This window comes from Candidatus Liberibacter brunswickensis (genome assembly GCF_036858155.1).
Taxonomy (GTDB): domain Bacteria; phylum Pseudomonadota; class Alphaproteobacteria; order Rhizobiales; family Rhizobiaceae; genus Liberibacter; species Liberibacter brunswickensis.
This window is the reverse complement of the sequence record NZ_JAAEJX010000005.1, coordinates 1-57671: the sequence shown is the minus strand read 5'-3', so window position 1 is coordinate 57671 and position 57671 is coordinate 1. Positions and strand designations below refer to the sequence as shown.

Here is a 57671-nt window from a genome sequence, read left to right as displayed (position 1 = left end):
TGTTGTTGCAATGCCATGTAATGAATTTAAGAAAAAAGATGTTAGAAACCTAATATTAGAGAATGTAGATTTAAAAAATTCTGAGATTTTTACTGATGAATATAGAGTTTATAGCAGAGTGAATAAACTTATATCGCATAGCAAAGTTAATCATGGTGGCAAACAATATGTAAATGGTATTGTTCACACAAATACAATAGAAAGTTTTTGGGCGATAGTTAAAAGACAGTATTATGGGCAACATCATCATTATTCTAAAAAATATACAGATAAATATATAGGGGAAGCTGTTTTTAAATATAATCATAGAAAAGAAACAAGCGAAAATGTGTTTTATAGTATATTAGAAAAGGTGTTGTATGTATAAATTTATAGATTTATTTTGTGGTATTGGAGGGTTTAGGCTTGCTTTGGAAAAAAGAGGACTAGAGTGTGTTTTTTCAAGCGATATAGACCCTCATGTTCAAGAGGTATATAAACAAAATTTTGGTGAAAAGCCCAGTGGAGATATTACAGAGATACCAGCAAAAAAAATACCGAAACATGATATTTTGTGTGCTGGATTTCCTTGTCAACCCTTTTCAATTTCAGGGAAGCACGAAGGAGTATCTGACCCTAGAGGAAGGTTGTTTTATGAAATACAAAGGGTTGCACAATACCGTCAACCTTATGTCATTATTCTTGAAAATGTCAAAAATATATTAACTATTGACGGTGGAAATGTAATTAAAATAATGGAACAAAAATTAGATGGAATTGGTTATATGTTAAACAAGCATGTTTTAAATGCGTCTTATTTTGGTATCCCTCAAGCAAGAGAAAGAGTTTATTTTGTAGCTTTGAGAAAAGATATGAAAGACAGCAAAAAACCTAATTTGGATTATAGTCGACCTAAAGAAATTAATAAGAAGGTATTTCTAGAAAGTATATTAGAAAAAGAAGTGGATAGTGATTTTATTGTGGTTAGAGATGATATAAAAATCACAAAAAATGAAAATGATATTTTAAATAAATTAGAGCCAATTAGAGTAGGAACTCTTAATAAAGGTGGGCAAGGAGAACGTATTTATAGCCCTAAAGGTCATGCTATAACTCAATCGGCATACGGTGGCGGAGTGGGTGCTAGAACAGGACTATACAACACAGAGCAAGGGATTAGGCGACTTACAATAGATGAATGCAAAAAAGTAATGGGGTTTCCAACAAGACATAAAGTCAGTAATGGATTGCAAGGTTATCAGCAACTAGGGAATGCTGTTGTTCCTGATATGATCGGTCATGTTTATGACAGTATAAGAATTATATAATGCTTAAAAACAATAAAAACGCTTACGCAGGCATGAATGTAGAAACATTAATTCAGAATACTATTGTAGATCACCCGTCAATAATTAAAAAATTACAAGAATATTTCAATATAGAAGGTGCTTTTTCTAATACTTCTGGTGGTGGAATATATGGAGATAAATCAGATATCAGAATAAATTTTGCATCAGGACATTATATTGATGCCAACATAAAGAGCTTTAAATCTAAAGTGGCGTTCAATCAATTAGCAAGAACAAGTGTTTCTAAATTTTGCTCTGATTTTGGTTTAAACTCTAAAGGCAAAGAAGAGTTAGAGGATATTATTGTTTCAAAATCAAAAAATACTAAAAACCCTTTATTTTTAGAGGAACATCATAAAAAGTGGGGGAATTTTTTCACAGATAATGCAAAAAATATTTTAAAATGGGGGTTTTCAAAAAATCCAAATAGGGAGATCTTGGTTCTTTATAATAAAGATACATCATTAGTACAAATATATCCCATGAAAGAAATCTTGAGAAATTTACCAACTAATTTAACCTTTACAAAAGGAGGTTTTAATTTGGGTGGTTGTATTTCATTTCAAAGGAAAGGTGGTAATGGCTCTATGAGTAAAACAATACCTAAAACATCAATAAAACACCCAGGCAATAATATACAATTAAAATTAAAAATAAATAAATTCATAGAATATTTGCAATATATTAAGTTGGGGGAATATAAAATATAGCTTTATATAAACCATTAAGTGAACATTCCGAAAAATATTAATCTAAAATCTGTCAATTACTTTTATAAAAATATTAATAAAGAAAAATCACAAATTATATAACAATATTTTTCGCTATAAAATTTAAAGGTAGAAAATTTAAAAACGACAATATCAATAATTTTAAAAAAAATTAATAGTTAAATCTACATTACTCAAAATATTGCAACAAATTATCGAATCAAGAATTACATTCGATCATATAAAAATAAAAAAAATCACCTTCAATCAAAAAATAAAATATTTCCTGATTACTACTGTTAAAATTATGATTATTTATTAAATCTTTTTAAATAAAGCAAAATTAACGATATTTTTTATTATTGTACCCCCCTATAAGAAAAATATATAAATAAATATTAAAAGCAAATAGACTGCATTTGAGGACTAGATAATTAAATTATTACTTTTATCATTTAATATTGACGGTTTTACTGAAAAATATCTTGAAATTATGCAACAATTGCTTAGTGTCTTTTGAAGAATAGGTTAACATACAAAATCCTCTTTATTGCTTGTTTTACAGCTAATTTGTAATAATATATTTTAATGGATGTACATTGGTGGCATAAACTCCAAAATATATCTAAAAATTAATAGCTATTTTTAAAGAAAGGATAAATTTGTGCACAGGGATTTTTTTATCAACATTCTTTGCTTGATCATTCTATCTTTTACAATATTTCCAGCTAATGCCAGTGTATTGCAAGATATTAAAAATAGAGGTTTCTTGAAATGCGGAATTAATACTGGTCTTATAGGTTTTTCTGAAATTAAAGCTGATGGAGATTGGAAAGGATTTGATGTCGATTTTTGTAAGGCTTTATCTTCTGCAATTTTTGATGATCCTTCTAAAATTCAATACCTTCCATTGAGTGCAAAAGAGCGTTTTATAGCATTGCAGTCAAAACAGATAGACATACTAAGTCGTAATACAGACTGGACATTGCTCCTCGAAACTTCTCTAGGACTTGCTTTTCGCCCTATCACATATTTTGATGGACAAGGGTTTATCATGTATAAAAAACCAGGTATTTCTTCAGTTTCACAATTATCTGGAGCTTCTATCTGCGTCCAAGCGGGAACGACAACAGAACTAACCCTTGCAGATTATTTTAAAGCTCATCAAATGAGTTATCATCCTATAATATTTGAACGTGTTGAAGAAATTGATGCCGCTTATCGTTCTCATCGATGTGATGTATATACTGGAGATCAATCAGCTTTATATGCTTTAAAGCTTACTACTGATAAACCAAGTGAACATATAATTTTACCAGAAATCATATCTAAATCTCCTCTTGCTCCTTCTATTCTACAAGGTGATAGCCAATGGTATAACATTGTTTCATGGACTCATTACGCAATGGTGAATGCAGAAGAGTTTGGTATTACTCAAAAAAATGTTGATAAAATACGTCGCGATACTATTAACCCAGACATACAACGTTTTCTTGGGGTAGATAAAAGCAACAGTATAGGAGAAAGCCTAGGCCTTACAAAAGATTGGACTTATAGAATCATAAAACACGTAGGAAATTATGGTGAGTCATTTGATCGAAATCTTGGAAATAATTCAGTATTGAAGATTCCACGTAGATATAATTCCTTGTGGAATAAAGGTGGATTAATGTATGCTCCACCTATTCGTTAGAATTTATTTGTAAATAATTTTTGTCAAATACTAGATAAATACTATTTGTTTTAATAAAAAAATTGGCAAAAAAATTCCTTTAATACATCTCTATTTATCATTTATAGGAGATATATGGTGTATGATTAGTAAAAATATTAGAAAAGAATTTAGAGATTACTTTATAGAAATGAAATTTTTATATGACGTACGCGTACATAAAATATTGCTTCAAGCATTCATTTTATTGATAATTTCTATAATAATATTATTCTGTTACAGTAATGCTTATCGTAATATGGAGAAATCAAATGTATCTTTGGGCATAGGGTTTTTAAAAGAACGTTCTGGATTTGAAATAGATCAAGGAATTATCCCTTATACAAGCGATTATTCATATTATAGGGCAATATTAGTTGGATTTTCCAATACGTGCTTGATAGCTTTTTCAGGAGTTATTCCTTCTACACTCATAGGAGTATTAGTAGGATCGGGACGCCTATCATCCAATAAGCTTGTATCATGGACTTGTAGAGTTTACGTAGAAATATTCCGAAATATTCCACCATTAATTGTTATATTTTTCTGGTATAGATCTGTGCTATCACTTTTACCTATTCCGGATCATTCAATTGCCTTACCATTTGGAACATTTTTAAATAATAGAGGGCTATCTTTTCCGTTATTAATAATGGATATGAATGGCAAAATTTTTATCTTTTCATTTATATTAGGAATAATTTTAAGTATTTTTACAGGAAAATTATCTCGCCGTTTTCATGAAAAAACTGGAAAATCATTTTCTTTGATTTATTCGTCAATATTTTTGATATTTGGATTGCCATTTTTAGTATTATCTGCATTAAAGTTTCAATTACACTTTGATCGCCCTGTACTTGGTGAATTCAATTTTGTGGGAGGAAGCACAATAAGTCCTGAATTTATATCTCTTTATATGGCTTTGTCATGCTATACAGCATCTTTTATAGCAGAGATTGTTAGATTAGGGATTACTTCAATACCTCGTGGCCAAATAGAAGCAGGAATAACACTTGGATTAACTTATACAAAAGTTACACGTTTAATACTTCTACCACAGGCAATGCGTGTAATTATTACACCTCTTACCAGTCAATACTTAAATCTATTGAAGAATTCATCTCTTGCTGTCGCTGTAGGATATGCAGATCTAGTGTCGGTTGGAGGAACTATTATGAATCAAACTGGTCAAGCAATTGAAATTATTTTAATTTGGATGTTAATATATTTAAGTTTATCAATCATGATCTCTTTATTCATGAATTACTTGAACTCTAAAACAAATTTGAAGGAAAGAAAATGATTGATCATAATAAAGAATTTCCTTATGTACGCAAGAAATTACTACCACCTTCTTTACCTCCAGTATATCAAAGAGGAATTATTGCATGGATTCATACTAATTTTTTTTATACGATCAAAGATACCTTTTTTACTATATTAATAACATTATTGTTAATATATTCTATTCCTAACATTATCCACTGGCTTTTCATAGATGCTGTCTGGACGGGAAGTAATAGGTCAGTATGTACTACTGTATCTCAAGGAGGAATCCAACCCGATGGTTGGAGCGCTGCTTGCTGGGCTTTTGTATATGATCGCTATGAACAGTTTTTATTTGGAAATTATCCTGTAAAAATGCGTTGGAGACCTATCCTAGTTTTCTTTACGGGATCATTTCTTCTAATACCTATGCTTATACCTTCTTTCCCTCGTAAATTTCTAAATGGAGTTTTGTTATTTGGTATATTTCCAGTATTTTCTTTTTTCATCTTATACGGTGGTTTATGGCTTAGCGTTGTAGAGACATCACTATGGGGAGGATTACTAGTAACTCTAGTGATTTCATTTTTTGGAATTGTAGTTTCAGTGCCAGTAGGTATTTTATTAGCATTAGGAAGAAATTCTAATATTCCAATCTTGAAGTATGTATGTGTTTCATACATTGAGCTATTGCGTGGAATACCATTAGTGCTAGTTCTTTTCATGTCTAGCGTTGTATTACCATTTTTTCTTCCTGATACATGGGATGTTGATAAATTATTACGAGCTCTTATAGGAGTGTCTGCTTTTGCATCTGCTTATATTGCAGAGGTTTTTAGAGGAGGTTTACAATCTATTCCAAAAGGACAATTTGAAGCATCTGATTCTTTGGGATTAAAATATTATCATAAGATGCGTTTCATTATTATACCACAAGTGATTAAGCGTATTATTCCTGGAATCGTGAATACTTTTATAGGATTATTTAAAGATACCTCTCTTATATCTATAATCAACATGTTTGACCTTCTAGGAGTTGTAAGAGCAAATTTCAGTGACTCAACATGGATATCTTCCGTCACTCCTACTACTGGATTAATATTAGTAGGATTCGTGTTTTGGATATTTTGTTTTAGCATATCGTCATATTCGGTATTCATAGAAAAAACTATTTATAAAAAGAGCAAAAAATAAGGATTCTTGTACAGATGAAAAATACTACGGAAAATCCAAAAAAATCAAAAAAAAATAAATTTGCTATTGAAATAAAATCCTTAAATAAGTGGTATGGAAATTTTCATGCACTACGTGATATTAATCTCAATATACTACCAAAAGAACGAGTTATTATCGCAGGACCTTCGGGGTCAGGAAAGTCTACTTTAATTCGTTGTATTAATCATATCGAAAAACATCAAGAAGGAGATGTCATTATAAATGGCATACCTATTAACAGTGATATACGAAATATCGAAGATATTCATAAAGATGTTGGTATGGTTTTTCAACATTTTAATTTATTCCCAAATCTTAGTGTATTGGAGAATTGTACTCTTGGTCCTATTTGGGTTAGAAAAATTCCCAAAAAAGATGCAGAAGAACTTGCGATGTACTATTTAAATAAGGTTAAAATTGCAGATAAAGCTCATAGATCGTCTCTTTTATTATCTGGAGGAGAAAATCAACGTGCTGCTATTGCTCGTTCTTTATGTATGCAGCCAAAGATTATGCTATTTGATGAACCAACTTCTGCTCTAGATCCAGAGATGGTTAAAGAAGTTCTGGATATAATGATTGAGCTCGCAGAAGAAGGAATGACCATGGTTTGTGTGACACATGAAATGGGTTTTGCTCGCCAGGTTGCAAATCGAATAGTATTTATGGATCAAGGACAAATTGTTGAACAAAACTCTCCTGAAGAATTTTTTAATAATCCTCAGCACGAGAGAACACAATCTTTCTTAAGCCAAATAATTTATTAGTTATATTATTATATGATATAATTTATAATATTATTTCTATTGATATGTTCAACTAAGAAAAATTATTTTTTTGATAACTAATAATTTAACTTGATTAGTCAGAATATATATATATAAAATATGTCGTTATATATTGTCGGAGTGTGGCGCAGCCTGGTAGCGCATCTGGTTTGGGACCAGAGGGTCGGGAGTTCGAATCTCTCCACTCCGACCATTTTATTAGATATTTACTAAGTATTAAGTATAAACCTGCGATATACTAGATTGTGAATATGATAGCAAAAATTTATAATATAAGAAAATCATCAACCCAATCTGGGAAAAAAGGTCGTATAGGAAAATGGGTATTGGAGTTTGAAAAAATAATTCCTCCTTATATAGAACCTATGTTAGGTTGTACGTCTTCCAAGGATACTTTACAACAAGTAAAGCTTTTTTTTCCATCACTAGAAACAGCAGAAAAATATGCAAAAGATCATGATCTTAAATATCATGTAATTCCATTACATAAGGAAAGACAAAAAAGACTATCCTATCAAAAAAACTTTTCTTATAATCGTCTAGAGCCTTGGACTCATTAGTATATTTTAAAACAAAAACTTGGCTCCTTAGCTCAGTGGATAGAGCGCCTGCCTTCTAAGCAGGATGTCGCAGGTTCGAATCCTGCAGGGGTCACCAGATAAGTTATAACTTATTGATTTAACTCTGTTTTTTTATAAAGAAAGGTCTTCCCTATTAAAGTTTGGGATAACCCCTATTTTTTAAAACTAATTAGTAATTAAATGCCATTAGCTATTTGACTCAAATAAGTGAAAGTTGCATACGAGTGCAACTAGCTTTTGAAGTATGAATGGAGAAAATAAAATGTTTAGCATAGATAGATAGATTCAAAAAAGGATTGAAAGGAGAAGAAAGTCTAGCTTATACCTTTTGGTGGTTATGGTTTGGTATTCCTATTATAGTGCATATTTTTATCATCCTTGTCGGTACGATTTGTAATATATTTGTTTCATCCCAATTGTTTTGTCCATCATGGATAATAGTGGTACTATTTGTACCATCATACATATTGATGTTATATGCTCCATATATTGGAGGTGTATGCTTATATGTAATATATAAACATTTCCATGAAACTATATGGGCTAAAATCGTTTTAGGATTTCTTGTTCTTTTTGCTTTTTGTCAGTTGGCGTCGATACCGTGTTATAGCATTTATTGGGCTTATTATTATGTTGCATCATATATAATTGCTAGAATAACGGTATATCATCTAATGAAGAAAGAAAAAAGATCTAAATCCATCTCTTATTAACTATTTCGTTCATACATCAAGGGAGTTAAGTAAGGTAATGGTTTTTTATTAATATACTAATTTATGAAAAACCATTGAATTAGAGACGAGAGAATGCACCATGATGTCTACATTACCAAAAAGTGATAGAGCTCAGTATTCAGAATAGAAAAGACCACCCTTCTCTTTTCCTTGCTTTATCAAATTTCTTCTTCGAAAAAGAGTATAGATGCCGATCTTCACCCCAACATTTGAATAGACAAAAACTAATTTATTTCGCACATTGCAATATTATTTTAGATAAGAAACGATCTTACGTTAATAAAAAACCCCAAGCCTAGAAGAAAGGTCTATTTTTTGCTGGTATTTATCATAGATTAAAGTATTTCGGAAATTATCGCATTACTATACCTATAGATTTAGCATTTCAAATTTTCCCAATCAATACGATAATTACGTGATTAATGAAATGGAATATATCTAGGAGAAATATCAACACCATTCAGTTAATAAATTAAGTGATTTAACCCAAAAAAATGGGAGAGCATGGAAACAGTACTACGATCCTTCTAATCCTTTAAATAATAAAACCATTATCCCCGAAGATATTTTGTCATTTGAAAATAGGTATTAATATGGGGGATAGATATAGATAAGACATTCGAATCTGCAAATATACTTCTTGAAAAAGCGATGCAGTCATCCTTAAGACAAGAGAAAGCAAAAGCAAAATAGTTTGGAGGAAGATAAATATTTGCGTTTTACCTATAATAATAAAGCTTTTAAGATTACTATCTATTGGCTTATGTTAGTATCTGTATTTTTAATTACTCAGATTGTAGATTTAAATTTCCTTGTGAAAGTCATTGATGTTAAATTCGGGGCTTGTCATGGCATCTATGTCTTCAACAGTTGTTGGTTCTTGGTATTTAGTCGGAAAAGGATTGTTTAGGGTTTAAGACAGAGATAAATAAATTAGTTATTACCAACTTTACAGTATCTTCTTAAATATTATACCTATACACCAAAAACCAATATAAAAGATATACTTTTCTGAATAGAATGGATCCATAACAAAATAGGTAAAAATAATCCTATACTGATCAGATATCATCATACTGAAAATCTTTTGTTCTACATTGATGTCTATTGGGAGATATTTAGACAACAAAAATAACATTTGATAAAATTAAATAACAATAGTTACTAATCACTTGACGATAAAGTAAACTAGATTTTTATAACTAAATATTATGAATAAGATATGCTTGGTTTACTTTACAGAATGTTTAATAATTTATAACTTATATACCATAAAAGTTGTATATAAAAAACCAAGGAAGACTACTAACCAAATCTCTTTTCAGCATAATTTTAGTGAAGAACTTTCAAAATCTTCAAAAGCAATATAGTTCTAACGCAGTAGAAACAGTATACGTTGCAATTTATATCCAATAAGTGATTTATGCAGTAGTGGAATATAAATATAGTTAATCAAGTGATAATAATAGTAATCAAACTATTATAAATTCCACGCGTATGATTCCTCGGGATTTATTCTATTTTTACGCAAAACGTATTAGTAAGGAAATTTGAAAACTTGGTTACCATCTTTATTTTTATCTCTAAATAAGACGTAAAAAAGCAAAATCACCTTAAAAACTAATAAATAGATTATGATGATAGTATTTTTAAGTTATTAGAATTATGTTATTTGGCTGGAATCTTCCCTTGCTTATCGTCCACATTTTCTCTAATGAATTTTCTTTTATTTTCAATTACATAATTTGTTCCTTATCAAACTCTCTGTCTTTTATTTTAAATTTTTCTTCAAATTCTCTTTCTTTCATTTTCAATCCCTCTTCAACGATAGAGATGGCTAATGCTAAAGATAAGCAATATCACTACAAAACGGTGATGCAAAAAGTATAAAAGCAAGGAAAAGGTAACGGAACAGAAAAGTATTATTTACAATACATTTGCAATATACTTAAACTTGATTCACGCCATTGTGATACAATAGTTTTCTCCACCAACTTAAAACCCTTCGGAACTTTTTTCTTGAAAATACGTACACCAGCGATTATGACACATACGAAGGTATAAAAAAACACCATATCCATATACATATTTTATCAAGCTTAAAGATTATCTGATATAAAGAACACTTTTGGTTATTATGTTGTATATTTCCATTATTATACCTGTCTAACTGTTTGAAAATATGATACGAAGATTATTTGAAAATAGTAAAAAATTTTGCCAGACCGCTCACAAATCGCTTGATTTTTTCATGAAGTCCGATGAGACTATGTTGTGTAGTATGTTAGTTATATTTTTATCATTAGTTGTATTAGCCTTATTTTCCATTTGTAACCGAGTGGCTAATAGCGAAAGTGCGTTAGTATCTAGTTTAACATAAGACATAACTTTCTCTTTCAGCTCTTTTCTAACTTGTTTTAGGGGTATATAAGGTTTCTGTTCAATTGTAGGTTTATTGATCCCTCCTTTTTTAGGTGTGATACACTCATCACCAAAATAGATCCAATCTAAAGGTTTGTTTAAAGCTCTTTTGATTTTAAGGGCGGTTTTAATTTCAGGCTTACAATATCCATATTCGTAATTAGCTATTGCTTTCCAGCCAACCCCGATCAGTTCCGCAAACTGTTTATGCGTTAATCCTCTTTTTCTTGTCTATTTTCTTTAATTCTCATCCCTATAGCTTTAGCATCTAAAGATCTTTTTTTAACTTTATCTCTTTCAGATACTAGGTTTTCAACACCGTCATATAGCCAATCGAAAGACGCACCAAATCGTTACGTAAGAATAAGGCGTAGTTAGGTGCTGGCGGGGGTAGACCCTAACTCAAACTGACTAATAGAACTACAAGTCTGATTGGCTAGCTTTCCCATCTTCTCTTGGCTTAGATCTAGGGATTTTCGAAACTGTTTAAATCTTACCCCTATTTCAGACCAATCAATAATGTTTTTGATAACTTTTTTCATACTACTTTTATATCTTAAATCAGAGATTTAATAAAGTTGATTATACCCTTCTTTATAAAATAATTTATCTAATGATTTCGTTAATTGCATTGATATATAGAAATTATTCGATAATAATACCTCCAACCTGAAACAAGCATGCAACCAATAAAGGTAGAAAAAAATAAAATTTCGTTAAGTTCCGATGACAATAATTATGATTTGGAATTTATAGCGGTGTATTGTGTATTGGCATTAGATGGGTGACATTATCAAAGTATAGAGGAGAAAATATGGAAATGGCATAGATATACAGAATATCAAAATCATGTCTTATGCTAGTGAAATCAAACGATAATTAAGAGCATATTAATTACTAAATTTGTAGCAATTAAAATAACTATTTTTTATATTTTGATACAATTAGGCTATGCTAAATTTCAATTTACTGTTTTATATATCGTCAATTGTATTCAGTTATTTTATGGAGAAAAAATATTTTGAATAATAAAACATTACAGTTATGTATTTATTTTACTATGTTTTTATATTCTAAATAAAATAATGTAGATTTTTAAAAAGATTCTATTCGCTTAAGAGAGATATCCAAGGATTGTTTTTTCTTTTTAATCTTAGCAAGTTTCTCTTTTTCTAACTGTAAAACTTCAGGAGGAGCTTTTTCTATAAAAGATTTATTATCTAATCTTTTTTTAATAGAATATAGTTCACTAGTTACTTTTTTAAGAGATTTTTCAAGACGAGATTTTTCTTTAACAAAATCAATGAAATCACCAATTTGCAAAAAGAATATCATACCATCAAGAACGATTTGAATTGAATGATCTGGAGGATAATCTTTAAAAACAATATTTCCAGAAGATAAACGATTAATAATATGCTTATGACATACTAACCTATCTCGCATAAGTGGATCTATATTGACAAAAACTAATGGTATCACTGCTTTTAATGGTACGTTCATCTCTGTACGTACAGAACGAACTTCAGAAATTAATTTAATAATCCAATTAACCTCTTCTACAGATGAACAGTCATCAAAAACAAGCGATGGCCAATGCACATGGCATAAACAATCTTTCTTTTTATTATCATCATATGGAGAGATATAAGCATAAAGTTCTTCTGTAACAAATGGTATAATCGGATGTAACAACTTACATACATTATATAGTACATACGAAAAACATGATAAAGTTTCAAAAACTACTTTTTCATCTTCTTGATTGAGAATTGATTTAATAAATTCCAAGTACCAATCACATAACTCATTCCATACGAAACGATATAAAACGGCAGATACATCGTTAAAACGACGATTCTCCATTCCTATAGTAACCTCATTGATCACAACAGCAAGTCGTGCAATAATCCATTTATTAATAACCCACTCTACATTTTGAGGTATAAAAGAAACACTATGTTTTGCATCTTTCATCTTTGCAAAGCGTATAGAATTCCAAAGTTTCGTTATAAAATTACGATAACCAACAACACGTTCTAAATCTAACTTAATATCACGTCCTTGGACTGCCATAATAGAAAAATAAAATCTCAAAGCATCTGCACCATATTGATCTATTAAATCAATTGGATCTATAACATTGCCTCTAGATTTAGACATTTTTTGTCCATTTTTATCTCTAATTAGAGCATGCATATAAACTATTTGGAAAGGTTCAATTCCCTCTCCTTCAGTATTTTTCATGAAATACAAACCCATCATCATCATACGAGCGATCCAGAAAAATAAAATATCGAATCCAGTTACGACAACATTTGTAGGATAATAATTCTTTAATTCAGTAGTATGTTCTGGCCATCCAAGAGATGCAAAAGGCCAAAGGGCAGAAGAAAACCAAGTATCTAATACATCTTCATCACGTTTTAAAAAACTTGATATACTTCCCTCTTGAATCATTTTTTGCATGCTTATAGTAATTTCATTATTTTGCTCTGTATAATAATCAATAGCAGAACGCAAAGCATCTTCTTCAGTAACTTCTACGAAGAGTTTTCCATCAGGACCATACCAAACAGGAATTTGATGTCCCCACCAAATCTGACGTGAAATACACCAAGGCTGAATATTATCTAGCCATTCATAATAACTCTTATCCCAAGATTTAGGAATAAAACTTGTACGAGAATTTTTTACTGAACGAACAGCAGGTTCTGATAAGACTTTAGCATTAAGATACCACTGTTCTGTTATACGAGGTTCGATAATTACACCACTACGCTCACAGCGAGGTACTACGTGCTTATAAGATTCAACTTTATCAAGTAAATTATTTTTTTCAAGGAATGAAACTACTTTCGAACGAGCTTCAATACAATCTAAACCATCAAAATAATTGATAATATCATTTATTTCATCGTTTGAAATAACGATATCTTTTAAGAAACTATCATTTTTTAATAGAAAAATTTTTGCCTGAGGAGTCAAAATATTAATTAAATCTAATTTATGACACTTTGCTACTTCGAAGTCATTAAAATCATGTGCAGGAGTTACTTTGACCACTCCAGATCCGAATTCAGGATTAGGATAAGAATCACATATAACAGGGATAACACGACCAACTATAGGAAGTTTTAAATACTTTCCAACAAGATCTTTATAACGACAATCATCAGGATGAACAATAACGGCAACATCTCCAAATATTGTTTCTGGACGAGTCGTAGATACAACAACGTAATCACGAATCTCCCACTCAGTTGGATTTTCATCATCATCAAACTTAATCGGATAACGATAAGTGGATCCATCAACTAATGGATAACGTAAGTACCACAAACTACCATTAACTTCATATTGAATTACTTCAAGATCAGAAACAGAAGTTTTAAGATATGGATCCCAATTACTAATTCTTTTATCTTTATAAATCAAACCATCTTTATAAAGAGTAACAAAAGCATGGATAACTGCTTTGGACATTCCTTGATCCATCGTGAATCTCTCACGGGACCAATCACATGATGCACCCAATCTTTTTAATTGGCTGAGAATCGATCCTCCTGATTTTTCTTTCCACTCCCAAACTTTTTCAATAAAAGCCTGACGTCCAATACAATCTCTAGTGCGAGAAGATTCTGACAGTAAACGAGACTCAACTGTTATCTGAGTGGCAATACCAGCATGATCCATACCTGGTTGCCAAAGAACATTCTTTCCCCTCATACGTTCAAAACGAACGATGATATCTTGTATAGTACTATTAAAAGCATGACCCATATGCAACGATCCCGTTACATTAGGCGGAGGCATAGCAATACAAAATGACTCTGAATCTGTATTAGCATTAGCGCCCATGCGAAACGCATCTATAGAATGCCATTTTTCTAAGCTTCTTTTTTCTACTGAACAGAAGTCATATGTTTTATCTATCATATACTAAAAACAATCAAAAAATAACAACCTTATCATGATTTCACATGGAAAACATATGCATGTAAAGACTAAAAGAAATTATAAATATTAACGTCTAACAGGACCTCTTGCAATTCTTTCTATCTCTTCTCGTACAAGCCTTTCTACGATTCCTGGCAAATTATCATCTAACCATTCACGAAGCATAGGACGTAATAAATCTATAGAAATCTGGTCAAGGGAACGACTACCAGATTCTTTAAGAGCCTTTACTAACTGATCAAAAGAAGCAGAAACTTTATCGCCAATATCAGACGAAATAAGCATCTGATCTTCTTCCTTACTAACATCCGAGACAACAGAAGAATTAATTGATTCTTTTAACGGTACATTAAGATCTGAACTTGAGGGAATATCCTTATTCAAGGACTTATCCTGAGAAGTTTCCCCTACTGATACACCTTGAGAATATACATCATCAACTACACTTTCATAAGTTTTACCTCTTGCTTCAGCACGAACACGAGCTGCAATATCAGAAAGTGATACTTTTTCCTGTTGAGGAAGTTCCGAACTATATTTTCTCAAGCGAGAATTATGATCTGTAAAGATAGTATTATTTGAACTATTATCTTCTTGAACGACATCTTCTTTTCCCTCAACATTGTCTTGGCGCTCTTGAACTTGAGTCTGCACATTGTTAGAAGAGGTAAACTCTTGGTCATTATTTTCTAATATTCTACGAATAGAATTAACTATTTCTTCCATAGATGGTTCGGACACAGCATTATATTGAACCATTTTCATCCCCTTTAAAGCACTATAAAACAAAGTGCTATTAATTATAAATTTTTAAACGCCATAAACTACAACATCAAATTAACTAGTAATTTCCGAATAAAGAAATACATCTCATATTCATATCTAAATTCATACTCATATTCATTTACCTCTCAAAAAACCTAAACGTTATAATTTTCTCTTGAAAAATATAAAAATCCCAAGAATCGTCTAAGTAATTACCATAAACTATATAAAAATCACTTTTAAAAATAAACCAAAATATTTAATAATTTTAATAAATTGTTAATACTTCACAACTTTGTCTTTATAACGGGAATATTATTTTAAAAAATAATTAATAACGATAAAATATGATTAATATAAAGATCACTTATTGAAAATTACACATATTTTATAATTGTTCCTATCATTATAAATGTTATATTTGATTATAGACAAACTTAATTTTTGAATTATTAATATTTTATGTTAACTAAATTTATCCTTGCTAGATAAAATGTTTGCTGTTATTATCAGGCATCGATTTTCATTACTAAGTACTAAGTCTTTAAAAGAAGTTTTATACTCTCTTTGTTTTAATTTTATATCTTTGGCCTCGTGGCGGAATGGTTACGCAGAGGACTGCAAATCCTTCAACCCCAGTTCGATTCTGGGCGAGGCCTCCATCATGATTTAATTTTTTAAAAACAAAGGGAAATAAGTTGTTTATGTCACTTATTTTACATTATTAAAAAACATGTTCTAAATGCTTGCTATATAAAAACCTATCATTTCTATATTTTCCAACAACTAGTTACGGAAATACCTTTTCCAAATTTGAAAAAATAAATTTGATACCGCATTCCTATTCATAGAAAATAAAACTTATTTTTGTATTAGATAGGTAAAATCTTTATACGAGTTATAATTTTTAAAATACAAGAAATATTCTTTTAAACCATATGTAATAATATGCGAAACCAAATATTTTAAATTATATGGCATATTGATTTATTAACAACAAATAACCGTATCTTTATTTAACTAAAAAATCTCAATGAATAATCTAAAAATATTTTTTTTTATATTTATTTTACTGATAGCATCGTGCAGTATTGGTCCCGAATATACAATGACTAAAATGCCAATGTTACCCACAAAATTTTCTATAGGAAATTCAAAAAAAACAACTAATATAGACACACTAAAATGGTGGGAATCATTCAAAGATGATTATCTTAATAAACTTGTCCAAATTGCTTTAAAACAAAATCTCACAATACTTCAAGCAAAAGAACGTATAAATATCGCAAAAGAAAATATATTATCTGTTCAAAACGAAATTCTACCTTCTTTGCAAACGTCAATATCGCATAACATTATGCCAAAATTAGAAACTAATTCTGTAGGAAAATTAAGTTCTAACTGGAAGATTGATCCATTTGGACAAAAAAAGCACACAGAAAGCTCTAAAGCGAACTTTGATGGTATATATGCTCAATCAGATATAGCAAAACTCACTATTATTTCCAAATTAATATCGTCATATATAAATGCACGTCATTTAAAAGAAAGAATATATATCACTAATCAAATATTAGATTTACACAAAAAAAATCTAGAATTAAATCGTCTTAAATTTTCTAAAGGAGCAATATCAAAATTATCTCTTATGAAAATAGAAGCAGAAATAAAATCAGCTGAATCTGAGATATATCCTCTAGAAAAAGAATTTCGTGTTAACGTACATAATATATCCACTCTTCTTGGTTATCCCGCCACTGAATTTTTATATGATATACAAAGGCAGCCTAATTCTTTTCAAATTAATTTATACATACCTGTTAATATCGGAATCCCAGCAGACCTTATTAGAAATAGACCTGATATTAGATATCAAGAGAAAAAACTTACTGATTATATTGCTAAAATAGGCATAGCAAAATCCGACCTTTATCCTTCAATTTCACTAAATGGATCTATCTCCCTTTCGAGAGATAGTAGATTTCCCGGGAATAATACTACTTGGTCTTTTGGCCCAACAATATACATGCCGATTTTTGATCAAAAAAAGACGAGATCTAACATACGTAAAGCTGAATATTTAGCACAAGAACAATATATTTCATGGAAAGAAACAGTATTAAATGCTATTAAAGAAGTAGAAAACGCACTATCATCTGTTGATGAAGACAAAAAAAATGTAATAAAAAACCAAGATATTTTGGAATTATATGAAAAATCCACGTCATTATCAATGATCAATTACATACATGGGAAATATTCATTGCATGATATATTAGAAATACAACATAATACAGAAAAAGCAAAAATTGATTTATCTATAGCAAAAAAACAATTGGCAAAAGACTATGTAGATCTATATGTTGCAATTGGTAGCGGATACAATTTATAAGAGATAAACTAAAGTGAATATATAAAAATAATTTTTATTTTCAAAGACCTTAATGTTTAAAATATATAAATATAAAAATACTTAAATTTTGCTATTTTAAAGATATAATAAAACATAAATAGGAATTTAAATAACATGTAGTATAATTATAGAAAATTAATTAAATAATGGATATATTCTTTGCATAATTAATGCATCGACAATAGTTTAGATGACTCTAGTAATGTTGTTTCCAATATAATTTCCATTATGATTACATTATTGCATCATAAAAAAAACATAACTTTGATATAAGCGAGAAAATATGCAAAAAAAAACAAAATTAAGAGCAGAATTACCTCGTGGATTTGCTGATTGTCCAACAGAAGAAATCCGTACTCGCAATAAAATTATTGATGCTATTCGCAATATATATGAAAAATATGGTTTTGATCCTATTGAAACCCCTTTATTAGAGTATTCTGATGCCTTGGGGAAATTTTTACCCGATGAAGATAGACCTAACAAAGGTGTTTTTTCTCTACAAGATGATGATGGTCAATGGATTAGCTTACGTTATGACTTGACCGCACCTTTGGCACGCCATGTTGCAGAAAATTTTGATACAATAATTTTTCCATGCCGCACATACCGTATTGGCCCTGTATTTCGCAATGAGAAGCACGGACCTGGAAGGTTTAGACAATTTATACAATGTGATGTAGATAATGTTGGATCGTCAGCAGAAACAGCTGATGCCGAAATGTGTATGATGATGGCAGATACTATTGAAGCCGTAGGAATAAAACAAAGTGATTACCAAATAAGAATAAATAATCGCAAAATACTTGATGGTATATTAGAAAAAATTGGATTGCATGGTGATGCTAAATTAAAAGAAAGATTAATTGTCCTAAGAGCAATTGATAAACTTGATAAATTTGGACTAGCAGAAGTTAAATTATTGCTTGGAAAAGGACGTAAAGATAATTCAGGAGATTTTACTACAGGAGCTAATCTTAAAGCAGAACAAATCGATATAATAACGTCTTTCCTTTCTATTGATCTTGAAAAATCGATGGATAAATTGTACGAGCTAGTTAAAGGATCAATTATAGGAGAAGAAGGATTTAATGAACTAATCAAAATTAGTGAACTAGTCAAAAAATCTGGATACGATTCAAATCGTATTGCAATATCTTCTACAATTGTCAGAGGCCTTGAATACTATACAGGATGTGTTTACGAAGCCATTTTGAATTTCCCTGTTATGAATAAAAAACAACAGTCTGTAATATTTGGATCTGTTGGAGGTGGTGGTCGTTACGATGGACTTGTGTCACGTTTTAAAGGACAAAAAGTACCTGCAACCGGTTTTTCTATCGGAATTTCGCGCCTGATAGTTGCATTAAACAGCCTTAAAAGTTCAGTAAATAATTCAAAAGAAATTGGGCCTGTGTTAATAACCACCATGGATCATGATACGGATAGCTTAATAAAATATCAAATGTATACACAAATATTACGTAAAGCAGGAATAAGAGCCGAAATGTTCCTAGGATCTTCTAAAATTTTTGGAAATCAATTAAAATATGCCGATCGACGTAATTGTCCTCTTGCTATTATTCAAGGGACAGGAGAAAGATCTCAAGAAATGTTACAGATTAAAGATCTAGTAAAAGGAAAGGAACTTTCCCAAGCAATAAAAGACAATGAATCTTGGCGTGAAGCACGAGTAGCTCAAACTATGATTCCAGTTTCTGAGCTAGTCTCTACTGTAAAAAAAATGTTACAAAACTATAAGGATTAAATGTAAATAATTTTTGTATTTTGCAAAATAACAATATTAAGTGCGTTCTTTATTGCAAGATTAGACAACAGTGATCTTATAAATTAGATAAAAGTTATTATTAATAATTCATTATTGGATGCGCTGTATCAAGGCACCACAATTGCTCAATTTTTTCTCTAAACACTCAAACCCTCGGTCAAGATGATAAACTCGAGAAATTTCTGTTTCTCCTTGAGCGGCTAGTGCAGCTATAACGAGCGAAACCGAAGCACGTAAATCTGTTGCCATCACAGAAGATCCTCGTAATACATTAATTCCTTTAACTCTTGCTGTTTGCCCTGAAAGAGAAATTTGAGCACCAAGTTTAACTAGTTCTTGTACGTGCATAAAACGATTTTCAAAAATAGTTTCAGTGATATGAGAAATACCTTCTGCACGACACATCATAGCCATAAATTGAGCTTGTAAATCAGTCGGGAAACCAGGAAAAGGAGCTGTTACAATATCAACTGGTTTTAATTTTTCTCCACTCCATCGTATACGAATACCTTCGTTTACAACATCAATATCCACTCCTGTCTGACGCATTACTTCAAAAACTGTTTTTAAAAGAGAAAAATCATTAATTTTTAATACGACGTCTCCTCCCGTCATTGCTACAGCCATTGCATAAGTTCCAGCTTCAATTCGATCTGAAAGAACCCTGTGACGTGCTCCTGATAAACTTGTAACCCCTTCTATTGTAATAGTAGAAGAACCCATTCCAGATATTTTTGCTCCCATAGAGTTAAGGCAATAAGCAAGATCAACAACTTCTGGTTCACGTGCTGCATTATGAATAGATGTATCTCCATGACACAAACTTGCCACCATAATCATAACTTGTGTTGCACCTACAGATACTTTAGAAAACGTATAATTTGTTCCTCTCAAACCTTTACTAGAAACACGAGCATCTACATAGCCATCATCAATTGTTATTGTAACTCCTAAAGATTTTAAAGAATCAACGAATAAATCTACAGGACGTGTACCAATAGCACAACCACCAGGCAATGATATACGAGCATGTCCTTTTCGCGTTAATAAAGGTCCAATTATCCAAAAGCTAGCTCTCATTTTGGACACTAGATCATATGATCCAATCATATCAACTATACGACGGCATCTAAAATGCATAGTCGAAGAATAGCCATTCTCCTGATCATTATGTGAGTCATCACTTGATATCTCAACTCCATGAGACTTCAAAATACGAATAAGAAGCTTTACATCTGCCAAATCTGGCATATTTTCCAATGTCAAAGTTTCACTCGTAAGCAAAGACGCTATCATTAACGGCAAAGAAGCGTTTTTCGCACCAGAAATTGGAATAACTCCATTAAGCTTATTTCCCCCTATAATCTTTATACGCTCCATTTGTTCCACGGTTTTTAAAACCTAAATCCTCCTCAAAGTATAACAAGTAATTTGTCCTTATAAAATCACAAGCGAAGACATCTTACTCCATAACATATATATAGTATACACAAAAAATAAATTCATCTAATCAAAGATTTTTTTATATTGTTAATTTTTAAAGCGAGCTTGTTCTTTACGACGATGAAGATTAATTCTCAACATAGATGCTAATCTTTTCTTTCGTTCTTCTTTAGAATCAACTTTTTTTATTTTATTAGACGAAATACTTTTTTCATTATCATTATTGTCATCTTTATTATAATCCATTTTTATTTAATAACTCCATTCAAAAACGATAAAAAATTGAGTGCAATTTTCAGATTATATCTTATAATAAAATGTAGCAATAAAATTATAACTGATATACATTGGGAATATAGAGAATATGCTGCAGTAGCTCAGTGGTAGAGCACTCCCTTGGTAAGGGAGAGGTCGAGAGTCCGATTCTCTCTTGCAGCACCATAAAAAACATTTATATTCTATCTCTCAATAGAAAAAATTATATAAATAATAAAAAAATATTTCTTGAATAATTGCTATACTAATAGATATAGAAAAGTAGTCAATTTAATGATATTTTTCTTATGTCCTATTATTTTTATAAAATCCCTCAGATATAAATAACAATATCGGCGCAGCGACAAAGATAGAGGAAGCTGCTGCTATAAAAATACCAAATGCCATAGGGATTGCAAAACTTTCTACAACACCCCCCCCCCAAATAGCCATTGGCAATACAGAAATAAAAGCAGCAATAGAAGTGTAAATACTCCGACCTAAAGTCTCATTAATAGACTTATCTATTAAATACCTGAAAGAAGTAGAAGAATATAATTTCATATTTTTACGCATTCGGTCGTATACCACAACCTTATCATTAACTGAATAACCTATCAGCGTCAAAACAGCTGCAACAGCTGTTAGATTAAACTCTATTTCAAACAATGAAAAGAAACCCAATGTTTTGGTTATATCTAATATCAAAGTTGTAATTGCACCTATAGCAAATTGCCACTCAAAACGAACCCAAATGTAAATTAACATTGCAATTACAGAAATAACAATGCCTAAAATACCTTTTTTTATTAATTTTCCCGATACTTTCGGACCTACTATCTCTGTATGTTCGATTTTAGCAAATGGTACTATTTCGATTATTTTTTTCTTCACTTTTTCCAAAATATGAGATTGAGCAGAGCTACCACCGGGCTGATATTTTAACCTAACAAGAAAATTTTTATCTCCATCAAAATTTTGAAAAGAGATATCCCCTATTTGTAAAGATTCTAAATTAGATCGAATTATAGATAAATCTACAGGCTTATTGTTAATTACACCTACCTGGATTCCTCCTTTGAAATCAATCCCATAATTTAATCCATGAGTAAACAATAGAATAATAGAAACGATTGAAAAAAAGATAGAAATTCCAATACCCCAAAAACGAGTTTTCATAAATTGAATATTAGTATGATCGGGAATCAAAAAAAATCTAGATAAAGGTTTGATATTTATAGATTTCATTTTTTTGTATCGCACAATAAAAATCATCATAGCACGAACAACATAAATTGCCGTAAACATAGATATCAAAATAGATAAACCCATTGTAACAGCAAAACCACGAACTGGTCCACTTCCGCAAAAAAACAAGATAACAGTTGCTATCAAAGCCGTCATATTAGAATCCAAAATAGTAGAATAAGCACGGGAAAAACCCATATCTAAAATATAAAAAATACTTTTATTTTTACGATTTTCTTCTCGTATTCGTTCATTTACTAAAATATTAGCATCAACAGCTAATCCTATACCTAGTACAATACCAGCAATACTTGGAAGAGTTAAAGTAGCATCCAATAAGCTTAAAAGAGCAAGGGTCAAAATAACATTTAAAAAAATAGAAAAATTAGCAAGAAGTCCCCATTTTCCGTATAAAATAATCATTAAAAAAACGACAAGAATAAATCCAGCTATAATAGCATGCGCACCTCTATAAACAGAATCACTACCAAGATCTGCGCCGACACTTCTCTCTTCAACAATATTTAGTTTTACAGGAAGGGAACCTGCACGTAACATCGCTGCCAAAACACCTGCTGTTTCAATCGTAAAATTACCAGATATTTGTGCTTTACCACTTGGAATAGACTGATTAATAACAGGAGCAGTTAAAACTTTGCCATCAAGAACTACGGCTAAAACATTTCCTATATTATTACGTGTAACTTCAAAAAAACGACGGGTACCAATCTCATCAAAACTAATATCTATAACTGGTTTATGATTTTTAGGATCAAAATTAGCAGTAGCACTGTTCAAGTGTGTTCCAGAAATTTCAACTTTATCTTCTACAAGATACTGATTACCATCATTATCTTTTAAAATACTTGTACCAGGAACAAATCCTTTATGGTTCAACAATACTCTATGAAAACTCAACTTAGCTGTTGTGCCTAATAATTGACGCAAACGAGAAGGATTTTTCTCTCCTGGAAGTTGAATAAGTATACGATTTGATCCTAAACGCTGTATAGTTGGTTCACTAATACCAATTTGATCAATACGATGACGAATAATTTCCATACTTTGTTCAATGGCACGAGCAACTAATGATTCAATATCATTTGGTTTAAAAACAATTGATATTTCATTTTCAAAACCATTCTCAATAAACAAATTTTTCTTGGGATTTATATTGAATCTAGAAGAAGAACTGCGAAAAAAACTATTGATTTTATCTACTGCACTCTCTTTTAATTTATAATCAGGAAAAGAAATTTTTATTTTATTTTTAACCTGACGAACTGAAAGAATATTAATACTCTCTTTATTTAAAAAATATCGTAGTTCGTCTAAATATAAATTTAAACATCCATTGATAAGATCATCTTCATCTACTTCTAAGACCAAATGAGATCCACCTTGTAAATCCAATCCTAAAGAAACACGATGTTTAGGTATAAAAGAAGGAAATTTATCTAAAATAGATTGTGGAAGAAAATTAGGTAAAGCAAATCCCACTCCTAGACAACATATCATTACACATAGAAAAACAAGCAAAGGATTGTTACGCATTTACATCCTCATTCTAAAGCATTAAATCACAATGATTTATCAAAAAATTTATTCAATTAAAAAAAAATTTAAGAATCAATTTTTTCCGTTGCAGAATTATCTTCTATATTAATATCATCATCGTTGTTACATTTATCGTACGTAATCTTTCCATGATGCACTTGATTCAATCTATCTAACATACCAAAAGCAATTTCTTTTGCAATAATTACAACAGTATCCGCCCCATATCGATTCAAATGTTCTACTTCAGAAGCAGAATCAGCAATAGCTATAATTAATATAGAAGAATTTAAATTACGAGCTTCTTGTGCAACATAAGCCGATTCAAAAGCAGTAGGAATAGATATAATAAGAGAACGAGCTGCTTCAATATTAGCCATTGACAGAACCTGAGGAAGGGTAGCATTACCATATATAACATCAATATCCAATGAACGAACCTCTTCAATTCTCTTCTCAGACTCTTCTATAACAAGTAGTGGAATACCCCCTGCTTTCAAATTTTGAACTATTATTTTACCAATACGTCCATATCCAACTAAAACAGCATGATCACAAAGATCTGTCTTCTGCATTATAAATTCTTTTTTATCTAAAACTTTTTCCACAGTAACTTCTTTTTTTGTATCTCTTTCTATATAAGTATGAGAAACATTTTCTGTAAAACTATTATCAGCTATTCTTGCAAAACGTAAAACAAGAAAAGACTGTAGAGATCCAGCTAAAACAAATACAAGAGGATTTAATATAATTGATATAATAGAAGAAGCTAAAATAATATCTCTAGCTTGAACTGGTAAAATCCCCATTTCTACGCCAAGACTAGCTAAAATAAAAGAAAATTCACCAATTTGAGACAAGCTTGCAGCAATTGTCAAAGCTGTTGGGACAGATCTTCCAAAAGAAATTACTACAATAAACGCTATTACAGCTTTTCCCAAAATAACAATGAGCACTGCCATAATCAAGAGAATAGGATGACTGATCAAAATATCAGGATTAAACATCATCCCTACTGAGATAAAGAAAAGAACCGAAAACGCATCACGCAACGGAAGACTTTCTTGTGCAGCATTTTGACTAAGCTCACTTTCAGCTAAAATCATTCCTGCAAAAAAAGCACCTAAAGATAGAGAAACTCCAAAAAGTTTTGAGGATCCGTATGCAAATCCAAGTGCTATGGCTAATACAGCAAGACGAAATAGTTCTTTAGATCCTGTATAAAATATCTTATGCAATATCCAAGGGATCACCCTTCTCCCAAAAATCAACATTACTCCTATAAAAGCAACAACCTTTAAAATAGTAATAAAAATCAGCCCTAGGAATCCCAATTCAAAACCCAAAACTTGACTGACAAGGGAAATAAAAGTCCACGGATGAGTTTCAGCAGGCAAATTTGTAGAATAGTGTGCATCAGCAGGAATGAAAACAAGTGCAAGAACTATCACTAAATCTTCAACAATTAACCATCCAACAGCAATCTTCCCACGCTCTGTTTCAAGAATACGATTTTCTTGAAGAGCTTTTAAAAGAACAACAGTAGATGCAATAGAAAGAGCAAGACCAAATACAACACTACCTCCTAGAGACCAACCCATGGCTAATCCTAGTAAGGCACCAAGCGCTGTCCCCAAAACAATCTGAATAATAGCACCAGGAAGAGCGACACCACGTACAGAAATGAGATCTTTTACAGAAAAATGCAAACCAACACCGAACATTAATAGGATAATTCCTATCTCTGCAAGTGCAGGAACTAAAGATTGACTGGCAACAAATCCAGGAGTACGAGGCCCTACAAGAATGCCCGCCACAAGATAACCTACCAATGTTGGTAAACGGCACCGGTTTGCAATAGCTCCGAAAATAAAAGCCAATACAAAACCCCATATAATGGTAGTCATAAAAGGTGTCTCGTGCGACATAAGAAAGCCCCATAAGATGATATTAATAAATCATCTTCTTAAAATTTAAAGAAATTGCATAATATTTTTAAAATACGAAAAAAAATCAATAATATATGAAATTAAAAATCAAATTCCGTAGCTGTCCTGAACAATTATCTTCCCTGTTAATTAAGAACATTACCATCTTTCTTTTTCCCTAGGATGATCAAGTTGCATACTATGTAAAAATACTGCCGAAAAATTAGTTCGAATGGAAATATAAACACTTACTACTTTATGATTGAAAATTACTAATAAATCGTGTACTTAGAGCTTTCAATATAAAATAAAGATACAAATTTAAGTAAAAATGTTTTAATAAAATTTACCATAACGAACATATTCATATTAACTAAAAAATTTATTTTCTTCTAGACTATATAAATATAATTTTTAAATTTTTATATCAAAAGTTGCATGTATGGAAATTGAAGATTAATAATGCAGTTTAATTATATAATATTAAATTTTCGAAAAGGATATTTGAGGCATTTCCTCATTTTGTTCCCTCAAGACGCAATCAACATCAGCAATACAAAAATTAGCTTTTATAACGGATAGAGTAAAACACCTTTCAATAGCATGCTCAATCTCCCCATCTAAAGATTTATGTACTTTTACATTAAAATCTCGCGATATTTTAATATCTTTTAGAGGATATAAAGCTTTAGTTCGAGCCCAAAACATTGTACCAGCAAAAAAATCAAGATTTTTATCTTGGAAATCAACACCCATCCTATCAGAAATAGAACTAATCATTTTACTATTTTGCCCTAAGGATGACTTGTGATTACAATATCTATTAGGATAGCGATATGCCCGAGAACCGATCATACCTAACTTAGGATTAGCATCAAAAGTGTTAATAATTTTAAGAGCTACTCCTGGCGCTCCAAGGAGATCATAGAAAAGCCATCTTCTCCATAAATCTCCTTCCCACCACGTATGCCCTTTTCTTTTAGATTTCTTCCCGTGAATTTTACACACGTAGTCGTAACAACTCAATTCTTCCTTTTCAAGCAATGTTAGAAAAGGAAGAACATCACGTCCATAATTTTCCATTATATAAACACGTGCATTAGGAAATTTTTTCAAAATTTCAGATTTTATAGATGCACTATCTGCAACAAGTGTAACGTGTAAATCAAAATAAAAATTTAAACCCGATAATAAATTCGCTATTTCTCTCCAAAGATCAACATAATAAAGGTGAACTACAATAGCTACCTTTGATTTTATTGCGATCCTTGTAACTTTTTCAGGAACATGAAATTCCCATCCATGCAGTAGTCTTGGGAAATTGTGAATTTTCTGCCCATCAAAATTGAGCCTTCTTTTCATCATATAACGATTAGATTTGGAAAAAAATTTATTTCCCTTTCTTGAACCATATGCCACAACATAATTTTCATAGTAATATAATTTGTTTCTTCGCCTATAAAAAAGAGTCCAAAACCAAATAAAAAATCCTTTACAATAATCTACCTTTAAAATACTAAAATGATCACTATAAAAATGCCACCTTTCAAAACGAGAAGTAAATAAAAAATAATATTTATTGTATCTACTAATCGGCAAATAGATGACTATTTTCTTTTCCTTTGAAGAAATCATTCTGACGTTACATAACGAATAATCTCTAGATGAAACATTGATAACCAAACGGTATACAATAGGAAAAAATATCACGAGAATTAACCTAAAACATAACAATAAAAGACCAATATTGGTTACATAAAAAAATTATTTATTTCATTTCAATAATTTTCTTAAGATATAATCCATAAGGAGAATTGCCAAAATTATCAACAATCTTATAAAATTGTTGATCATTGATAAAATTGCGACGATATGCAATCTCTTCTGGACAAGCAATAGATAATCCTAAACGTTTTTCAACGTCTTGCACAAAAACAGAAGCCTCAAACAATGAATCTGGTGTACCTGCATCAAACCAATAATTATCTTCACGCAAAAATTCTACTTCAAGCAAACCTTTGCTAAGATAATGAGAATTAATATCAGTAATTTCTAATTCTCCACGAGCAGAAGGATGAAGATTACGAGCTATATTAACAACTTCTTGATCGTAAAAATAAATTCCTGTAATAGCAAAAGAAGATTTTGGATTTTTAGGTTTTTCTTCTATAGAAATAGCTCTATTCAAAGAATCTACTTCAACAATACCATACCGATGCGGATCTTTAACATGACAAGCAACTACGGTACCACATTTTGGTCGTGCACGAGCCTTCTGAAAAATAGATAACATATCAGAACCATAAAAAATATTATCACCCAAAATAAGAACCGACGAAGAATTACCAATAAATTTTGCACCTAAGATATAAGATTGTGCTAAACCATCTGGAGAAGGTTGTTCTATGTATGAAAAATTCACTCCCAACTTCTCTCCTGATCCAAAGAATGCCTTTAAATATGAAAGATCTCTTGGAGTAGAAATAATCAATATCTCACGAATACCAGCATCCATAAGAATACTCAAAGGATAATAAATCATAGGTTTATTATAAATCGGCAACATTTGCTTAGAAACCAAATCTGTTAATGGTTTAAGACGTGTACCAGAACCACCAGCAAGTATAATACCTTTCATCCTACCTCCAATCAAAATAAAGATCTAACTCTATTTATTTAAAACATTACCAATGATATCACGAACTCCTTCTTTCCATGAAGGAATACGTACTTTGTGAATTTTTTCTAATTTACTACAATCTAGACAAGAATATGATGGACGATATGCTTTTGTAGGATATTCTTTTGCAGAAATTCGACAAACTTTAGCATAAGGACCTCCATATTCTGACGATACTAAAAAAATATACTCAGCAAAATCTGCCCAACTAATAGAACCTCCATCTGCTGTCATATGAAATATCCCTCGTAAAGACATATCATTATTTTCTAACAAATTATGGGAAATTTTAATAATTGCTTCAGCAATCTGCGTAGCTGAAGTTGGTGTTCCAAATTGATCACATACAACACTTATTTCATTACGTTCTTTCGCTAATCGCAACATAGAAAGTAAAAAGTTTTTACTATACATTGAATAAACCCATGATGTACGTAAAACAACGTAATTATTAGTATAAGATGCTACTTCTTTCTCTCCAGACAATTTACTCTTTCCATATATATTCAAAGGATTAGTAGGAGAATATTCACAAATAGGTTTATGGAATGAACAATCAAAAACATAATCTGTAGATATATAGATACAAGGTACTCCAATGGATTCAGCTGCCTTTGCAACGGCTGCTGCACCTTTAGAATTAATATAAAAAGCAGTGTCTGGTTCATCTTCAGCTTTATCAACGGCTGTATAAGCGGCAGGATTGATAATTATATCAGGAGAAAATTTCATAAAAAAACTTGAAAAATCTTTTGGCTTTAAAAGATCAATATCTGGACGACCTATCCTAATAATCTCAACATTTTGTTTCCTAATATCGGAAATAGATTTGGCAATTTGTCCATTATTTCCTATTACAAGGCACTTCATTTAAATTTTCCCATGTGGAGTGATTATCAATTTTTAATTCTTTATATAAAGGAAGCCACCACCAACTATTATCCAAATACCAACGAACAGTTTTATTTAAACCACTTTCCATATTTTCTTTAGCAAACCATCCTATTTCAGATTTAATCTTAGAAGAATCAATAGCATAACGAAGATCATGTCCTGGACGATCTTTTGTAAAACGAATTAATTTACTATGAGAATAAGATTTCGGGATAAGTATATCTAATAATCTACTAATTTTACTTATAATATCAATGTTTTTTCTTTCATTATTACTACCAATATTATATTTTTCCCCTACTCTCCCTTTTCTAAGAACTAAGTATAATGCTCGCACATGATCTTCAACATAAAGCCAATCACGTACATTTTGTCCATCACCATAAAGAAAAACATCGGATCCATTTATCATTCTAGTAATAGCTAAAGGTATTAATTTTTCAGGGAAATGATAAGGACCGTAATTATTAGAGCAATTGGACAAAAGAACTGGCATGCCATATGTATGTCCCCATGACATAACTAAATGATCCGACGAAGCTTTTGAAGCAGAATACGGAGAAGATGGATTATAAGGCGTATCTTCAGAGAACAAACCTGTCTCCAAAGATCCATATACTTCATCTGTTGATATTTGCAAAAAACGAAAATTATTTTTTCTATCTCTAGATAAGCATGACCACCATAATCTTGTTTCTTCCAACAAGAAAAAGGTACCCATGATATTTGTATTAATAAATTCATATGCTCCTAGAATAGATCGATCTACATGACTTTCAGCTGCAAGATTCATGATAGCATCTGGCTGAAATTCCTTTAAAACAGTATTAATACATTTTCGATCGCAAATATCTCCTTGTAAAAATGAGAACAAATTACTTTTAGAAATATCTTTTAAAGAATCTAAATTGCCAGCATAAGTTAATTTATCTATGACTAAGACTTTTATTTTCAAATCATTTACTAAATATCGACACAATGCTGAACCAATAAAACCTGCACCTCCTGTAACGATTATACGCATAATATATTCCTTTCTATTTCTAATGGAATAAGTGGCAAACCATCATATTCAAAAGGACTATCTAGCTGATTTAAAAATGGCAGATTATTATCCTTTTCAGATAGAGAAGGAGAAATAATATCCAATAATGGCCATTTTATATCTATACTTTTATCTTTCCAAATAATTCCAGAATCATGTTCTAAAGAATAATGATTTGTAACTTTATAAATTACCTCAGTATTCATTTCTAAGGTTATGAAACCATGTGCAAATCCAGCAGGAATATAAAGCTGCAAACAATTATCTGCTGATAATTCTAATGCAAACCAATGTCCATAAGTTGGAGAATTTTTACGTATATCGACAGCAACATCAAAAATCCGACCAGCAATACATCGAACAAGTTTAGCCTGAGCATATGGAGGATACTGAAAATGTAATCCTCTTATTGTGCCAGAATTAGATGAAAAAGAGTGATTATCCTGTACGAAAACATCTTTAAAACCATTTGTTTTTAACGAATTGTCATTATAAGTTTCAGAAAACCAACCTCTAGAATCTGCAAATTTTTTATTTTTTACAATACGTACATACATATTAGAAACTCATTTAAATATAAAAAATACAAAAATATTTTTAGGAATGAATATACAAAAACAGTTAATAATTATAAAATTACTATTACAATTAAAATACACAATAACGTATATTTTAACTAATTTATTTATATACATACTATTATTTATATTATATTTTATTTTAATTTTTTATCGTTGCTTTATCAATTTAATATAAATAGAAAATAATTACATATATTAATCAAAAAAAAATTTTTGAAAAACAAATTTTTACATACATTAATATTATCAACTAAATATAACTTATTCTAAAGCGAATAATTTTTATATAAATATCGGAGAAAATAATGGCGGTAAAAACCTCCTATAAGAATATTTTAAAATCTCTTTTTAGAAAAATAAAATTTAAATTGTATCGGCCTCTTAGGCTTCGGATTAAAAAAATCAAACAATTTGACAACGAATATGTAAAATGGTCAGAAATATTTCATGATGCATCTCCTAAACTTACAAAAAGAATCCTTTTAGAAATATCAAAATGGAAAGAAAAACCACTTATATCTGTGATTATGCCTGTATATAAAATTAAAACAGAATGGTTGGAAATGGCAATAGAGTCCGTTCGAAACCAAATTTACCATAATTGGGAATTGTGCATTGCAGAAGATTGTTCCGATGATCCCAAAATAGTATCGATACTAAAAAAACATTCTAATATGGATCCAAGAATTAAAGTAGTTTTTCGATCTAAAAATGGACATATCTCTGCCGCTTCTAATAGTGCAGCTCAATTAGCAACAAGTGAGTGGATTGCTCTTCTAGACGACGACGACCTATTGCATCCTACAGCTTTATATCATGTGGCAGATACCATTAATCGCAATCCAAATGCTGAAATCATCTACTCCGACGAAGATAAAATTGATGTAAATCAAGTACGAAGTGGGCCATATTTTAAATATGATTTTAATATTGACCTTTTTTATGTTCATAATATGATCTCTCATTTAGGAGTTTATAGAGCAAAAACTTTTAGAGAAATAGGAGGATTTAGAGAAGGTTTTGAAGGTTCACAAGATTATGATCTAGCCCTTAGATTCTTAGACAAAATTGATGTTTCACAAATAATTCATATACCTCGTGTTCTTTATCACTGGCGCATTCATGATGGAAGCGCAGCTCAAAAAATGAGTAATAAAAATTACGCTGGAAAAGCAGGAGAAAAGGCTTTAAATGAATATTTTAAACGCTCTGGCACATTAGCTAAAGCAGTTTTTGAGGGTGTTCAATATCGTACTCATTACATGATACCTAAAGAAAAAATTCCCTTAGTCAGTATTATTATACCTACTTATAATTATCATAATCTTTTAAAGGTATGTCTGAAAAGCATCTATCAAAAAACCGTTTATTCTCATTTTGAAGTAATTATAATTGATAATCTATCAGATGATCCAAAAACCTTAACTTATCTGAAAAACATTTCAAAAAAACATTCAAACTTGCGTGTTATAAAAGACGATACATATCCTTTTAATTATTCAAAGATAAATAATAACGCCTCGATACATGCAAAAGGCCAATATATTTGCTTTCTCAATAACGATACAGAAGTTATTAGTGGGCAATGGTTATCTGAAATGGTAGCGATAGCACGTCAAAAACAAGTTGGAATTGTCGGAGCACGTTTATGGTATCGTGAGCAGAAGTTATTATGGAAAAAGAAAAGTCGTAAAAGACGACTACAACATGGTGGTGTTGTTATGGGAATTGGTGGAATTGCAGGACACAAAAACAAACATCATCGAGCACAATGTCGTGATCCAAATTTGCAAGCTTTTGCAATGCACTGTACACATTCAGTTTCTGCCGTCACGGGTGCTTGTATGGTTATAAGTAAAAAATGCTTTACACAAGTAGGTGGATTTGACGAAGAAAACGCTCCTACTGTATTCAGTGATGTAGATCTTTGCTTGAGAGTACTCGAACATGGTTATAGAAATGTTTGGACTCCACATGCAGACTTGTACCATGAAGAATCTCGTACAAGAAAAAATGATCATGAAACAATAGAAAAAATGATTGCGTTTCAAAATGCATGTGTATACTTAAAAAAACGTTGGAAAAATATCATAGAAAGAGATCCATGCTATAATCCAAACTTAAGTCTATTATGCGAAGGACATCACGTGCTAAATTATCCACCTCGTTTAAATATGATTTCTAAGAATATTAAAATGGATATAAAATAGAAATATTCTATAGAATGGTTTTATTAGATTGTGTTGTGTGAGCAGTCTTATCTTTGTTTTCCATTCGTAACCGAGTGGCTAATAGCGAAAGTTCGTTAGTATCTAGGTTTTTAACATAAGACATAACTTTCTCTTTCAGCTCTTTTCTAACTTGTTTTAGGGGTATATAAGGTTTCTGTTCAATTGTAGGTTTATTGATCCCTCTTTTTTTAGGTGTGATACACTCATCACCAAAATAGATCCAATCTAAAGGTTTGTTTAAAGCTCTTTTGATTTTAAGGGCGGTTTTAATTTCAGGCTTACAGTGCCCGTTTTCCATGTTACTTATCCCCGCATGTGTCAATCCTATCAAAGACCCAAATTCTTTTTGAGTTAATCCCAACTCTTTACGGGATTCTTTTAGTCTAGATCCTATAGATTTAGCATCTAAAGAGCTTTTTTTAATTTTGTCTTTTTCATATATTAGGGTTTCAAAACCGTCATATAGCCAATCGAAAGACGCACCAAATTCGTTACGCAAGAACAGAGCGTAGTTAGTACTAGCTGGTGTATAGCCTAGTTCGAAATTACTAATAGCGTTTCGTAGTTGATTAGCTAGTTCCCCCATCTGATCTCGGCTTAACCGCAGGGATTCTCTAAACTGCTTAAATCTACTTCCTATTTTTATCCAATCTGGGCTGTTTTTCATAACTTCTTCCATACATATTTTATAACTTAAATCAAAGATTTAGTAAAGTTTATCACCCTCTTTTTATAAAATAATTTAAAAATAAATGTTTTTTTTAGTATTGACTAGAAACATTTATTCTTACATACTCTCGCTAATCAAACTTCAAATCTTCATGATGAGTTTGAGCACAACCCCTTCTCGGATTTTCTTAATTTTCAGTAGATCATGAATTTTATAAGGAAGTTTTGAGCAGGGGAAAAATTGAAGTGAAAACCTAAGAAAATAAGTAATGGTTTCCACATTTAAGCTATGCGACATATCATGCGGAGTTACTCTAAACCTTTAGAGAAATTACTTGCTCTGTTTCCCTTCATGAATGAGGAAGAAAAACGTTAAATAGCGAATTAAATCCGTAATATATTTTTGGATTCAAAAGGAAAGTGTTTTTGAAGCAATTGAAGAGACGGTAAAAATCCTATCGTTTGTTAGAAAATGAACACACATCAATTATAGATATGTTGTTTGTATTGGACATGGTTGAACCCTTGCTTCCTACTTAATTAATAGCAACAGCTAAAGGTTGAAAACTAACGCTTTTTATATGTTAAGGGCTGATTACATATGCAATTTCATAGTAGAAAGAAGGGAAAAACAAACTATGGAGGCAAAATAATGAACATTAAAAAATTATTAATTGCATCGACATTGATCTCTAGTGGCTCATTAGCCAGTTGTGAATTAATTAATAAAGAGAAGAAACTATCAGTGGATGATATCCGTGATGGGATTTGTAATCTCACTGTAAATGAAGGCATAGAGTTACAAAGAGAGATAGCTAAAATAGCGAAAAAGATTAAATATGACAAAGACTAATGTTTAGTATAGGGGGAGTATAGCTTAATTGGTAAAGCGACGGTTTCCAAAACCCGTAGGTCGTGGATTCGAATCCCATTGCTCCTGCCATGATAAAAACTATATATAGGATAATGGGAAAAGTACAACAACATTGGATGGATGATATTGAGTCACGGGATGAATGGAATTAGCTAAGAGGTCAAAAAAGGATTGATCCCACTAATGAGGATGAATGTAGGTGTGATCTAGTTGAATCGTCTAAGAAATTCAAAGGATATACTGATATTATCTTGCATTCTAGAGATACTCTAACAACTATTAACTATTCAGAATTGAAAAAAGTTCTGACTGACCATGTTAAAATATACAGTTGATAAATTACTAGATGAGATTTCTTCTAAATTTAAACAAAAACGGGCTGTTGAATGGGCTATAAGAAAACAAGAAGAGGATGAAGTACGTGTAGAAAAAGCCATGGAAGATGAATATTGAAATGTTCAACTTTAATATTCAAAATAATTTACTTATTTTGCCGTTTTTGGCTGATCATAGAAGGAAAGTTTTTTCTCTCAAATAATCTATTTTGGATTTAAGATTATCCTTCGGGCACAGGAAAGACAGGTTCTCCAGCTTTATCTGTGATATTGCGGATAACTGTTTTTCCAGTGTTGCACGACATATTCCAAGATCATGACTAGCGAATTGTGGATCTGAGTCCACGATAAGACGTTCAATCGCCCTCAAATATTTTATCACCTCTGCAGGATATCCTTGGGAGTTAGAGAAAAAGCCATAATGAATGCTAGTCAATTCAGTATATGGTTTACATCAAAAGCATTAAAAACTGGAAACATAGATGTATTTATTTAGGTGGAAATCAGTAGCATATAATAAGCTGAAAGATATACTCATGGAGTTGATAGAATGCGTTTAGGATCAATGCTTCTAAGGTGATTTCTTCTTCAAATAACCACGAACCCAATCAAACAAGGTGCGGATAATAAGGTAAAAAAGCTAGAATATCAATGACTTAACTTTGAATTAATAATAATATATAAATTGATATATTTTATCTTCTTAAAATTATATCATGATATTCTTGCAAGAACCTGTGATGCATACATCTTTTTATATAAACTACCATCTTTTTTCTGTAATAGATATTTTTGATCTCCCATCTCAGATACTTTTCCATCCTCTATAAAAATAATATAATCAGCTTCGGTAATTGTTGACATCCTATGAGCAATAACAATTGTGGTGCGCCCTTTCATTAAACGAGAAAGAGCTTGGCGAATAAGATTTTCAGTATAAGTATCCAAAGCACTAGTAGCCTCATCTAAGACAAGAATCTGGCTATTTCTTAACATAGCACGTGCAATTGCTATACGCTGCTTCTGTCCCCCAGATAGATTATTACCATTTTCCCCCACAGGGGTATCATAACCTTGAGGCAAACAAGTAATAAATTCATGAGCATTAGCAGACTTAGCAATTTCAATCATTTCTTCTTCTGTAGCCGTTGGACGTCCCACAAGAATATTATATCTCACTGTATTAGAGAATAAAAAAACATCCTGTCCAACATATGATATACATTTTCGTAAAGAAGCAAAAGTAATATCTCGAACATTAACACCATCAATCTCAATTGATCCAGAAGATGGATCATACATACGCATTAACAGGTTAATAATCGTCGATTTTCCACTACCTGAAGCCCCTACTAAAGCTGTCATTTTTTCCGATTGAAAGCAAAGATTTATCCCAGATAGCACTGGTTGTCCAAGATTATATGAAAAACAGACATCACGAAATACAACATTGCCTTTTTCAACATGCAAGTCTACTGCATTAGGACTTTCCTCAATAGTAATAGGATGGTCAAGAATAGAGAACATGCAACGTACTCCAACCATTCCCCCTTCTAGAGTAATTCTAGTGCGTGCAATACGTTTTGCCGGTTCATATGCCATAAGCAAAGCAGTAATAAAAGACATTATTTCACCAGCATTACTAGTTCCTTTTTTAGAAACTAGAAAAGCAGAAAAAAGAATAATTCCTGCTATAGATAATCCTGAAATAGTTTCCATAATTGGACTCGTAGAAGATTCTATTTTAGCAACCTTATTCAAACGATCTTCAACTGTCTTTATCATGTCACACATGCTATGATTCATGACTTCTTCCATTGCAAAAGATTTCACAATCCGAATACCTATAACAGTCTCTTGTAAATTTTGAATAATATGAGCAGTAGCAGCCATTCCTTGTTCCATAATATGACGCACTTTTTTAATGAGAATACGAACACCTAAAATACAAATAGGACCTATAACAATAGTACATAAAGATAATGTTGGCTCTTGTAAGAACATAACCACTACCAAGCCGACAAGTGATAAAAAATCACGAAGAAAAGAAGTTATCAATATATCAATAACCACTCTTACTGATTGCGTGGCATGGATGAAGCGTACCTGTAAATCCGAAGATTGATTACTATCGTAAAAATCCATTCCATATTGAAGAAGGCGATGATATATTTTCTTTTGCTGTTCTGCAATAATAGAGTTACCTGCGCAACTTAGATAGTAATTTTGCACAAAAGAAGCTATACCTTTTACAATGAATATACCTGCCACAGTACTAGAAACTATAATAATACGGAAAATATCATTTGATATAACCATAGCATTCATTACATCACGCATAATCCATGCACTGCATGATGTCATTACAGAAACAATTATCATTGCGATAATAGAAATAGAATACCATCTTGCATGCTTATGAATATTATCTTTTATAAGACGCAAAATAATCTCTCTATCGGCAACAGATAATATTTTGTCTAACACAAAAAAATTTCTCATTCTCGAAAAAAACTTCCTGTTTTATTTAAAAACAATCTATAACACAGTACTTTTATATTTTTATTCGATTAATAACTGTATATATACTAAAATTTTTTATTGAACGAGATAAGTAGTCAATAATAATCTCTGATTTCATCATAAAAAACATATTTAATTAAATTATAATATAGTTATATCACAAACCTTTAATTATACCGAAAATTCCTTAAAATAATATAGAAAGATATTTTTATATAATAACCGTGAATAAAAAATGATTTGTAGCACTTAACTCATATTAATAAAATTAAGATATAAAAAGATTATTGATTATTCCTGAATAATTTTACTGATATTACATATATTTCCTTCTAATTTTTTTTATGTCTAATATAATAATTAAAGTAAAATATATTAAAAGAAAAACATTTTTTGAAGTGTTTATTTTTTAATTAATTACAAATAAAAGTTATATCTCTAAAAAATAATCAGATAATTTATTTTTTATATTTACTATTTATTTAAGATGATAAATATAAAACTGCGTAATAGATAAAATATTAATCTATTATGACAACAATATTTTAAATACATACCAAAGATAATAAATATTCAAAACACAAAGCCATTAGATTACATTAAAGATAATAAAGTACAGCTAATGATTAAATCAATAAAATATCATCTCCTTAAACACTATTAACTTCAATATTATATTCTTTAATCTTACGATAAAGAGTAGAACGCCCTATGCCAAGTCTTCTCGCAATCTCGCTCATCTGTGACTGATATAATTCTATTGCTAATATAATCATATCCTTTTCAACATCAGATAAACGACGTATTTCTCCATCTTTTCTAATAGCAACAATACTATTTTGAACATTACTTAAATTATCATGTTCTACTATAATATCTCTATTTTTATTCCTCGTATAACAATCATCTAATTTTATTGAAGGAATATTTTGTTCTTTGTTCTTAGACAAATACAAAAAATGATCTGCTGTAATCTGATTTTTCTCAAGACCAATCAAAGATCTTAATATAATATTTTTAAGCTCTTCTACATTATCAGGCCATTTATAATCAGTTAATATAGATAAAGCTTCCTCCGAAATATCGATTCTATTGATATTATTTTTCTTGCTAAAAAGTTCCAAAAAGAAGCGTACCAATAATGGAATATCAAGAATACGATCACGCAATGCAGGAATCTTGATAACAAAATTACTAATTTTATAATAGAGATCTTTACTAAAATTATTATTATTTTCTTGAAGCAAATTTTTCTCTGCAATGAAAATAAGACGAACGTCTAAACTTATAGTATTTCGAGAATCAAAAAATTCTATTTTGCCTGTTTCAATGAAATTACTAATTCTTCCTTGTACTCTAATAGGCAGTTTAGCTGATTCTTCTAATACAATAGTACCTCCATTCGCTTCTATAAATTTTCCAAGATATTGCGTATTATTTTTATTGTTTAGATCCACGTCACCAAATAAAACTTGTTCAATTCTATCCTGATCAATAATTCTACAATTCAAAATCACAAAAGGAAACAAAGCACGCTCTCCAGATGCATGAATAGAATTTGCTAATCTTGTTTTCCCGACCCCAAATTCACCTTCTATGATCAATGGATTCGAACAACCTACTGCTTTCCAAGCTAAATCCAATACCTGATTCATTTGAGGACTAGCTGTGATGAAAGAATTCAAAGTTAAATCTTCTACTAAATGCTTAGACAATAAATTTTTTTCTAAAATAGATAAAATAGAATCACAAATTTGACTTTCTAAAACTATATTCAAAAAAAACTTAAAAACCCTATCACGTAGAAAATATAGTACAACTTTCAGATCTTCTTTTCTCATTTGCACAATTATAGGAACAGTTGGAATTTTTTCTGCAATGTTCTTTAAAATATTAGTTTTATCGTCTTTAAATTGCATAAGATTTATAAAAACTACATTTGCTTGTATTTTATTACATATCAATGAATCAAAATTATCTACAATAAAAACATTACATCCATATGATTTTAAATGATCTTCTATAAAATTACTTTGCTCATAATCTTTATTTATAATTAAAATATCTTTGCGACAATTTATGCTCTTTTCCCTAGGCATTTTTTTCGCTTTTCCTTCATATTAAAGTAAAACAACAATGCAAGACAGATTAACGATTAGAGCTGAAAAAATTATTTGATTTATAATTCTAATTTTACGAAAATTATTTCATAAATAAGAAGAGTTTTTACCCATCATTAAGTTTAAGGAATTTTTATTACATTTAAACAAAATTTAGTTTATTATTTTAAAAGGGGTATCTATAAAAAATGTCTCAAAAATATTTTAATTATGCAAATTTTACAAATTTATTCTCATCTAGAATTCTTTTTAATGCTAATACAAAAATAAGTTCTAAACAAAATATAGGAAATCTTCCTCGTTGGAACTTAAAAGATCTTTATCCATCCATAGATAGTAAAGAAATTTTGCGTGATCTTGAACTAATTAAAAATGAAAGCTTAGCTTTTAAAACACGATGGAAAGATAATTTAAAAAATGCTACCAGTAATAAACGGTGTAATGGATTAGGAGCAGCTATTGCTGAGTATGAGAAAATTATAGAATTAACAGAACGTATATATTCATATGCATTTTTATTATACAGTTGCGGATTATCAGATGATAAAATACGTAGATTTTATCAAAATATAGAAGAAAAGATCAGCGAATTTAAAAAAACAGTCATGTTTTTTAAATTAGAAATCAACCGTTTAGATGATGATATTTTAAAAAAATGCTATTCCCAAGATTCGTTAGCACTCAAATATTCTTCTTGGATAAGAATTACAAGAAAAACTAAGAAACATTCATTGTCCAATGAACTTGAATGCCTGTTTTCCGATACTGATCAAATAGGTAAAAAAGCACTCACTCGTTTTTTCTCCGAAACTTTCGATTCTCTTCGATTCAAAGTAAATAATAAAGAAATGACAGTGTCAGAAGCATATCCATTAATTCTCCATCATAATAGAAGAGTTCGTCAGTCATCTACTCAAGCGATGTCTGATACTTTCAAGAAAAGTAGTAATATTTTTTCTTTTATTATTAATACTCTGATACACAATGAACAAATTCAGGATAATTGGAGAAAATATGAAAAAATTTCTGACAGTTGTCACCTAGCCAATGACGTAGAGCCAAGCATAATAGAATCTTTAGTAAAAACTGTCAAAAGTAATTATCAAAATACATCACATAGATATTTTTCTTTAAAGAAAAAATGGTTAAAATTAGATCATATGTATTTTTGGGATCGTGTTGCTCCTCCCATACCAGGGACACCGAAAGATATTTTTTCTTTTGAAGAAGCAAAGGATATAGTTCTTAAAGCTTATCATGATTTTTCTCCTCAAATGTCTAAAATTGCAGAAAAATTTTTCACTAATCATTGGATTGATGCCGCTCAATATCATGGTAAACAATCAGGATCTTTTGCACATCCTACAATACCTTCGGTTCATCCTTATATTTTATTGAACTTTACAGGCAAAAGGCTAGATATTACAACACTTGCTCATGAACTAGGACATGGTATTCATCAAGTCCTTTCATCGGAATCACAAGAAATGCTAATGTCTACTCCTTCACTGACGTTATCGGAAACAGCTTCTATTTTTGGTGAAACTTTAGCTTTTGATTATTTAATAAAATCAACTTCCAATAAAAAAGAACGTAAAATCTTAATAGCTAATAAAATTGAAGATTCAATGAATTCCATTATCCGACAAATTTCCTTCTATGACTTTGAGCTTAAATTACATAAGGAACGTAGATCTAAGGGAAATATTCCTGATCATAGAATAAATCAAATATGGATTGAAACCCAAAAGGAATCTCTTGGCCCTGCTTTTGATTTAGATGAAGACTATGGTTATTTTTGGATGATGATTCCTCATTTCTTTGCGTCTCCTTTTTACGTATATTCATATGCTTTTGGTAATTGTCTCGTCAATTCACTGTACGATATATACAAAAGCAATTCCATCAGCAACTTTCAGGAGAAATATATTAATATTCTACGTGCAGGGAATTCAAAACATTATTCAGAACTATTGCTTCCTTTAAATATTAATCTTGCTGATCCAAATTTTTGGGAAAGGGGATTAACATCAGTTGAAAAAATGATTGATGAAGTTGAAAATATGTAATCCTAAATATAAATAAGTGAATATCTTATTGTTAATTTCAGGAAAAGTAAACCTACGATAGTAACAAGAAAAGTGTATATTTTATAGTGCTATCTTTTTATATGATCTAAAAAAATCTATATTTTTTTCTAAACTATCATATTGAACAAATACCAACTTATAAATTTACAAAAAAATCTAAACAAAATTTATCTAACACTATTCAAAATCATAAAATCAAAGTCTCTTAACTGTAATAATAAAATTTATAATTAAACTTTTGCGTTATCACTTTTATTACAAGAAATTGCTAATACAACATTATCAATAATTTCCCTCATATCTACAGAAGAAGGTAAAACATTAACTGGTAATGAAGGACCTAATAGGACTATTCCGATATAAGATACGTTTGGAATTGATTTTACCATTTCAAATAAAATATTTGCAAAATCAATATTAGGACAAACTAACAAATGATACCTTTGCGAACTAGATGAATTTTTAATATACTGATCAGAGAAAATTTCAGAAAAATGAATTTTTTCTCGTATTACGGAATCAATTTGTGATTCTTTAAAAAGTTTACTTATCTTTTCAAAAGATTCTCTTACTTTTAACGAACTTATTGTATTACTTGATCCATTTTCAGAATTAGATAATACATAAACTTGCGGCTTCATTCCCATAGAACGTATTGCTTGATCTGCTAATAGAGTATTATCTGCTATTTCTGTTGAAGATGGTTTAATTGAAACATGAGTATCAATAATGAAGAAGAAATTATCTTGTATAATAAAAATACTCATTGATGAATAATTACTAATACCAGATCTTTTTCCTATAATATTATTAATATCTGTCAAATGACTTGCATATCTATTATTATCAGACTGATCTATTCCAATCATCACATCTGCTTCTCCTTTTTTAAGAGATAGAAGACTTAAAATCATATTATTGGAACAAATAGTTTTATATGTAGAATTGGAAGATATATCTTTTTCTCTGTTTAATGAACAATATAAATCTACATATTCTTTAAGAGATTTTTCATTATTAGGATCAATGATGTCAAAGTCCTTTTTTGCAATAATTTGCAAACCATAAGAATTAATATTATTTTCAATAGTAGTAGAAGAACCAACAAGAACTGGTCTAGCTATACTCTCTTTTATCAATACTTGTGCAGATCGCAAAACTAATTCATTTTCACCTGCAGAAAATACAACACGCTTTAATTCACAATTCTTTGCAATAGAAAAAAACTTTTTCATCAACATTCTTCCTGGAAACAAAAATTGTTTCAAGGAATTAATATAAGATTCATAATCTTTTATAGGAGCAGCAGCAACTCCTGATTCTTCTGCAGCCTTAGCAACTGCAGGAGCAATGTATAAAATTAAATTAGGATCGAAAGGAGATGGAATAAGATAATTAGATCCGAAAACATGATTTTCTTTTTCAAAATCATCAAAAGCAGCATCAGGAGGAACATCACGAACTAAAGTTGCCATAGCACGTGCTGCTGCTACCTTCATTTCTTCATTGATAGTGGTTGCTCTACAGTCTAATGCTCCTCTAAAAATATAAGGAAAACAAAGGACATTATTGACTTGATTAGAAAAATCGGAACGACCTGTACAAATCATTGCATCTGGCCTAATCTTTTTAACCTCATCAGGCATAATTTCTGGAATTGGATTGGCTAAAGGCATAATCAATGGATTTTTAGCCATATATTGTAAAACGTCAGCATCAAGAGCACCAGCAACAGACAATCCAAGGAAAACATCAGCATCTCGCATTGTCTCAGCCAATTTCTTTGGACCACTGTCCTGAGCATAAACAGATTTCCATTTATCTATCTTTTTCTTACGCCCTTTATAAACTAGACCTTCTAGATCATGAATCCAAATATTTTCTCGTTTTACTCCCATTGTTACCAATAGATTCAAGCAAGCTAATGCAGCTGCTCCTGCTCCTAAGGTGACAATTTTAATATCACTAAATTCTTTATTTACTAATTTCATCGCATTTAACACTGCAGCAGTAACAGTAACAGCCGTTCCATGTTGATCATCATGCAAACAAGGTATTTTTAGCTTTTCTAATAAGATTCTTTCTACTTCAAAACATTCAGGAGATTTAATATCTTCTAAGTTAATACCTCCGAATGTTGGTTCCAATGCCATAATAGTTGAAACCATCGTATTAACATCTTTTGCATCGATCTCTATATCGAATACATCAATTCCTGCAAATTTCTTAAATAATACTGCCTTTCCTTCCATAACAGGCTTAGAAGCTAAAGGACCAATATTTCCTAATCCTAAAACAGCTGAACCATTTGAAATGACCGCTACAAGATTGGAACGATTAGTATAAATGTTTGCTTTATCCGGATCTTCAGCAATAACCATACAAGGGGCTGCAACACCTGGAGAATAAGCCAACGAAAGATCACTTTGGGTAAATAGTTTTTTCGTTGCACTAATTGCCAATTTTCCTGGAGTTGGATATTGATGATACGCAAGAGCTTGTTTAAATAAATCATCTTCTTCTTGAAATTGAGGATTTTTTGTTTCTTTTGACGATTTATTTTCCATAACTTATAATCCTTTTTTCAAATTTCAAACATTCAATAAGAATATGCAACTAATAATAATTTAATGATATCTTATCAAGTATACATATTTCTAATTTTAACGATCACCTATCATAAAAAATTTTCCAAATACATAATAACTTATAAATTTTCTCATCTATTGCTAAAAAACATATCGAAGCACAACACATCTGCTAACTTTTTATTATAATAATCCCTAGTATTAACTAAGAAAACTGAAGTCACCAAAAAATTATCAATAAAAATGAGATATTATTTAAAATAATATAACCCTTTCCGTGTAAAGTAATAAAAAATATAATTTCATCTTGCCATGAATAGAAAATTGACAGAAAATTCTAAAAAAACAATGTAAACGCAGCTATCAATTAATTTATGCAGGAAGATTTTTTACGAGAGATAATCTTTCACCAATCATGAAGACAGATACTATAGGAAAATATTTCACAATATATCTCACAGGGGAATATCATAAAAAAATAAAACTGCAGTAAGATACTTTCTATATCCAACAACCATTTTATAGTATACCTTTTTTAGTCCAAAAAATAAATTAAAAAATAAAAAAATCTTTATAATATTCTTTCAAAATATACCATGTTTATAAGAAAAATTATCAAATCAATCAATAATTATTTTAAAACAAACATGTCTAGATGAATGACGATCATTGATAAATATTAGAACTATAAAATACTAGTCATAAATTTAATAAATATATTCTCTATATCAAGAAAGTTATTTATGTTAATCGCATAGCGATAGTAATTAATCTATTACCAGCTCATCTATTGTATAAACAATAATATTGTAACTTTATTATCTTTAAAACAAAGTTTTTTTAATATTCTTAATAACAATACCTAGCTTTATAAAACAAAGATACTATTCATAACTTATATGACTCTTATAATTATTAGATAAGTACAAAGATTAACTAATAAACCTATAATTATAATATAACAGTAAATTTAATCTTTGATATCTTTGTTATTAACAAATATTTTAGCTAATTTATTATTAAATAGATTATTTGTAAACTTATAGAAATAAAGATTACATACTATATACATATTTTATTGTTCAGGTAATACTCCTTGAATAATTGTATCTTTAAAATTTTTATCCTGCGAAGAACTAGATCTTTCTTTTAGAATCATTTGATCTCTATGCATGGCAATACGACGTTTCTCGTGCAAAATAGCTCCTGTTCCCGCAGGAATGAGACGACCCACAATAACATTTTCTTTAAGCCCTTCTAACATATCTACTTTACCAGCAATAGCTGCTTCTGTAAGAACTTTCGTTGTCTCTTGAAATGAAGCAGCTGATATAAATGACTTGGTTTGCAGAGAAGCTTTAGTAATACCTTGAAGAATAGGAGAAAATGAAACCTCTTTCTTTCCTTGTTGTACAAGAGTTCTATTTAATTCTTCTATTTCAATGCGATCAACATTATCGCCCAATATATACTCAGTATCAGCTGGATCAGTAATTTCAACTTTTTGTAACATCTGACGTAGGACAACTTCTACATGCTTATCATTAATTACAACACCTTCAAGAAGATAAACTTCCTGTACCTCGTTAATTAGGTAAGATGCCAATTCTTCTACTCCCTTAATTCTTAATATATCATGAGGAACAGGATTACCATCAAGAATATAATCACCTTTTTCAACGTGATCTCCATCTTGTAAATAAAAGTGTTTATTCTTTGGAATAAAGTATTCAACAGGCTCTATACCTTCTTCAAAAGGTTCAATTAATACACGAGATTTATTCTTATAATTTCTTTTTATTCTGATAGTTCCACTAATTTCTGCTAATATAGCGTGATTTTTTGGACGACGAGCCTCAAAAAGTTCAGCAACTCGAGGCAATCCACTTGTAATATCTTTCGTCTTTGCACTAGATATTGGCCAACGAGCTAGAACATCCCCCATAGAGACTTTATGTCCGGGAGAAACTGATAGAATAGCGTCTACAGGCAAAAACCAACGAGCTTCTGTTCCACGAGCAAATTTTAAAACATTGCCATTGTCGTCTTTAACAACTATGGCAGGTTTCAAATTCTGACCTTTACTTGTAAATCGCCAATCAATAACTTTTCGTTTAGCAATACCAGTAGATTCACCAATACTTTCTATAACAGAAACACCATCAACAAGATCTTCGAATCCTACTGTTCCAGAAACTTCTGTTATCATAGGGAAAGTATGAGGATCCCATTCAGAAATGCGCTGTCCACATTTTATCACATCACCATCATCAACGAATAATTTAGCACCGTACATAATACGATGTGAATATTGTTCTTTTCCAGATGTATCTAAAATTTGAAGTGTTGTATTACGTCCCATTGAAATTAGGTCATTTGTAGAGTTACGACAAACACTACGATTTTTTATCTTAACAGTACCTTCACAGGAAGATTCAAGAAAAGATTGATCCATAACTGTCACCGCACCTCCAAGGTGGAAGGTACGCATTGTCAACTGTGTTCCAGGTTCGCCGATTGATTGAGCTGCAATAACACCAACAGCTTCTCCTACGTTAACAAGAGTTCCTCTAGCAAGATCACGACCATAACAAAGAGAACAAACTCCTTTACTAGATTCACAGGTTAACGCAGAACGAATTCTCACAGCACGGATACCACATTTTTCAATCTCACTGACATGTGATTCAAGTATAATATTTCCAGCACTTATAATGCATTTATCTGTAACTGGATTCACAATATCATCAAGAGATGTACGCCCTAAAATTCTACTTCCCAGAGAATAAACCACCTGTCCCGAATCCATTATATGCGTAATAGTCAAACCTTTTTTAGTATTACAATCAAATTGATTTACAATGCAATTCTGGGCAACATCTACAAGTCTACGACTTAAATAACCAGAACTAGCAGTTCTCATAACAACATCAAGCAATCCCTTACGACCACCAACACAAGATTGGAAAAATTCAAATCCATAAAGACCACCCTTAAAGTGAGAACGAATAGGAGATTCAATAATTTCCCCTGATGGCTTGGCTATCAAACCTCTCATTCCACCAAGCTGACGCATCTGATGTATAGAACTACGAGCACCAGAATGGGACATCATAAATATAGAATTCATCTTCTTCTGCCGACCAGTTTCTGGATCAAATTCAACTTGTTTAATACGAGCCATCATTTCTTCAGTAACTTTATCAGTTGTCTTACCCCACAAATCGACAACTTTATTATATTTCTCTCCGCGTGTAATTAATCCGTCGTTATATTGATTCTCATATTCCTTCACCATTTCATCAGCTTTGGCAATAATACTTTCCTTCGATTCTGGAACTATTATGTCATCTTTACCAAATGAAATTCCAGAAGAACACGCATAACGGAACCCTAAACGCATAAGATCATCACAGAAAGAAACTGTACTCTTTTGTCCACAATGACGATAAATAGTATCTACCATAGATGAAATATTTTTCTTAATCATTTCCCTATTGCAAATATCGAATGAAATATTGTGATGACGAGGTAATATTTCACCTATAATCATACGTCCTGGAGTTGTATCATAAACTTTCGAAACAAAATTTCCATTTTCGTCAACATTCTTATATCTTCCGCGAATTTTAGAATGCAAAGTTACTATTTTATTTTCAAGAGCATGATATACTTCACTTATATCGGAAAAGATCATTCCTTCACCTGGATCATTCTCATGAACAATAGACAGATAATAAAGACCTAACACCATATCTTGAGAAGGAACTACAACTGGTACTCCACTTGCTGGATGCAATAGGTTGTTAGTAGATAACATCAAAACTCGTGCTTCCAACTGAGCTTCAGGAGAAATGACGACATAAACAGCCATTTGATCTCCATCAAAGTCAGCATTATACCCTGCACATACTAAAGGGTGAAGCTGAATAGCTTTTCCACTTATAATTTTAGGCTCAAAAGCCTGCATACTCAAACGATGCAAACTTGGTGCACGATTAAGCAATACAACATGCTGGTGAACCACTTCATCTAGCACATCCCAAACTTCAGGTCTTTCTTTTTCAACAAACTTTTTAGCTTGCTTAACCGTAGAAACGTAACCTTTTTTTTCTAATTGCGCATATAAGAAAGGCTTAAACAATTCAAGCGCCATTAACTTAGGAAGACCGCACTGATGCAAAAGTAACTCTGGACCCGCCACAATAACACTACGACCAGAATAATCCACCCTTTTCCCAAGAAGATTTGTTCTAAAACGCCCCTGTTTACCTTTCAACATATCAGATAAAGACTTCAAAGGACGTCTGTTAGCACCAGTTGCTACACGTTTATGACGCTTATTATCAAATAAAGCATCAACAGATTCTTGAAGCATTCTTTTCTCATTGCGAACAATAATTTCTGGAGCATGCAAACTTTTCAATCTCATCAATCGATTATTTCTACCAATTACTCGACGATATAAATCATTCAAATCAGAAGCTGCAAATCTTCCAAAATCAAGAGCCACCAATGGCCTTAAATCAGGAGGAAGAACTGGTATAACGGTCATAATCATCCATTCAGGACGATTACCAGATACTAGAAAACTATCAACAATCTTAAGGCGTTTTATTATTTTTTTTCTTCTAAAGATAGAAGAAGACTTACTCAATTGACTACGCAAAGTAATAGCTAAATTCTGAAGATCCAATGAAATTAATAGCTCACGTATTGCATCTGCCCCCATCATAGCAGTAAACTGGTCTTGACCGAATTGACTTACTGCATCAACATATTCCTCTTCTGTTAAAATCTGATATTTCTCTAAAGAAGATAGACCAGGATCAACGACAACATAACTTTCAAAATATAACACTCGTTCCACATCTCTCAAAGTCATGTCTAGTAACATAGATATACGAGATGGCAACGACTTAAGAAACCAAGGATGAGCAACAGGAGAAGCCAGCTGAATGTGAGCCATACGATCTCTTCGAACAGAAGACAAGGTTACTTCGACACCACACTTTTCACAAATAATTCCCTTATATTTCATGCGCTTATACTTACCGCATATACATTCATAGTCTTTAATAGGGCCAAAAATACGTGCACAAAATAAACCATCTCTTTCTGGTTTAAATGTACGATAGTTAATCGTCTCAGGTTTTTTTATCTCACCATAAGACAATGATATAATCTTTGCTGGAGAGGCAATTGAAATCCTGACGGAATCAAATTCTCTATCATCTGTCCAAGGATTAAAAAATCTCATGACCTCTTGCTGCATATTTTATCTCTCCCATTCAAAGGCAAAATATCTCAAAAAAAAAACTTTTCTTGTCTATTATTATTTATATTTAGTTAAATCAGGAATCTTTTCTAATTTTGTACTATTTTTTGTGTGCGAATTTTCTAAATCAATACTTAAACCTAAAGCTTGCATTTCTTTAACCAAGACATTGAAACTCTCAGGTATACCAGTTTCAAATGTATTATTTCCTGCAACAATAGATTCATATACTTTAGTACGACCTACAACGTCATCGGACTTAATTGTAAGCATTTCTTGTAAAACATAAGCAGCACCATAAGCTTGAGTACACCATACTTCCATTTCTCCTAAACGCTGACCACCTCTATTAGATTTTCCTCCTAAAGGTTGTTGCGTTACAAGAGAGTAACTTCCTGTAGATCGAGCGTAAACTTTATCTGAAACCATATGATTAAGCTTCAACATATAAATGTACCCAACGGTAACAGGCCTATCAAATGGTTCACCTGTAAGACCATCATAAAGAACAGATTGACCACTTTCATCTAATTCAGCCATACGAAGCATAGAATTTATAGATTCTTCATCAGCCCCATCAAAAACAGGAGTTGAAACAGGAACACCTGATTTCCATTGTTCCGCTAAACGCAATACAGAATCATCATCGTAATCAGATATCTTCTCAGAATGAGGACTGTTTCCAATAATATTCTCTAAAAAACTACGTAACGGTAATATATCACCATTAGCATTATAGTCATTTATAAGACTCTTAATCTTCTTTCCAAGTCCAACACACGCCCATCCAAGATGAGTCTCAAAAATCTGCCCGACATTCATACGAGAAGGAACACCTAAAGGATTAAGAACAATATCTACAGAAGTACCATCTTCAAGAAACGGCATATCCTCGCAAGGCAATATTCTAGATACAATTCCCTTATTACCATGCCGCCCTGCCATCTTATCACCTGATTGAATTGGACGCTTCATAGCAACGAACACCTTAATCACCCTTAAAACTCCAGGAGGCATATCATCTCCCCATTGGACTTTTTCAATCTTATTTTTAAAACGACTTTCAAGAGTAGATTTAGAAGTTTCATATTGACTTTTTAAGGACTCAATATTCCTCTGTACTTTCTCATCTTGTACAGCAAATTGCCACCATTGAGAACGTGGATATCTTACAATAAGATCGCTTGAGAGAACAGATAATTCCTTGAAACCTTTAGGTCCGGAAATAGCTTTTTGACCACATAAAACTTCCATTAAACGACTATAAATATTACGATCTAGAATCGCCTGTTCATCATCTCTATCTCGAACAAGCAAATCAATCTGTTCTCGATCAACAGATATAGAACGCTCATTTTCATCAATACCATGTCTATTAAAAATACGAACATCAACAACAGTACCTGATACGCCAGAAGGTACACGCAAAGATGTATCACGTACATCTATAGCTTTTTCACCAAAAATAGCCCTTAAAAGCTTTTCTTCAGGAGTCATAGGACTTTCACCCTTAGGAGTTATCTTACCTACTAAAATATCACCAGGATTTACCTCAGACCCAACACAAACAATTCCACACTCATCAATATTCTTTAGTCCTTCTTCGGATATATTAGGTATATCACGAGTAATTTCTTCTGGCCCTAATTTAGTATCACGCGCCATAACTTCAAATTCTTCTATATGAATAGAAGTAAAGACATCTTCAGAAACCATACGTTCAGATATCAACATAGAATCTTCAAAGTTATATCCATGCCAAGGAACAAACGCGACGAGCATATTACGACCAAGAGCAAGATCTCCTAAATCTGTAGATGGACCATCTGCTATAATATCATTTCTACGAACCTCGTCACCAACCTTTACTAATGGACGCTGATTAACACAAGTATTTTGATTGGAGCGCTGAAATTTCATCAACCGATAAATATCAACCCCTGAAGCAGAAGGATCCAGATCTTCTTCTGTTACACGAATTACTATACGTATCGCATCAACTTGCTCTACGATTCCAGCACGTTTCGCAACAATAGCCGCCCCTGAACTTTTAGCAACGGTTGATTCCATACCAGTACCAACAAAAGGAGCTTCAGCTTTTAATAAAGGAACAGCTTGACGCTGCATATTACAACCCATGAGAACACGATTAGAATCATCATTTTCCAAAAATGGAATAAGAGAAGCCGCTATTGAAACCACCTGTTTAGGAGAAGCATCTATGAAATCTATTTTTTCTTTAGGGACAAGAATTTCTTCTCCTGAACACCGACAAAAAACCAAATCTTCAGTAAATGAACCATTCTCATCAAGAGATGCACTAGCCTGTGCAATATAATGATTTTCTTCTTCCATAGCAGAAAGGTACACCACTTCATCAGTTACCTTACCATCACAAACTTTGCGATATGGAGTTTCAATAAAACCATATGAATTAACACGAGCAAAAGATGTAAGAGAACTAACCAAACCTATATTGTGACCTTCTGAAGTTTCTGCAGGACAAATACGACCATAATGCGTTGGATGCACATCTCGTATTTCTACCCCTGCTCTAGCCCTTGCTACACCACCTTGACCTAAAGCAGATAAACGACGAGTATGTGTAATACGAGATAGAGAATTAACATGTTCTTCTAGTTGAGAAAGCTGTGAAGAACAGAAAAATTCACGAACAGCAGAAACAACAGGCTTAGCATTAATAAGATCTTGAGGCATTACATAATCAATATCAACAGATGAAATACGCTCTTTAATAGAACGCTCCATACGCAATAATCCAAGACGATATTGATTTTTCAACATTTCACCAACAGAACGAACTCGGCGATTACCTAAATTATCTATATCATCAATATTTCCCTTACCATTACGCAAATCAACCAGTATCTTGATAATAGCAATAACATCTTCTTTTCTAATGTGGCGCACATCATTAGGAGCATTAAGATTCAGACGCATATTCATCTTTACACGTCCAACAGTCGAAAGGTCATATTTATCAGTATCAAAGAAAAGAAAATTGAACATAGATTCTGCGGTAGCGAAGGTAGAAACATCACCTGGACGCATAACGCGATAAATATCTAAAAGCGCATCCTTACGATCTTTATTTTTATCTACTACCAAAGTATTACGAACATAGGAATTATTACTGGTATAATCTACATGAAGGATAGATATATCCTTAATGCCACAATTTAAAATTACTTCTAAGCCTTCTTCATCAATTACATCACCAGCTTCAAAATATATCTCTCCAGTTTCTTCATTAACGACATCTTCCGCCACATACAAACCACGTAAAAAATCATGAGATATTCCTAACAACTTAATTTTTTTCTCTTCTAGATTTCTTAACAAACTAGCAGTTATTTTTTTACCATTTTCTATAACTTTTTCACCAGTTTCAACGTCGAAAATATCCGACCATATCTTTGAACCAACCATCAAATTAGTAGAAGAAAAAGGAAAAGACCAAAAATCATTTTTCTTTGAATAAGTGATTTTTGGATAGAACGTAGACAGAATTTCCTCGGCATCCATGCCTAGAGCCATTAAAAAAGACGTCACAGGAATTTTGCGCCGTCTATCTATACGTACATGAACAATATCTTTAGAATCAAATTCTATATCCATCCATAGACCTTGATCAGGAATAATACGGCAAGCATATAACAGCTTACCTGACAAACTAGCTCTTCCTTTATCATGATCAAAGTGTATTCCAGGAGAACGATGTAGCTGAGAAACTACTATACGCTGAGTACCATTAACTACAAACGTTCCATCTTTAGTCATAAGAGGAATATCGCCCATATAAATACTCTGTTCTTTTATATCTTTGATAGATTTCGCACCAGTAAATTCATCTACATCAAAAACAATCAGACGAAGAACAATCTTCAATGGCACAGCATACGTCAAATCGCGCCGCAAACAATCATCCACATCAAATTTTGGCGAGTCAAATTCATAAGACACAAATTCAAGCATCGCAGCACCAGAAAAAGCCGTAATTGGGAAAACAGACTTAAAAGCAGCCTGCAAACCCTCATTAGGACGATCTTCGGGAGCAGTTTCCATCATCAAAAACTGATCATAAGATGCTCTCTGAACTTCAATGAGATCAGGTATGTCAATTATCTCAGTATTTTTCCCAAAAAATTTGCGCGCACGCCTGAGACCATTGAACACAACGCCCTTAGCCATCGTTTCTCCTCATAAAAAATTTTTGATAAAATACAGAAAAGAAAAAGATCATAATCTTCCTTATAAACAATCCTCTTGAAAAACAATATCAAGAGATTAATTATACTATAAACTAACGTATAACTATAGTTGCACCAGCAGCTTCAAGTTTTTTCTTAATCTCATCTGCCTCATCCTTACTAACACCTGTTTTTAAAGTTTTAGGAGCACTTTCTACAAGCTCTTTAGCTTCTTTAAGACCCAATTCAGTGAGTGCACGCACTTCCTTAATAACACCGATTTTGCTTTTAGCATCAAAACCATCTAAACAAATTTCAAATTCAGTCTTTTCAGCAGCAGCATCAGCATCGCCTGCAGCGGGAGCTACAGCAGCAACAACAGGAGCAGAAGCAGAAACACCCCATTCTTCTTCCAATCTTTTAGAAAGCTCTGCAGCTTGAATAAGAGTGAGAGAAGATAATTTTTCAACAATTGATTCAATATTAGACATACTACACATTTCCCTTATTTTGATATTAGTTTTTAATAATTAATAGAGCTAATTTTGCTTGTTTTTATCAACAAAAGCAGAAATAGCACGAATAACTTTAGCCTGGGGCACACTAAGCATCCTAACTAATCTAGTTGCATTAAACTGAATAGCACTTATGATTATAGAACGAATACCGTCAATATCAGGCAAAGAAGCAATCTTCTTAATAGAATCTCCGCAAAGAACATCATTCTCCAAAACCCCACCAAGAACTACGAATTGCTTGTTATCATTTGAAAAGTTCACAGAAATTTTGGGAGCAATAACAGGATCATTTGAGTAAACTATTAAGGATTGACCAACAAAAAAGTTGGAAATTTCCTTGATTTCAGTATCACGAACAGCAATTTTAACAAGACTGTTTTTTGCAACCTTGACACCACCGCCAGCTTCTCGCATCTTCTTTCGAAGATTTTTGATCTGGGCAACACTAATTCCTTTATAATGCGCAACAACTACCGACTTTGAAGAAGAAAAAATCTTGCTCAACTCAGAAATTTCCGCACTCTTTTCTATCCTATTCAATTTTCATCTCCCGATGACAAATATACTTAAAAATCTTTTATATCTCTATATCTAAAAATATAATTTATATTTTTATTAAAAAAATCAAACAATACCTTGCGAATTTCCATAAAACACCCCAAAAAACCATAAGGTACATAAAAAGAAATAACTAGAAAGGATTATTAAACAGAGATACTAGAAAGGTCAACCTTTATACCACATCCCATAGTAGATGATAAAGTAATACGCTTCAAATAATCACCTTTTGAAACAGGAGGTTTTGCCTTCAAAACAGCACCAATAAAAGCCAAAATATTTTCCTCTATTTTTTTATTATCAAAAGATATCTTCCCTACCCTCGCATGAACTATTCCTGCTTTTTCTGAACGAAAATCAACCGCACCACTTTTAGATTCACGTACAGCAGTAGCAACATCTGTCGTCACAGTACCAAGCCTCAAATTAGGCATAATACCACGAGGACCTAAAACCCTACCTAACCTTCCAACTAAAGGCATCATATCTGGTGTCGCAATACAACGATCAAAATCTATTTTGCCACCTTTAACAATTTCAAAAAGATCTTCATCCCCGACAATATCGGCACCTGCTTTTTTAGCTTCATCAGCCTTAGAAGATTTAGCAAATACAGCAACACGAACGTTAACCCCTGTACCATTAGGCATGGTAACAACACCTCTAACCATTTGATTAGCATGACGAGGATCAATTCCTAAATTCATTGCTATCTCAACGGTTTCATCAAATTTAGCCATAGCACGCTCTTTAAGCATAACAATAGCATCACTCAACCCATACAATGCTGAACGATCAATACCTTCATAAATTTTTTGCATACGTTTTGAAATTTTAGACACCATATCAATCCACCACACTCATACCCATTGAAAAAGCCGAACCTTCAACCATACGCATAGCTCCATCGATATCAATAGAACCCATATCTTGCATTTTAATCTCTGCAATCTTTCTAATCTTAGCACGGGTAATAGTTCCACAAGACTCTTTTCCAGGATTCTTTGATCCAGATTTAATACCTGCTTCCTTTTTAAGAAAAAAGCTCACAGGTGGATTACTCATCGTAAAGGTAAAAGACTTATCCTTATAACAAGTGACAGTGGTTGGAATAGGTATACCTTTCTCCATATCTTGAGTCGCCGCATTAAATGCCTTACAAAATGCCATAATAGAAATACCTGTCTGACCAATAACGGGACCAACAGGAGGAGAAGGCTTTGCAGCACCCGACTCTATCTGCAATTTAACCTTACGAGAAATTACTTTAGCCATCAATAGACCTTCCAAAAACAACAACTAAATCAAATATACAAAAACCAAAAGATCAAACTACTTTATCAACTTGATTATAAGCTAACTCTACTGGAGTAGCACGACCAAAAATGGAAACTTCCACCTTAAGACGAGATTTTTCTTCATCAACATCCTTTACAATACCATTAAAAGAAGCAAAAGGACCATCAGAAACACAAATTTGTTCGCCAATTTCAAAAACAATAGAAGAAACCGGCTTTTGAACAGCTTCTTCTATCTGATTCATTATATACTCAATCTCGGCATCTGCAACTGGAGCAGGACTCTTACCAGTTCCCAGAAAACCCATAATCTTTGGAGTGTCTCTGATAGCACGGTATACCTTATCAGTCATAACCGCCTTAATCAACACATATCCAGGGAAAAATCTACGTTCAGAGTTAACTTTACGACCCTTACGAACACTAACTACCTTTTCAGAAGGAACGGTAATATCCGAAACCAAGTGATCTAATCCAGATCTCTTTAATTTTCCAGTAATTGCCTCAACTGTTTTTTTTTCACAATTAGAATAAACTTGGATTATATACCACCGAGGTATCATTTTATCACTACTACTCAACAATTATTCACCAACACCTAAAAGAGAATGCATAAACCACCCTACTAATTGATCAACCATTAAAAAAAATACAGAAGAGATAAATATCATAATCAAAACAATTATAACAGAAACCAAAACCTCATTTCGAGATGGCCAAAATATCCTCTTATATTCATCTCTAACTTGCTTGAAAAAACTCAATATACCCAATCTATCAACTCTCAACAAAGAAAAACACATTAATCTTAGAACATGCCTTAACATATAAAGCAAGAAGAAAACGCTAAAGATCCAGAAAAATCATAAAAACCACTATCACGAAAGATTTCTGGCAGGAGCAGCGGGGATCGAACCCACGACCTGCGGTTTTGGAGACCGCCGCTCTACCAACTGAGCTATACTCCTCTTTTTTTTTAAAACTAAACCAATTTTTAGAGACATCTCCATTTTACATATATACTGTACTATCCTAGAATTTTAGAAATCATACCAGCACCTATTGT

At 31.5% G+C, this 57671-nt stretch carries 40 protein-coding genes and 6 tRNA genes; 19 read left to right on the top strand and 27 right to left on the bottom strand.

Annotated elements, in window-relative coordinates:
* The first annotated feature begins 10 nt into the window (after positions 1 to 10).
* From GY664_RS02065 to GY664_RS02020, 10 genes are all read left to right on the top strand, one after another.
* Positions 11 to 367 carry an IS1595 family transposase gene (locus GY664_RS02065; RefSeq protein ID WP_333947796.1) on the top strand — a complete coding sequence of 119 codons (357 nt, stop codon included), beginning with the start codon at positions 11 to 13 and terminating at the stop codon, positions 365 to 367.
* Positions 360 to 1307, top strand: a complete 948-nt coding sequence (locus GY664_RS02060; RefSeq protein WP_333947795.1) for a DNA cytosine methyltransferase — start codon at positions 360 to 362, stop codon at positions 1305 to 1307. Before GY664_RS02065 ends, GY664_RS02060 begins: the two co-directional genes overlap by 8 nt.
* Positions 1307 to 2038, top strand: a complete 732-nt coding sequence (locus tag GY664_RS02055; protein ID WP_333947794.1) for a hypothetical protein — start codon at positions 1307 to 1309, stop codon at positions 2036 to 2038. The genes GY664_RS02060 and GY664_RS02055 overlap by 1 nt, the downstream gene beginning before the upstream one ends.
* Before the next feature lie 664 nt (positions 2039 to 2702).
* Positions 2703 to 3731 (top strand): amino acid ABC transporter substrate-binding protein, encoded by a 1029-nt coding sequence (locus GY664_RS02050; RefSeq protein WP_333947793.1) that lies wholly within the window; start codon positions 2703 to 2705, stop codon positions 3729 to 3731.
* A 121-nt stretch (positions 3732 to 3852) separates the two neighbouring features.
* On the top strand, positions 3853 to 5052 hold the full coding sequence (locus GY664_RS02045) for an amino acid ABC transporter permease (RefSeq protein WP_333947792.1): 1200 nt from the start codon (positions 3853 to 3855) through the stop codon (positions 5050 to 5052).
* Positions 5049 to 6209 (top strand): amino acid ABC transporter permease, encoded by a 1161-nt coding sequence (locus tag GY664_RS02040; RefSeq protein WP_333947791.1) that lies wholly within the window; start codon positions 5049 to 5051, stop codon positions 6207 to 6209. The genes GY664_RS02045 and GY664_RS02040 overlap by 4 nt, the downstream gene beginning before the upstream one ends.
* 14 nt (positions 6210 to 6223) lie before the next feature.
* The gene (locus GY664_RS02035) at positions 6224 to 6997 is read left to right on the top strand and encodes an amino acid ABC transporter ATP-binding protein (RefSeq protein WP_333947790.1); all 774 of its coding nucleotides are present in this window, start codon (positions 6224 to 6226) and stop codon (positions 6995 to 6997) included.
* Between the two features lie 137 nt (positions 6998 to 7134).
* A tRNA-Pro gene (locus GY664_RS02030) sits at positions 7135 to 7211 on the top strand.
* A gap of 58 nt (positions 7212 to 7269) precedes the next feature.
* Complete coding sequence (locus GY664_RS02025) at positions 7270 to 7578, top strand: NADH dehydrogenase ubiquinone Fe-S protein 4 (protein WP_333947789.1); 309 nt, start codon at positions 7270 to 7272, stop codon at positions 7576 to 7578.
* 21 nt (positions 7579 to 7599) lie between these two features.
* A tRNA-Arg gene (locus GY664_RS02020) sits at positions 7600 to 7675 on the top strand.
* A 2887-nt stretch (positions 7676 to 10562) separates the two neighbouring features.
* Here the strand turns inward: GY664_RS02020 and GY664_RS05070 are convergent.
* The 4 genes from GY664_RS05070 to GY664_RS05065 form a co-directional block, all read right to left on the bottom strand.
* Positions 10563 to 10922 carry a hypothetical protein gene (locus GY664_RS05070; RefSeq protein WP_408612119.1) on the bottom strand — a complete coding sequence of 120 codons (360 nt, stop codon included), beginning with the start codon at positions 10920 to 10922 and terminating at the stop codon, positions 10563 to 10565.
* 206 nt (positions 10923 to 11128) lie between these two features.
* Positions 11129 to 11296, bottom strand: coding sequence for a helix-turn-helix transcriptional regulator (locus tag GY664_RS02015; protein ID WP_333947788.1), 168 nt, complete (start codon positions 11294 to 11296; stop codon positions 11129 to 11131).
* A gap of 553 nt (positions 11297 to 11849) precedes the next feature.
* Positions 11850 to 14693, bottom strand: a complete 2844-nt coding sequence (locus GY664_RS02010; protein WP_333947787.1) for a valine--tRNA ligase — start codon at positions 14691 to 14693, stop codon at positions 11850 to 11852.
* A gap of 87 nt (positions 14694 to 14780) precedes the next feature.
* Positions 14781 to 14999 (bottom strand): PopZ family protein, encoded by a 219-nt coding sequence (locus GY664_RS05065; RefSeq protein ID WP_408612118.1) that lies wholly within the window; start codon positions 14997 to 14999, stop codon positions 14781 to 14783.
* 1068 nt (positions 15000 to 16067) lie between these two features.
* Here GY664_RS05065 and GY664_RS02000 point away from each other — a divergent pair.
* The 3 genes from GY664_RS02000 to hisS all read left to right on the top strand — a co-directional run bounded on the left by GY664_RS02000 (position 16068) and on the right by hisS (position 19660).
* Positions 16068 to 16141: transfer RNA gene (locus tag GY664_RS02000), tRNA-Cys, on the top strand.
* 371 nt (positions 16142 to 16512) lie between these two features.
* The gene (locus GY664_RS01995; protein ID WP_333947785.1) at positions 16513 to 17871 is read left to right on the top strand and encodes an efflux transporter outer membrane subunit; all 1359 of its coding nucleotides are present in this window, start codon (positions 16513 to 16515) and stop codon (positions 17869 to 17871) included.
* 304 nt (positions 17872 to 18175) lie between these two features.
* A complete protein-coding gene (hisS, locus tag GY664_RS01990) occupies positions 18176 to 19660 on the top strand; it encodes a histidine--tRNA ligase (protein ID WP_333947784.1) in 1485 nt (494 codons plus the stop codon).
* 111 nt (positions 19661 to 19771) lie between these two features.
* Here hisS and murA read toward each other — a convergent pair whose 3' ends face one another.
* Positions 19772 to 21061 carry a UDP-N-acetylglucosamine 1-carboxyvinyltransferase gene (gene murA / locus GY664_RS01985; RefSeq protein ID WP_333947826.1) on the bottom strand — a complete coding sequence of 430 codons (1290 nt, stop codon included), beginning with the start codon at positions 21059 to 21061 and terminating at the stop codon, positions 19772 to 19774.
* Positions 21062 to 21211: 150 nt separating this feature from the next.
* A complete protein-coding gene (locus GY664_RS01980; protein WP_333947783.1) occupies positions 21212 to 21370 on the bottom strand; it encodes a hypothetical protein in 159 nt (52 codons plus the stop codon).
* Between the two features lie 120 nt (positions 21371 to 21490).
* On the opposite strand from GY664_RS01980, the gene GY664_RS01975 reads away from it, so the two are divergent.
* Positions 21491 to 21565 (top strand) — tRNA-Thr (locus GY664_RS01975).
* 120 nt (positions 21566 to 21685) lie between these two features.
* On the opposite strand, the gene secD is transcribed toward GY664_RS01975, so the two are convergent.
* The 7 genes from secD to rfbC all read right to left on the bottom strand — a co-directional run bounded on the left by secD (position 21686) and on the right by rfbC (position 31288).
* Positions 21686 to 24181, bottom strand: a complete 2496-nt coding sequence (secD, locus tag GY664_RS01970) for a protein translocase subunit SecD (protein WP_333947782.1) — start codon at positions 24179 to 24181, stop codon at positions 21686 to 21688.
* A 68-nt stretch (positions 24182 to 24249) separates the two neighbouring features.
* Entirely contained in the window at positions 24250 to 26112 is a 1863-nt protein-coding gene (locus GY664_RS01965; protein ID WP_333947781.1) for a cation:proton antiporter domain-containing protein, read from the bottom strand.
* Positions 26113 to 26595: 483 nt separating this feature from the next.
* A complete protein-coding gene (locus GY664_RS01960; protein ID WP_333947780.1) occupies positions 26596 to 27822 on the bottom strand; it encodes a rhamnan synthesis F family protein in 1227 nt (408 codons plus the stop codon).
* 58 nt (positions 27823 to 27880) lie between these two features.
* The gene (gene rfbA, locus GY664_RS01955; RefSeq protein WP_333947779.1) at positions 27881 to 28750 is read right to left on the bottom strand and encodes a glucose-1-phosphate thymidylyltransferase RfbA; all 870 of its coding nucleotides are present in this window, start codon (positions 28748 to 28750) and stop codon (positions 27881 to 27883) included.
* 30 nt (positions 28751 to 28780) lie between these two features.
* Positions 28781 to 29662 (bottom strand): dTDP-4-dehydrorhamnose reductase, encoded by an 882-nt coding sequence (rfbD, locus tag GY664_RS01950; protein ID WP_333947778.1) that lies wholly within the window; start codon positions 29660 to 29662, stop codon positions 28781 to 28783.
* Entirely contained in the window at positions 29637 to 30710 is a 1074-nt protein-coding gene (gene rfbB / locus GY664_RS01945) for a dTDP-glucose 4,6-dehydratase (protein WP_333947777.1), read from the bottom strand. Before rfbB ends, rfbD begins: the two co-directional genes overlap by 26 nt.
* Complete coding sequence (gene rfbC / locus GY664_RS01940; protein ID WP_333947776.1) at positions 30701 to 31288, bottom strand: dTDP-4-dehydrorhamnose 3,5-epimerase; 588 nt, start codon at positions 31286 to 31288, stop codon at positions 30701 to 30703. The genes rfbB and rfbC overlap by 10 nt, the downstream gene beginning before the upstream one ends.
* 329 nt (positions 31289 to 31617) lie before the next feature.
* Here rfbC and GY664_RS01935 point away from each other — a divergent pair, with 329 nt between their 5' ends.
* Positions 31618 to 33522: a glycosyltransferase family 2 protein gene (locus GY664_RS01935; protein ID WP_333947775.1), complete on the top strand. Its 1905-nt coding sequence runs from the start codon at positions 31618 to 31620 to the stop codon at positions 33520 to 33522.
* Positions 33523 to 33529: 7 nt separating this feature from the next.
* Here GY664_RS01935 and GY664_RS01930 read toward each other — a convergent pair whose 3' ends face one another.
* Positions 33530 to 34210 (bottom strand): helix-turn-helix domain-containing protein, encoded by a 681-nt coding sequence (locus tag GY664_RS01930; RefSeq protein WP_333947774.1) that lies wholly within the window; start codon positions 34208 to 34210, stop codon positions 33530 to 33532.
* A 654-nt stretch (positions 34211 to 34864) separates the two neighbouring features.
* On the opposite strand from GY664_RS01930, the gene GY664_RS01925 reads away from it, so the two are divergent.
* From GY664_RS01925 to GY664_RS01915, 3 genes are all read left to right on the top strand, one after another.
* Positions 34865 to 35065, top strand: a complete 201-nt coding sequence (locus GY664_RS01925; protein WP_333947773.1) for an SEC-dependent effector SDE5640 — start codon at positions 34865 to 34867, stop codon at positions 35063 to 35065.
* 13 nt (positions 35066 to 35078) lie between these two features.
* Positions 35079 to 35155, top strand: a tRNA-Trp gene (locus GY664_RS01920).
* Between the two features lie 246 nt (positions 35156 to 35401).
* Positions 35402 to 35539 (top strand): hypothetical protein, encoded by a 138-nt coding sequence (locus GY664_RS01915; protein ID WP_333947772.1) that lies wholly within the window; start codon positions 35402 to 35404, stop codon positions 35537 to 35539.
* 54 nt (positions 35540 to 35593) lie between these two features.
* Here GY664_RS01915 and GY664_RS01910 read toward each other — a convergent pair whose 3' ends face one another.
* The 3 genes from GY664_RS01910 to GY664_RS01900 form a co-directional block, all read right to left on the bottom strand.
* Positions 35594 to 35803 (bottom strand): hypothetical protein, encoded by a 210-nt coding sequence (locus GY664_RS01910; RefSeq protein ID WP_333947771.1) that lies wholly within the window; start codon positions 35801 to 35803, stop codon positions 35594 to 35596.
* Between the two features lie 332 nt (positions 35804 to 36135).
* Positions 36136 to 37923: an ABC transporter ATP-binding protein gene (locus GY664_RS01905; protein WP_333947770.1), complete on the bottom strand. Its 1788-nt coding sequence runs from the start codon at positions 37921 to 37923 to the stop codon at positions 36136 to 36138.
* Positions 37924 to 38594: 671 nt separating this feature from the next.
* Positions 38595 to 40043, bottom strand: a complete 1449-nt coding sequence (locus GY664_RS01900; protein ID WP_333947769.1) for a sigma-54-dependent transcriptional regulator — start codon at positions 40041 to 40043, stop codon at positions 38595 to 38597.
* A gap of 209 nt (positions 40044 to 40252) precedes the next feature.
* Between GY664_RS01900 and GY664_RS01895 the strand changes: the two genes are divergently transcribed.
* Positions 40253 to 42133 (top strand): M3 family oligoendopeptidase, encoded by a 1881-nt coding sequence (locus GY664_RS01895; RefSeq protein ID WP_333947768.1) that lies wholly within the window; start codon positions 40253 to 40255, stop codon positions 42131 to 42133.
* Positions 42134 to 42384: 251 nt separating this feature from the next.
* On the opposite strand, the gene GY664_RS01890 is transcribed toward GY664_RS01895, so the two are convergent.
* The 10 genes from GY664_RS01890 to GY664_RS01845 all read right to left on the bottom strand — a co-directional run bounded on the left by GY664_RS01890 (position 42385) and on the right by GY664_RS01845 (position 57573).
* Positions 42385 to 44721, bottom strand: coding sequence for a phosphate acyltransferase (locus GY664_RS01890; protein WP_333947767.1), 2337 nt, complete (start codon positions 44719 to 44721; stop codon positions 42385 to 42387).
* Between the two features lie 1096 nt (positions 44722 to 45817).
* Complete coding sequence (gene rpoC, locus GY664_RS01885; protein WP_333947766.1) at positions 45818 to 50017, bottom strand: DNA-directed RNA polymerase subunit beta'; 4200 nt, start codon at positions 50015 to 50017, stop codon at positions 45818 to 45820.
* 60 nt (positions 50018 to 50077) lie between these two features.
* The gene (gene rpoB / locus GY664_RS01880; RefSeq protein ID WP_333947765.1) at positions 50078 to 54232 is read right to left on the bottom strand and encodes a DNA-directed RNA polymerase subunit beta; all 4155 of its coding nucleotides are present in this window, start codon (positions 54230 to 54232) and stop codon (positions 50078 to 50080) included.
* A 112-nt stretch (positions 54233 to 54344) separates the two neighbouring features.
* On the bottom strand, positions 54345 to 54722 hold the full coding sequence (rplL, locus tag GY664_RS01875) for a 50S ribosomal protein L7/L12 (protein WP_333947764.1): 378 nt from the start codon (positions 54720 to 54722) through the stop codon (positions 54345 to 54347).
* A gap of 48 nt (positions 54723 to 54770) precedes the next feature.
* Positions 54771 to 55289, bottom strand: coding sequence for a 50S ribosomal protein L10 (gene rplJ / locus GY664_RS01870; protein WP_333947763.1), 519 nt, complete (start codon positions 55287 to 55289; stop codon positions 54771 to 54773).
* 164 nt (positions 55290 to 55453) lie between these two features.
* Positions 55454 to 56149 carry a 50S ribosomal protein L1 gene (gene rplA, locus GY664_RS01865; RefSeq protein ID WP_333947825.1) on the bottom strand — a complete coding sequence of 232 codons (696 nt, stop codon included), beginning with the start codon at positions 56147 to 56149 and terminating at the stop codon, positions 55454 to 55456.
* Positions 56150 to 56153: 4 nt separating this feature from the next.
* Positions 56154 to 56582 (bottom strand): 50S ribosomal protein L11, encoded by a 429-nt coding sequence (rplK, locus tag GY664_RS01860; protein ID WP_333947762.1) that lies wholly within the window; start codon positions 56580 to 56582, stop codon positions 56154 to 56156.
* Positions 56583 to 56634: 52 nt separating this feature from the next.
* Entirely contained in the window at positions 56635 to 57168 is a 534-nt protein-coding gene (gene nusG, locus GY664_RS01855) for a transcription termination/antitermination protein NusG (RefSeq protein WP_333947824.1), read from the bottom strand.
* A gap of 21 nt (positions 57169 to 57189) precedes the next feature.
* A complete protein-coding gene (secE, locus tag GY664_RS01850; RefSeq protein ID WP_333947761.1) occupies positions 57190 to 57408 on the bottom strand; it encodes a preprotein translocase subunit SecE in 219 nt (72 codons plus the stop codon).
* Between the two features lie 89 nt (positions 57409 to 57497).
* Positions 57498 to 57573, bottom strand: a tRNA-Trp gene (locus tag GY664_RS01845).
* Between the last annotated feature and the right edge of the window lie 98 nt (positions 57574 to 57671).

What these genes read in the sequence shown, in the direction of transcription:
- GY664_RS02065 (WP_333947796.1), top strand. Translation starts at nt 11, where the DNA reads ATGCCATGTAATGAATTTAAGAAAAAAGATGTTAGAAACCTAATATTA.
- GY664_RS02060 (WP_333947795.1), top strand. Translation starts at nt 360, where the DNA reads ATGTATAAATTTATAGATTTATTTTGTGGTATTGGAGGGTTTAGGCTT.
- GY664_RS02055 (WP_333947794.1), top strand. Translation starts at nt 1,307, where the DNA reads ATGCTTAAAAACAATAAAAACGCTTACGCAGGCATGAATGTAGAAACA.
- GY664_RS02045 (WP_333947792.1), top strand. Translation starts at nt 3,853, where the DNA reads ATGATTAGTAAAAATATTAGAAAAGAATTTAGAGATTACTTTATAGAA.
- GY664_RS02040 (WP_333947791.1), top strand. Translation starts at nt 5,049, where the DNA reads ATGATTGATCATAATAAAGAATTTCCTTATGTACGCAAGAAATTACTA.
- GY664_RS02035 (WP_333947790.1), top strand. Translation starts at nt 6,224, where the DNA reads ATGAAAAATACTACGGAAAATCCAAAAAAATCAAAAAAAAATAAATTT.
- GY664_RS02025 (WP_333947789.1), top strand. Translation starts at nt 7,270, where the DNA reads ATGATAGCAAAAATTTATAATATAAGAAAATCATCAACCCAATCTGGG.
- GY664_RS02015 (WP_333947788.1), bottom strand. Translation starts at nt 11,296, where the DNA reads ATGAAAAAAGTTATCAAAAACATTATTGATTGGTCTGAAATAGGGGTA.
- GY664_RS02010 (WP_333947787.1), bottom strand. Translation starts at nt 14,693, where the DNA reads ATGATAGATAAAACATATGACTTCTGTTCAGTAGAAAAAAGAAGCTTA.
- GY664_RS05065 (WP_408612118.1), bottom strand. Translation starts at nt 14,999, where the DNA reads ATGCTTATTTCGTCTGATATTGGCGATAAAGTTTCTGCTTCTTTTGAT.
- GY664_RS01995 (WP_333947785.1), top strand. Translation starts at nt 16,513, where the DNA reads ATGAATAATCTAAAAATATTTTTTTTTATATTTATTTTACTGATAGCA.
- hisS (WP_333947784.1), top strand. Translation starts at nt 18,176, where the DNA reads ATGCAAAAAAAAACAAAATTAAGAGCAGAATTACCTCGTGGATTTGCT.
- murA (WP_333947826.1), bottom strand. Translation starts at nt 21,061, where the DNA reads ATGGAGCGTATAAAGATTATAGGGGGAAATAAGCTTAATGGAGTTATT.
- GY664_RS01980 (WP_333947783.1), bottom strand. Translation starts at nt 21,370, where the DNA reads ATGGATTATAATAAAGATGACAATAATGATAATGAAAAAAGTATTTCG.
- secD (WP_333947782.1), bottom strand. Translation starts at nt 24,181, where the DNA reads ATGCGTAACAATCCTTTGCTTGTTTTTCTATGTGTAATGATATGTTGT.
- GY664_RS01965 (WP_333947781.1), bottom strand. Translation starts at nt 26,112, where the DNA reads ATGTCGCACGAGACACCTTTTATGACTACCATTATATGGGGTTTTGTA.
- rfbA (WP_333947779.1), bottom strand. Translation starts at nt 28,750, where the DNA reads ATGAAAGGTATTATACTTGCTGGTGGTTCTGGTACACGTCTTAAACCA.
- rfbD (WP_333947778.1), bottom strand. Translation starts at nt 29,662, where the DNA reads ATGAAGTGCCTTGTAATAGGAAATAATGGACAAATTGCCAAATCTATT.
- rfbB (WP_333947777.1), bottom strand. Translation starts at nt 30,710, where the DNA reads ATGCGTATAATCGTTACAGGAGGTGCAGGTTTTATTGGTTCAGCATTG.
- rfbC (WP_333947776.1), bottom strand. Translation starts at nt 31,288, where the DNA reads ATGTATGTACGTATTGTAAAAAATAAAAAATTTGCAGATTCTAGAGGT.
- GY664_RS01935 (WP_333947775.1), top strand. Translation starts at nt 31,618, where the DNA reads ATGGCGGTAAAAACCTCCTATAAGAATATTTTAAAATCTCTTTTTAGA.
- GY664_RS01930 (WP_333947774.1), bottom strand. Translation starts at nt 34,210, where the DNA reads ATGAAAAACAGCCCAGATTGGATAAAAATAGGAAGTAGATTTAAGCAG.
- GY664_RS01925 (WP_333947773.1), top strand. Translation starts at nt 34,865, where the DNA reads ATGAACATTAAAAAATTATTAATTGCATCGACATTGATCTCTAGTGGC.
- GY664_RS01915 (WP_333947772.1), top strand. Translation starts at nt 35,402, where the DNA reads ATGTTAAAATATACAGTTGATAAATTACTAGATGAGATTTCTTCTAAA.
- GY664_RS01905 (WP_333947770.1), bottom strand. Translation starts at nt 37,923, where the DNA reads ATGAGAAATTTTTTTGTGTTAGACAAAATATTATCTGTTGCCGATAGA.
- GY664_RS01900 (WP_333947769.1), bottom strand. Translation starts at nt 40,043, where the DNA reads ATGCCTAGGGAAAAGAGCATAAATTGTCGCAAAGATATTTTAATTATA.
- GY664_RS01895 (WP_333947768.1), top strand. Translation starts at nt 40,253, where the DNA reads ATGTCTCAAAAATATTTTAATTATGCAAATTTTACAAATTTATTCTCA.
- GY664_RS01890 (WP_333947767.1), bottom strand. Translation starts at nt 44,721, where the DNA reads ATGGAAAATAAATCGTCAAAAGAAACAAAAAATCCTCAATTTCAAGAA.
- rpoC (WP_333947766.1), bottom strand. Translation starts at nt 50,017, where the DNA reads ATGCAGCAAGAGGTCATGAGATTTTTTAATCCTTGGACAGATGATAGA.
- rpoB (WP_333947765.1), bottom strand. Translation starts at nt 54,232, where the DNA reads ATGGCTAAGGGCGTTGTGTTCAATGGTCTCAGGCGTGCGCGCAAATTT.
- rplL (WP_333947764.1), bottom strand. Translation starts at nt 54,722, where the DNA reads ATGTCTAATATTGAATCAATTGTTGAAAAATTATCTTCTCTCACTCTT.
- rplK (WP_333947762.1), bottom strand. Translation starts at nt 56,582, where the DNA reads ATGGCTAAAGTAATTTCTCGTAAGGTTAAATTGCAGATAGAGTCGGGT.
- nusG (WP_333947824.1), bottom strand. Translation starts at nt 57,168, where the DNA reads ATGATACCTCGGTGGTATATAATCCAAGTTTATTCTAATTGTGAAAAA.
- secE (WP_333947761.1), bottom strand. Translation starts at nt 57,408, where the DNA reads ATGTGTTTTTCTTTGTTGAGAGTTGATAGATTGGGTATATTGAGTTTT.